Here is a 54,363-nt window from a genome sequence, read left to right as displayed (position 1 = left end):
CTCAGCCCCTGGCTCGGCTTCATGACCGGCTGGGTGAACGTCGTGGCGAGCGTGGCGTTCCTCGCCTACACCACGGCCGTCACGGGCTCGGCGCTGCTGCAGCTGGCCGGGGAGGCCGGCCTGCACCGGGTCGGATCGCTCGGCCTCGATCCGGGTTCGACCGCGCAGACGACGGCGGTGGGGATCGTCGTCCTGGCCGCGGTCACCGTGACCGCCGTGACCGGCGTCCGCGCGGCGGCCCGGCTGCAGACCGGCCTGCTGGTCTTCGAGTACGCCGTCCTGCTGGGGTTCTGCGGCTACGGCATCGTGACCGGGCCGCACTCCTTCCGCCTCTCCTGGTTCGACCCGTTCGCGATCCCCTCGGCGACCGCGCTGGCGCAGGGACTGCTGCTGTCGGTGTTCTGCTACTGGGGGTTCGAGGCGGCGTTCACCGTCAACGAGGAGGTCCGCGACCCACGGGACGCCTCCCGGGCCGGGACCATCACGCTGGTGGCGATGCTCGGGCTGTTCCTGCTCGGCTCGGTGGCCTTCCAACGGGTGTTGTCGCAGGGCGAGTTGGCGGGCCATGGAGCGCAGGGGCTGACGTACTTCGGGGACCGGCTGGCGGACCGGCCGCTGGCCGCGCTGCCGCTGGTCGCCCTGATGTTCTCGGCGGTGGCCTCGCTGCAGGCCGGGGTCATCCCGACGGCACGCGGGACGTTCGCGATGAGCCGGGACCGCACCCTCGGGCCGGTGTGGTCCAGGGTCAGCACCCGGTACGGGACCCCGGCGGCCGGGACGCTGCTGATCGGGGCGCTGGCCGTCGCGGTGGCGGCGGGCGCGCTGGTGATCCCGCGCCTGGCCGACATGATCGACGCGATCGTGAACGCCGTCGGGATCGTCGTCGCCCTGTCCTACGCGCTGACCGCGCTGGCGGCCGCCGTGCGCTTCCGCCACCTGCTGCGCGAGGACCGGCCGCAGGGCGTGCGGGCGGTGCTGCTGCCCGCGGTGAGCGCGCTGGCCCTGCTGGGCCTCGGCGGCTATCTCGGCTGGTCCTTCTACACCTCCGTCGACCATCTCGAACTCCGCGCGGACAACGGCTGGTTCCTGCTGCTCATGCCCGTCGCGATGATCGTGTCCGGTTTCGCGGTGGCCGCATGGGCGAAATGGGTGCGCCGGTCGCCGTACTTCCGCGGCGGGGCGGGCACCGACGCCGACGCTCCCGAGCTGCTCACCACCTCCCACTGACCCGTCAGGAAAGGCACATGCACGCTGATCTCCTCTTCACCGGCGGTCCCGTCCTCACTCCGCGGGGCCGTACGGCGACCGCCGTGGCCGTCACCGGCGACCGCATCACCGCCGTCGGGCACGACGAGGTCCGGGAACTCGCCGGTCCGCGCACCGAGGTGGTGGACCTCGCCGGGCGCCTGCTGCTGCCCGGCTTCCAGGACGCGCACGTCCATCCGGTGCCCGCCGGTCTCGAGCTGGCCCAGTGCGATCTGTCCGGCACGACGACGGCGGAGGCGGCCGTGGCCGCCGTACGGGCGTACGCCGACGCCCACCCGGAGCGGGAGTGGATCCTGGGCGGCGGCTGGTCGATGGAGGCGTTCGCGGGCGGTACCCCCACCAGGGAGCTGCTGGACGCGGTCGTGCCGGACCGGCCGGTGTACCTGCCCAACCGCGACCACCACGGCGCCTGGGTCAACAGCCGGGCGCTCCGGCTGGCCGGCATCGGCCGGGACACGCCCGACCCGGCCGACGGGCGGATCGAGCGGGACGCCTCCGGGGAGCCCGGCGGCACGCTCCAGGAGGGCGCGATGCGGCTGGTCGGCCGGCTCACCCCGCCCGCCACGCCCGCCGACCGGCTGGCCGCGCTGCTCGGCGCGCAGCGGTACCTGCACTCTCTCGGCGTCACCGCCTGGCAGGACGCGCTGGTCGGCGACTTCCTGGGCATGGACGATCCGGCCCAGGCGTATCTCACGGCGGCCCGCGACGGCTCGCTCACCGCGCGCGTGCGGGGCGCGCTGTGGTGGGACCGGGAGCGCGGCGCCGAGCAGATCCCGGAACTGGTGGAGAAGCGGGCCGCGTTGAGTCACGGCCGGTTCCGGGCGGGCTCGGTGAAGCTGATGCTGGACGGGGTCGCCGAGAACCACACGGCGGCGTTGCTCGACCCCTATCTGGACCGGTGCGGCTGCGCCACCGCCAACCGCGGCAAGAGCTTCGTCGACCCGGCGGAACTGCCCGGGTTCGTCGCCGAGTTGGACGCGCTCGGTTTCCAGTGCCACTTCCACGCGCTGGGCGACCGGGCCGTACGCGACGCCCTGGACGCCGTCGAGGCGGCCCGCGCCGCGAACGGGCCGCGTGACACCCGGCCCCATCTCGCCCACCTCCAGGTCGTGCACCCGGACGACGTGCCCCGGTTCGCCCGGCTCGGCGCCACCGCGAACATCCAGCCGCTGTGGGCGGCGCACGAGCCGCAGATGGACGAGCTGACGATCCCCTTCCTCGGACCCGAACGGGCCGCCCGGCAGTACCCGTTCCGGGCCCTGCTGCGGTCCGGGGCGCGGCTGGCGGCCGGCAGCGACTGGCCGGTGAGCAGCCCCGATCCGCTCCAGGGCATCCACGTCGCGGTCAACCGGGTGGAGCCGGGCGGCGCCGGGCCGGTGTTCCTCCCGGACGAGCGGCTCGGCCTCGCGGACGCGCTCGCGGCGTACACGGCCGGATCGGCGTACGTGAACCATCTCGACGACACCGGCCGGGTGGCCGCCGGGGCGCTCGCCGACCTGGTGGTGCTGGACCGCGATCCGTTCGCCGGGCCGCCGGAGGCCGTCGCGAAGACCCGCGTGGCACTCACCGTCGTCGGCGGGCAGCCGGTGTACCGGGCCGGGTGAGGCGCCGGCTCACTCGCAGCCGACGCCCTGCTTCAGCCGGGGCCATGCCTCCACGCCGGCGGAGGTGCGCACATAGGCCGTGGCGCGGTCGGGGGTGAGCCACAGGCGCCGGTCGCGGTAGCGGTATCCGGTGTCGCGGGCGTCGGCGGGCATCCGGACGCGGCCCCGGTACGGCGCGGTGAGCAGCTCCTCGCCGAGCACGCCGTCGGGGTCGCGGGCGTAGGTCGCGCCGTCCAGGTCGAGGAAGCGGGCGGACTGCCAGCCGCAGTGCTCGGGACCGGCGGAGCTGGTCAGCGTGCTCACCGGCACCCGTCTGCCGTGCCGGTCCGTCCACACCTCCCAGCCCTGGGCGGCCGCGAACGCGGCGGGGAACTCGGCGGGGTCGCAGGAGGCGTTCGTCTCCGGTCCCCAACCCGGCCGGTTCTTCTGGTCCTTGGCCACCACGACGGCCGCCTTGGTCCGGCCGCCGACGTCGTAGGAGTACAGCACCCGGTCCCCCGCCCGGCGTTCCGCGCGCCAGCCGTGGTCGGGCAGCTCCGGCTGGACCATGTCGAAGAAGAGCCGCAGGCCGTCCTTGGGGGTCCTGCCGCCCTCCCGCTCGCTCCAGCCGTCGGGGCCCGAGCCCGCGAAGATCTCCCCGTCGCACTCCAGCGCCCGGCCCGCCGCCCCGGAGGCCAGGCGCAGCGCGCGGGGTCCGCTCGCGTCGGTCTGCCGGGTCTTCACGTACAGCGGTCCGCGGTACGGGGAGGCCGGCGCGGTGCCCTTCACCACCAGGTCCGGGCGGGGCGCGCCGCCGCACCCCGCCACCGTCACGACCGTCAGCACCGCCACCGCCGGCAGCCCTCTGCGCATGTCCCGCCCCCTGTTCCCGTGTCCTGTGTGCCCCCCTGCGACGCGGGAGCGGGCCGGAACGTTCAGCGGGCCTGCTGGAAGGTCCGCCGGTACGCCTGCGGGGACACCCCGATCGCGGCGTTCAGGTGCTGGCGCAGCGAGGCACCTGTGGCGAAGCCGACCTCCGCGGCGATCCGGTCCACCGGGAGGTCGCTGGACTCCAGCAGGTGCCGGGCGCGGGCGACGCGCTGCTGGATCAGCCAGCGGCCGGGGCTGAGGCCGACCTCGTCGTGGAAGCGGCGGGCGAAGGTGCGCAGGCTCATCCGCGCGTGTCCGGCGAGGTCGGACAGGGTGAGCGACTCGTCCAGGCGCTCCAGGGCCCAGGCGCGGGTCGCGGCCGTGCTCGCCGCGCCGCTGACGGGGACCGGCTGCTCGATGTACTGGGCCTGGCCGCCGTCCCGGAACGGCGGGACGACACAGCGGCGGGCGACGGAGTTGGCCAGTGCGCTGCCGTGGTCGGTGCGGACGATGTGCAGGCACACGTCGACGCCCGAGGCGGCCCCGGCGGAGGTGAGGATGCGGCCGTCGTCGACGAAGAGGACGTCCGGGTCCAGGTCGACCCGCGGGTACCGGCGGCGGAACACGTCGGCCACCTGCCAGTGCGTGGTGGCCCGGCGGCCGTCCAGCAGGCCGGCCTCGGCGAGCACGAAGGCGGCCGTGCAGATGGAGACGATGCGCGCGTCCGGGCGGATCAGGGCGAGGGCCGCGGCCACCTCCTCGGGCAGTTCCCTGGGGATGTACTCCGGCGGCATCGAGGTGACCACCACCGTGTCCGCCGTGCGGAGGACCTCCGGGCCGTGGGCGACGCCGATGGTGAAGTCGGCGCTGGTGCGCACCGGGCGGCCGTCGACCGTGCAGGTCAGCACCTCGTAGTGGCCGTCGGCGGCGCCGAGGATGCGGCTGGGGATGCCCAGCTCGAAGGGGTAGACGCCGTCCAGGGCGAGGACGACGACCCGCTCGGGGCGCCGGGTGAGGAACTGCAGACCGCTCATGGCACGATCCTATCGGAGCTTGGCAATCATGCCATTTCCCTGGGCGGGCGGCGCCCGGCAGGCTGGGTGACCATGAGCGATGTGAACACGATGCGAGCCATCAGCCAGGACGTCCTCGGCGGTCCCGAGGTGCTGAAGGAAGTACGGCTGGAGCGGCCGAAGCCGCGCCCCAACGAGGTGCTGGTCCGGGTACGGGCCGCCGGAGTCAACCCCACCGACTGGAAGCACCGGGCCACCGGCGGCTTCCTCGGCGAGCCGCCGTTCGTCCTCGGCTGGGACGTCTCCGGCGAGGTCGTGGAGACCGGGATCGGCGTGGCCGCCTTCGCGCCCGGCGACGAGGTCTTCGGCATGCTGCCCTACCCCTTCGGCCACGGCTCGCACGCCGAGTACGTGATCGCCCCGGTCCGGGCCCTGACGCGCAAGCCGGCCTCGATCGACCACACCCAGGCGGGCGCGCTGCCGCTGGTGTCCCTGACCGCCTGGCAGGCGCTGACCGAGCACGCGGACGTACGGCCCGGGCAGCGGGTGCTGATCCACGCGGCGGCGGGCGGCGTCGGGCATGTGGCGGTGCAGATCGCCAAGGCGCGCGGCGCCTACGTGATCGGCACGGCCAGCGCCGGCAAGCACGACTTCCTGCGGGAGATCGGCGTGGACGAGCCGGTCGACTACCGGACGACCGATGTCACCGAGGCGGTCCGGGACGTCGACGTGGTGCTGGACACGATCGGCGGGGACACCTCCGTGGCGTCGCTGAAGGTGCTGCGGCCGGGCGGTGTCGTGGTGTCGATCCTGCCGGTCGGGTCGCGGGAGTTCCACGACGAGGCCGAGCGCCTCGGCGTGCGGGCCGTGCGCATGCTGGTGGATGCCGACCGGGCCGGGATGGAGAAGATCGCGGAGCTGGCGGAGGCGGGGAAGCTGAAGGCGACGATCGCCGGCACGTTCCCGCTGTCCGACGCGGCGAAGGCGCACGAAGTGGGCGACACCGGGCGGACGACCGGGAAGCTGGTCCTTCTGGTCGACTGACCGTCAACTCCGGTCGCTGGGCGCAGTTGGCGGGCGACATGCTTCAAACTCGAAGACATATGTCAACCGAACATGCTCAAATTCCTTCCATCGAGGGTAACTTGACGATCGGGAGACCGACGTCCGGGCACGGGTGGGAGGTGATGCCGTCGTGCGAGACGAGCCTGCGCCACTCACCCGTCACCTCCGCGTGTACGAGCACCGGGCGCACACGGTGCTGGAGCTGCGCGGCGAGATCGACCTGGTCTCGGCGACGGAGATCGGCCCTTACCTGGACCGGGCCACCGACCGGCCCGGCGCGCGGGTCGTCATCGACCTGCGGTCGGTGGAGTTCTTCGACTGCTCGGGGCTGCGGCTGCTGTACCGGGCCCGCGCCCGGGTGCTGGACGCGGGCGGGCAGCTGCACCTGGTGTGCACGCATCCGCTGACCCTGCGGGTCTTCCGGGTCACGGGCCTGTCCCGGCTGCTGCCCCCGCTCCCGACGCTGGACGCGGCCGTGGCCCGGTCCGAGGCCGCTTCCGGCTCGCTGTGACTCCCGCCCGGTCACCGGGGACGCGCTACCGGCCGGGCCCGCACTCGTAGAGGGTCTGGGCGGTGGCCATCGGGCCGTCGCCGGCGACGGCCGTACCGCCGTACCGCGAGGCGGGCACCACCGTGCAGGCGGACTGCACCCAGCGGGTGATCCGCGCGGCGTCCGTCATCGCCGGGCCGGCGGTCGAACCGGCGGTGCCCGCGGGGTACTTCGGGCCGGTGGCCGCGAACCCGGTGCCGCGGCCGCCGCCCAGCAGTACGAAGCGCACCTTGCCCGCGGCGACCAGCTGCCGGAACAGCGTCTCGGTGGGGAACGGCACCCGGCCGCTGAACCCGCCGAGCGGCAGGACATGGGCGCCGGTCGCCAGGATGTAGGGGGCCGCGGTGCTCCAGCCGCTGGTGGCGAACGTGTAGGCGGCCTGACCCTGGTGGGCGCGGGCGTAGTCGAGCAGGCGGCGCTGGCCCGCGGTCAGCGAGCCGTCGCCCCGGGCGCCGCCGAAGCCGCCGCGACCCGCCACGCGGGCGGCGTCGCGTGCCGTCCGCCCGGACGGGGCGCCGCCGGTCCAGGCCACCCGGCCGAACCAGCCGGGCCCGTTGCCCGCCGTCCCGCCGCCGCGGCCGGTGCCGGTGGGGCCCACCGCGCCCATGATCGACGAGCGGTAGGCGGGGTTGAAGACCTGCACGGCCCAGGCGGTCGGAGCGAGGAGCAGGGCGGCCAGGGAAGCGGCCAGTCCGGCCAGGGCGAGACGGCCCGCGGCATGCGGCCGGCCGGGCCGGGCGAGGATCAGCAGCCCGGCGGCGGCGACGCCGAGCAGGGCCACCGCGGGCGCGAGCCAGGGCAGGAACGCCCGGAACTGCCCGGCGAGGTACGCGGCCCAGGCGGCCGTCCCCAGGACCGCGGCCGGAAGCGCCCAGGCGCGCGGTCCGCCGGCCCGGTGGGCGCGCCACATCAGCACGGTCCCGGCTCCGGTGAGCGCGGCGAGCGGCACCGCGATCACGCCCATGTAGTAGGTGTGTCCGGCGACACTGCCCGCGCTGAAGACCAGGAAGTACAGGGCGAGCCAGGCGGACCACAGGACGTATCCGGCGCGCAGCCGGTCGGTGCGCGGGCGTCCCCGGCGCCACAGCAGTCCGCAGGCCGCGGCCACGGCGGCGATCGGGTAGAGCCAGCCGGTCTGGGAGGCGAGCGAGGTCCCGAACATCTTCGACCAGCCGTTCTGGTCCCGGCCGAAGGCGCCGCCGGCCGCCGCGCCACGGGCGCCCCGGGGAAGGCCGCCGTCCTGGGCGGCGCGTGCCCCGCCCGCGCCGAACGCGCCGGTACCGCGCCGGCCGGCGTCCCCGGCGCCGAGGCCCACCCGTCCGGCGCCACCGTGACCGCCGCCGCCCTGGGTGGCGCTCACACTGCCGGTCGAGGCCGCGCTGACGCCGAGCGAGGAGAAGCGGCTGAGGAAGTTGTAGCCGACCACCATGCTGAACGCGGAGTTGTTGGTGGTGCCATCCACATACGGCCGGTCCTTGGCCGGGGTGAGGGCGACGGCCAGCATCCACGACGCCGACACGGTGGTCATCACGACGGCGGAGACGCCGAGGTGCACCAGGCGCCGGCGCAGCGTGAGCGGCGCCGACAGCAGGTAGACCAGGGCGAGTGCGGGCAGCACGGCCCACGCCTCCAGCATCTTGGCCTGGAAGCCGACACCGACCCACACACCGGCCAGCAGCAGCGGGCGCAGCCGGCCGGCACCGGCGGCACGCTTGGTGGCCTCGGCCGCGAGCAGCAGGCACAGCGTGAACGCGGGGTCCTCGACGGCGGTGCGGAACAGCCCGACCGCCACGGGGGTCACCAGGAAGGCCGTACAGGCGACGAGCGCGGCGTTCACGCCCGCCCAGCGGCGCACCAGGCGGTGCAGGACCAGCAGGCAGGCCATTCCCTCCAGGACCTGGGGCAGGACCAGGCTCCACGGATGGAATCCGAAAAGCCGTGCGGACAGCGCCTGCGGCCACAGGAATCCCGGCAATTTGTCGAGCGTGATGGAATTCCCGGGGTCGAAAGAGCCGTAGAAGAAGGCCTTCCAGCTCTCCGTCATGCTGCGGGCGGCGCTCGCGTAGAAAGTGTGGTACTGGCTGTGGTCGATGCCCCAGCCGTAGAGGACGGCGGCGAGCGCGGTGAGCAGCAGCAGCGCCGGTCGTGCGTACGCGGGCTCGCCCACCGGGGACCGCCAGGGCGACCGCCGGGGCGGGCGGCGGCCGGCACCGGTGGACGCGGTTGCGTCGAGGACGTTCGTGGCCATGGCCAGCAGTCTTGGCCACCGGGCGCCCGAGAGGCGCCACGGCGGCACCCTTCAAGGAAATTCTCACCGCGCCCAAGATGTTTTTTAAGCTCTTTGATGACGTGACATCACATGTGCAAGAGAAATGCGCGTTCCTTACCTGCTGAAAGCCTCCGCCCGCGGTGCCGCCCCGACGAGCCGGTCTGACCGGGCGGTTGACGGGGCAACCGCAGAGGGGGAAGGAGGAACGTCACCATGACGACTTCCGTCAGGCGCCTGCCCGGCTGGGCCAAGGCCGTCGCCGTACTGGTCCTCGTGCTCGCCGTGCTGTTCGCCGGCATCCGGCTGGCCGTGCTGCCGGGCATCAACGACCTGTTCGGCACCGAGACGCACGACCGTTCCGGTCCCGCTCTCCTGAGGTCGATCCAGGACATGAGCCGCTACGACGCCGCCTCGGGCGACTTCCAGGTGGTCGTCGATCTGGAGAAGGACGCGAAGTACCTGCCCTCGGCGATCCGCGGCACCCGCACCCTGTACGTCGGTGCGGGCACCGTGGACGCGTACGTCGACCTCGGCCGGGTCGGCGAGAAGGACGTACGGGTCGGCGGCGACCGCACGTCCGCCACCATCCGGCTGCCGCACGCCCGGCTCGGCAGGCCGGCCCTCGACCCGGACCACTCCTACGCCGTGTCCAAGCAACGCGGTCTGCTGGACCGGCTCGGCGATCTGTTCTCGGACAACCCGGACAGCGAGCAGGCCGTGCAGAAGCTCGCCGTGCGGCACATCGCCGACGCGGCGAAGGACAGCGGCCTGACCGCGCGCGCCGAGACCAACACCACCGGCATGCTCCGGGGCCTGCTGCGTTCCCTCGGCTTCCGGGAGGTGCACGTCGTCTACGGCTCCTGAGCGGGCCTTCCCCTCCGCGGGACGGGTCTGCCCCGGGCGGCCGGTCAGCCGCCGAGCACCCCCGGCAGGGCCAGCGCCCCCAGCACGGCGGTGCCCATCAGGAACCAGGCCACGTAGTCGCCGACATGCCCGGACTGCAGCCGGCGCAGGGGGGCGGCCCAGTCGGGGGCGGCGGTCCAGTCCGGGCGGGTGACGGCGAGGCCGGCGAGGGCGACGGAGAGCACGGTGGCGGCCAGGCCCAGCAGGACGCCATGGGCCGTCCACGCGGCGGAGGCGTGGGCGCCGCCGGATCCGGCCTCGTTGACGGCCCGGGCGACCAGGTCGCCGAATCCGGGGACCGCGCCGACGGCGAGCGCGGCGGCGAGGAGCACGGCAGGGACCGTCCTCATGGTGTCGGGGATCCGGCGAAGCGGTCCGGTCGTCTCGGGTTCCTCCTCGGATCCGCTGGTCTCCAGCTCGGAGCCGGCCTCCTCAGGCTGCGGTCCGAGACCGAGGAACACGCGCGCGGCGACCCGCAGCACGGCGCCGGCGGTGAGGGCGGAGGCGGCGACGTACACCACGCTGAGCGGGCCGCCGACCGCCTCCTCGCTGACCGCCTTGCCGAGCCCCGTGCCGAACGGGGGCAGCCCCGCGAGAGCGAGCGCGCCGACGGCGAACAGCACGCCGGTCCCGCGCAGTTCCCGTGCCCGGCCGTGCAGGGTGTGCTCGTCGAGGCAGCCGTACCGGTCCAGCAGCACGCCCGCGCAGGCGAACAGCGCGGCCTTCACACCGGCGTGCCCGAGGACGTAGAGGGCGGCGCCGTCGTCGCCCTCGGGGGTGAGGACGCCGAGGGCCATCAGGAACAGGCCGGTGTGGGAGACGGTGGAGTAGGCCAGGAGCCGTTTGATGTGCCGCTGGTACCAGCACATGACGGCGCCGGTCGCGGCGGTGAGCGCGCCCAGGGTGACCAGGGCCCGGGTCAGGTCGGCGGCGGGGATGCCGCCGGGTCCGGCGAAGACGGTGCCGTACACCCGCCACACGCCGTAGGCGCCGAGTTCGACCATCACCCCCGACAGCAGCATGCACACCGGGGTGGGGGCGACGGCGTGCGCGTCCGGGAGCCAGAAGTGGAAGGGTACGGCGGCGGCCTTCACCAGCAGCCCGGCCACCACGAGGACGAAGGCGGCGAGCACCAGCGCGTCCCCTCCCCCGTGCCCCGCCGCGCTGTCGAGACCGCGGCCGATCTTCGCCATGGCGAGTTCGCCGGTACGGGCGTACAGCAGACCGATGCCCATCAGCATGCCGTAGGCGCCGAGGGAGTTGACGACGCCGAAGGTCAGCGCGCCCTGGACGGCCTTGGCCTCGTCGATGCGGTAGCCGGTGAGCGCGTAGGCGGTGACGCTCATCAGCTCGAAGAACACGAACGCGTTGAACAGGTCCCCGGCGATGGCGAATCCGCACATGGCCCCCTGGAAGACCAGCATCAGCGCGGTGAAGGCGCCTCTGTGGTCGCGCGGCGGCTCGTCGAAGTAGCGCCAGGAGTAGGCGAGGGCGGCCAGCGTCAGCAGGGACACCAGCGCGGCCATGCCGAGCGCGGGGCCGTCGCCGAGGACCACGATGCCGACGCTCTCACCGCCGACGGGCAGCCAGGCGCCGACCCACTCGACCATCGGCGGCGAGGAGTTCAGCAGCAGCACGAGCGCGAGGGCGGCCGTGGCCCCGGAGAACGCGAAACCGGTGATCTCGGCGGCGATCCGGGGCAGATGGCGGCCGACGGCGACCAGCAGGGCGGCGCCGAGCAGGGGGACCGCCACGAGCAGCGGGAGCAGATGGTGCATCAGCCGCGCAGCTCCCGCAGTTCGTCGGGGTCGACCGTGCCGTGCCGTTTGGCGATCTGCAGGACGAGGGCGAGCAGCAGGGCGGTGACCGTGGCGCCGACGACGATGTCGGTGAGGGTCAGGGCCTGGACGACGGGGTCCACCACGGGCCGTGAGCCGGGCTTGATGTCGGAGAACACCGGTGCGGTGCCGCCGTCGCGGTAGCCGACGGCGAGCAGCAGCACATAGGTGGAGGACTGGCAGACCGCGAGACAGCCGACGGCGTGGATCAGGTTGCGGCTGGTGGCGAGGCCGTAGCAGCCGGTCAGGAAGACGTAGGCGGCGACCAGATAGGGAAGGACGTGCATCACGGATCTCAACTCCCGTGCTCCTCCTCGATCTCGACGGCCTGGTCGAGGAAGTTCGCGAGCAGCACGACGACCGCGCTCGCCACCTCGATGCCGATGGCCGCGTTCAGCAGGGGGACGGCGCCGCCGGAGGACAGGGTGTTGAAGGTGCCGTACGGCAGCAGTGTGTTGGCCAGGAAGGCGGTGCCGCCCAGGACTCCGGCGACGCCCAGCATGAGGTACGCGGAGACCGCGAGCGCGTCGGAGGTCTCGAAGACGGTGAGCGGCCGGACGCGTTCCAGCGCCCGGTAGTCTGCGCCGAGGTACAGCAGGTGCAGGGCGGTCGCGGCGACCACGCCGCCCTGGAAGCCGCCGCCGGGGCTCAGCTGGCCGTGGGCGATGACGTAGAGGCCGGTGACCAGGGCGACGGGCAGCACGATCAGCGCGTACCGGCGGACCGGGCGCACCACCTCGGCGGGCTGCGGCCGGGCGCGGTGCTCGTCGCGGGCCTGCCGCAGCAGCACCACGCAGCCGAGGACGGCGGCGAACATGATGCTCATCTCGCCGAGGGTGTCGTAGGCGCGCTGGTCGAAGTTGACGGAGGCGACGGTGTTGGCGGTGTGCCGGGTGAGGGAGGCGTGCACGGCGCGGGTGCCGTAGGGGTGGGTGCGGCCGCCGAAGCCCGGCAGATCGAGGCAGGCGGCGACGAGCAGGGCGGCCAGGCCTGCGCCGCCGACGGCCAGCAGGGCGAGGCGCAGCCGGTTCACTCGGCACCGTCCTGCGGCCGGCCGCGCCGTCTGACCTTGCGCACGCTCAGCATGATGAGCAGCGGGGTGAGCGCGGAGCCGACGGCCAGCTGGGACAGGCCCACGTCCGGCGCCTGGAGCACGGTGAAGAGCACGGCCAGCACGGTGCCGAGCACGGACAGCACCAGCGCCTGCCGGGCGGGGTCGCGCTGTACGACGGCCGCGGTGGCCGAGGCGGCCGTCAGCAGCAGCGCGACGACGATCACGGCATCACTCATGCCCCGCTCCCCCTCCCGGCCGACGGGCCGTCAAACTCCGTACGGGCCGCCGTCCGTCACCGCGCACCTCCGGATGCCGCCGGCGTTCCGTCCCCGCCGGTCCGCCGGCACACCGGGCACCGCGCTCGTCAGCCACCGCGCACCCCCCGGAAGCCGCCCGAGAGGGCGCGCGAGGCGATGACGTTGCCGGTGATCAGGAGGGCGCCGATGACCAGCAGCTTCGCCATGGCGCGGCCGGGTCCGACGGGCACGCAGACGGCGGCCACGACCACCGCGCTCAGCGCGGCGGCAGTCCAGGTCAGTCCCCAGGCGCTCGGCCGCTCGCGCTCGAGTTCGTCGGAGAGCAGCCGGGCGAAGACGAGCGTGCCGATCGGGCCGAGCAGGGCCAGCAGGAGGGCCAGGTCCACGTACGCCGGGCGGCCGTAGCCCTGGGAGAGCAGCAGCAGGGCCGGGCACAGGGCCGAGGTGGTCATGTTCTGGGCGACGACCCGGCGGCCCGGCGCCCCGGTGGTCACGCCCCACAGGGCGGCCGACCCTGCCCCGCCGATCTCCACGGCCGCCGCGAGGATCCAGCCGTTCACCGCCAGGTCACCGCCCGCCGGCCGGCCCGTGCCAGCAGCGCCCCGACGGCCGCGGAACCTCCGCCGACGGCCCACTCCAGGGGGTAGACCGGGGTGATGAGCACCAGCCACAGCAGCGTCAGCGCCGCCCACCAGGCGAGGAGTTCACCGGCCGCGAGGAGGAACGTGCGCGGCGCCGTACGCCCGGTCATCCGCCACCTCCTCGGTCCGCTCTGTACGCATGCGCGGCGAAGCATCCGGTATGCCGCTCGGGGCATCCAAGCACCGCCGGGCCCGTGGAGGGGCGGCGGCACGCGGGTCCGCATCCGGAGTGCCCCGGGAGCGTGAACGGAAACGCCGTGGTTGCGCCCAGCGCCGCCCGGCAGCCGGCATTGCGGGCCGGTTGCCGGGTAACCGGCCTGACGGACACGGAAGTTGACCGGCGGAGGTGTGTCATGACCCGTGCCGTCCCGCGGCTGCCCGAAGCGCTGAGCGCCCCATGGAGGCGGGCGCCTGCCACGAAGGCCCGCCGGCCGGCCGCACGGCACGCGCTTCCGCTGCCCGTGCGACTGGCGGCGATGCTGGTCGCGTTCGCGTTCATGGTGGCGTTCGCCGTCGTGCTGGCCCGGATCACGCTGGAGCCGTCGCCCGCCTCGGTGCATCTGACGCACAGCAACGTGCATCCCGGGCGCTCCCTGCGGGCCTACCTGGAGCACGCGCGGGCGGGGGAGGCGGTGCGGCAGATCGGCGGGAACCTGCTCCTCGGCGTTCCGTTCGGGGTGCTGGTGCCGGTGCTCGCCCCGCGGGCGCGCGGTGTGCTCCAGGTCGTGGCGCTCACGGCGCTGGTGATGCTGATGGTGGAGCTGGTCCAGGGCGCACTGATCACCGGGCGGGCCTTCGACATCGACGACGTCCTGCTGAACACGTCCGGCGCGCTGCTCGGCTGGCTGCTGCTGGGGCGGCGGCTCGGGCGTGCGGTGCACCGCCGGGTGCGCCCGCCGAAGCCGGCTGACTGACCGTCAGCGACGGGACCGCGTCAGTGCCTGGACGCTGCCCGCCGATTCGGTCGGCGGCGGCGTCGGCGGGACCCACGCGCCTGCGGGCCGGCCGGCAGGTGAGCGCCCGGCGTCGACCGGCGCACGGCGCGCCGGTCCGGCTCTGCGACGGGGACGGCGACAGCGACGGTGCCGCGGTCCGGCAGCGGGCGGCCGGCCGGGCCGTGGACCGCTCAGTGCACCGTCCCGCTCAGTGCACCGTCCAGGTGTACTTGTCCCCGCCGACCCAGCGCACCACGTCGGGGTCGTCCAGGTCGTGGATGGTGATGCCGTACGAGGCGGCCGCCTCCAGGACGTCCGTGACGGTCCTGGCCTGACCGACCACCTGACCGTCGATCTCCATGATCCGGAAGGGCGGCTCGCCGGGCTTGCCCGGGCACACTCCGAGCACCAGGATCCGCGGGCGGGAGATGTGGGGAGCTGCTTGTTCGGTCATGCAATAGAGCCTAGAACGCATCGCGCGCCGACGGGTCGTCGGGGGGGAAGCCGGCCGGCGGACCGGCGCTTCCCGGAGCCTCACCGGGCCGCCCGCTCAGGGACGGCGCCAGTCGTCGCTGGTCAGATGGGAACCGGCCTGCGGGCCCATCCGGAGCATGCCGCCGTCGACGCTCCAGGAGGCGCCGGTGACGTACGAGGCGTCCGGGCCGGCCAGGAAGGCGATGACCGCGGCGACCTCGCGGGCGTCACCGGGCCGCCCGAGGGGCACGCCCGGCCGGCGCTCGGTGTGCACGTCGGTGTCCTCCTGGCCGGTCATCGGCGTGGCGATCTCGCCCGGCGCCACCGCGTTCACCGTGATGCCGAACTCCGCCAGTTCCAGCGCCATGACCTGCGTGAGCAGCCCGAGTCCGCCCTTGGCCGCGCAGTACGGGGCCGCGCCGACCCGGGGCTGGTGCTCGTGGACGGAGGTGACGTTGACGATCCGGCCGCCGTCGCCCTGCCGGATCATGTGCCGGGCCGCGCGCTGCCCGCACAGGAAGGGGCCGACGAGGTCGACGTCCAGGACGCGGCGCACGTCCGGCAGGGTGAGGTCGAGAAAGGGCGTCATGGTGCCCGTACCGGCGTTGTTGACCAGGACGTCGAGGCGGCCCAGTTCGGCGCAGAGTTCGTCCACGGTGTCGGCGGCCTCGGGCAGCCGGGTGAGGTCCAGCCGGGCGACGGCGGCGCGGCGGCCCTTGCCGCGGACCTCCTCGGCCGTCTGCTCGGCGCCCTTCTCGTCGGTGTGCCAGGTGATGCCGACGTCCAGGCCGGCCTCGGCCAGGCGTACGGCGGTGGCGCGGCCGATGCCGGAGTCCGCGCCCGTGACCAACGCCGTGCGCTGTGCGGCCGGTGTGGACATGGCGAGCCTCCTCAGGGTGGGGGTGCGGGCGTGTCCGCAGTACCCGGGGGCGGGGGCGGCAAACGGTCGCGTCCGCCCGCCCGGGCGTCGTCGCGGGCCGCGGGTGCGACGGAGCCGCCCGCGCGGTTCCCCGCGCCGCGCCGGGGCGTCTCGGGCACCCTGGGGTGCATGGATCCCGTGGCTGCCCTCGACCGGATCGCGTTCCTGCTGGAGCGGGCGCTCGCGCCCGCCTACCGCGTCAAGGCCTTCCGCACCGCCTCGCGCACGCTGGCCGCGTTGCCGGCCGAGGAGGTGGCGGAGCGGGCCGGCGCCGGGACGCTCGAGGCGCTCAAGGGGGTCGGCCCGAAGACCGCGCAGGTGGTGCGGGAGGCGCTGGCGGGAGAGGTGCCCGGGTATCTGCGCAAGCTGGAGGAGGAGGCCGGGGCGCCGGCCGCCGCGCAGGGCGCCGGGGCGGAGTTGCGGGCGCTGATCCGGGGGGACTGCCACACGCATTCGGACTGGTCCGACGGGGGCAGCCCGATCGAGGAGATGGGGCGGGCGGCGGCCGGTCTGGGCCACGAGTGGACGGCGCTCACCGACCACTCCCCCCGGCTGACCGTGGCCCGCGGCCTGTCGCCGGAGCGGCTGCGCGAGCAGCTGGAGGTGGTGGCGGACCTGAACGAGCGGTGGGCGCCGTTCCGGCTGCTCACCGGCATCGAGTGCGACATCCTCGAGGACGGCTCGCTGGACCAGGAACCGGAGCTGCTGCGGCGGCTCGACGTGGTCGTGGTGTCGGTGCACTCCAAGCTGCGGATGGACGCCCGCTCGATGACCCGCCGGATGGTGGCCGCCGTCCGCAATCCGCACGCCGACGTGCTCGGGCACTGCACGGGCCGGCTGGTGACGGGCCGGGGCCGGCCGGAGTCGGAGTTCGACGCGGACGCGGTGTTCGCCGCCTGCGCCGAGTCCGGTACGGCCGTGGAGATCAACAGCCGCCCCGAGCGGCTGGACCCGCCCCGCCGGCTGCTGCGGCGGGCCGTGGACGCGGGGGTGCTGTTCTCCGTCGACACCGACGCGCACGCGCCGGGCCAGCTGGACTGGCAGATCCTGGGCTGCGCCCGGGCCGAGGAGTGCGGGGTGCCCGCCGAGCGGGTGGTGACCACCTGGTCCGCCGACGAGCTGCTGGCCTGGACCCGGGACGGCCGGGTTCCGGCCCGCGCCGCGGGTTCCTGACCTGCCCGGTGTGGTACCCGGCCCGCACCGAGAACCGGGAGGAAACCTGATGGAGCGCGCCGCCGTCTTCGATGTCGACGGGACCCTGGTCGACACCAATCACCTGCACGTCGTCACCTGGTGGGAGGCCTTCCGGCAGGCCGGGTACGACGTGCCCATGCACGCGGTGCACCGGGCCGTCGGCCTCGGCTCCGCGGACCTGGTCGCCCACCTGCTCGGCGACGGCCGCGACAAGGACCAGGACGGCCGGCTGAGCGACGCGCACAAGACGCTGTACGCCCAGTACTTCGACCGGCTGCCCGCCCTGCCGAAGGCCGGGGAGCTGCTGCGCCGGCTCCACCGGGACGGCTGGACGGTCGTCCTCGCCACCTCGGCGAGCGGCGCCGAACTGGGCGCGCTGCGCCGGGCGATCGACGCCGACGACGCGATCGCGGACACCGCGAGTTCGGAGGACGTGCGGGAGGGCAAGCCCGCTCCGGAGCCCGTGGAGCACGCGCTGGAGCTGGCCGGGGTGCCGGCCTCGCGGGCGGTGCTCGTCGGGGACACCGTGTGGGACATGCGGGCGGGCAGCAAGGCCGGGGTGCGCTGTGTGGGGGTGCTGTGCGGGGGGATCCCCCGGGCCGACCTGGGGGAGGCCGGGGCGGAGGCCGTGTACGCCGACCCCGCCGACCTGCTGGAACGACTCGACCAAAGCCCTCTGGCCTGACCTTCACAGAGAGTGACACAGGTCACAGGGATGACCGGAACACCCGAGTGTGGTTGCCCGTTGAACAAGGCGTGGGTACGGATGGGACAGTGTCCCCGGGCCTCACCCTTGGCCCACAGGGACGATCGTTCGGCTGAAGCCCTGTGGAGCCTTTCGCCGAGAGGCGACCGCCATCCGTTCCCGCCACCGACCGCCCCGGCCGTGAATCCCCCGTCACGGCCGGGGCTTTCTGCTGCCCGGCACACCGCCGCACTCCCCCACCGGGCCGGCCGCCGCTCGCCCGGTCACCGGCCGGCCGCTCCGGCACCGACCGGCCCGCCCGCGCGGACGCCCGCCTCGACGAACTCCCGCAGGTCGGCCGTGAGCCGTGCCGCGTGCGTGGCGAACAGGCCGTGCCCGGCGTTCTCGTACACCTTCAGGGTGCCGTCCGGCACCAGGCGGGCCGCGCGCTCACCGGTGAGGGCCGGCGGCGCGGAGGTGTCGTGGGTGCCGTGCACCACCAGCACCGGCAGGTCCAGCGCGGGCAGCTCGTCGGTGAGGTCCAGCCCGGCGACGACGGCCCGGACGCCGGTGGCGGCGCGGGGCCCGGCGACCAGGCAGCGGTCGATCAGATGGCGGACGTAGGCCGGGGAGACGTCGTTGCCCTGGCCGACGGCGAAGAAGTCGTCGGCGAGCAGCGTGAAGTAGGCGGCCCGGTCGCGCCGGAACAGTTCCTCGTCGGCGCGGACCTCCGCGGGGCCGACGCCCTCCGGGAGGTTCGCGCAGCGGACGGTCCCGGGGCTGACCCCGGCCACCAGGGCGACCCGGTCCACGCGCGCGGCGCCGTGCCGGGTCACGCAGCGGATCACCTCGGCGGTGCCCACGGAGTGCCCCACGAGGGTGACGCCGCGCAGGTCGAGGTGGTCGAGCAGGCCGTGCAGGTCGTCGGCGAGGGTGTCGAGGTCGTAGCCGTTCCAGGTGTCCTCGGAGCGGCCGTGGCCGCGCCGGTCCAGGGCCACGCAGCGGAACCCGGCCTCCGCGAGCGGCAGCGTCTGGTACTCCCACATCTCGTGGCCGAGGTAGGCGCTGGCGGCGAAGACGACGACGGCGCCGGTTGCGGGGCCGTGGTCGACGTAGTGCAGACGGGTGCCGTCGACGGGGCTGTCGAAGTACGGCATGGGTGCCTCCTCGGCGGTGGGACCTGGTGCGACGTCTCTCGCCGCGCTGACGGTCCCGATACTCCCCAAACCGGGCACGCCGGTCGATTACCCCCCACGTCATGGCCGGGTATATCCGCGTCCGCACCCGGGTACCCGGCCGTCCGCGAAACCCTGGCCGAGAGGAGCCGAAGGTGAGCAGCGCAGCGGGCAGCAGGGTCGTCGTCACCGGCGCCACCGGCAATGTCGGCACGAGCGTGGTGCGGCTGCTCTCGGAGGATCCCGAGGTCAGGTCGGTGCGCGGACTGGCCCGCCGTACGCCCGGGTGGTCCCCGCCGAAGACCGAGTGGTCCGCCGTCGACCTCGCCGCCGACCAGGACAACCTCGCCGAGCGGTTCGAGGGCGCGGACGCGGTGATCCATCTGGCCTGGGCGTTCCAGCCGACGCACGATCCGGCGACCACCTGGCGGACCAACGTCCTCGGCGGCATCCGGGTGTTCGAGGCCGTAGCCGCCGCGCGCGTGCCGGTGCTGGTGCACGCCTCCTCCGTGGGCGCGTACTCGCCGGGCCCGAAGGACCGAGCGGTGGACGAGTCCTGGCCGACGCACGGTTGGCCGGACGCCGCCTACTGCCGGGAGAAGGCGTACCTGGAGCGCACGCTGGACGTGTTCGAGCGGGACCACCCCGAGGTGCGGGTGGTGCGGATGCGCCCGGCGTTCCTGTTCAAGTGGCAGTCCGCGAGCGAGCAGCGGCGCATCTTCGGCGGGCGGTTCCTGCCGGGTCCGCTGGCCCGCCCCGAACTGCTGCCCTTCCTGCCGGACATCCCGGGGCTCCGGGTGCAGGCGCTGCACACGGACGACGCCGCCGAGGCCTACCGGCTGGCGGTGCACACGGCCGGCGCGCGGGGCGCGTTCAACCTCGCCGCGGATCCGCCGCTCGACGCGGCCGTGCTGGCCGAGATGCTGGGCAGCCGCCCCGTACGGCTGCCGCGCACGGCGGCCCGGTCGGCGATCGCCGCGGCCTGGGGGTTGCATCTGCTGCCCGCCTCGCCGCACCTGTTCGACGCCGTGCTGCGCCTGCCGCTGATGGACTGCGGCCGGGCGCACACCGAACTGGGCTGGCAGCCGCGGCGCACGGCCACCGAAGTGCTGCAGGAGTTCCTGGACGGCCTGCAGAAGGGCGCGGGAATGGACACCGAGCCGATGCGCGGGCGCAAGGTCGGCTGAGCGGACCGAGGGGAGCACGTCATGGCCGCAGAACGCGAGGGCGAGCCGGAGCGCGGCACCGGCCCGGTCCCGAGGGACATGCCCGACCAGCAGGCGGGCGCGGGCGAGGACCCGTGGGAGGTCCGCCCCGGCCGGCGCGACGAGGACACTCCGGGCGCCGAGGACTCCGGCGAGGGCGCCTCCCCGCAGGACGCCGACGTCCCCGACACGGACGAGGCCGGCACGGGGCGGCGCGGCTCACCGCGCTCGGGGACGGTCCACCCGGAACACCCGTCACCGGACGAGTCACCGGCGTGAGCCGGGGGGCGATGCGGCGCACGGGAACGGCCGTGCGCCGGCACCCCTCGCGGACGACACGCCTGCCTGAGCCGAGGCCGCGCCGCACCTGGGACGAGCTCGCGTCGGCACCCGGCACCGACGAGCCGCGGCGCGTGCGCGCCCACGACGCATCACCCGCCGCCGCAGCCACCCTCCGGAGGCGACGCAGGCGACGGCGCCGGTCCGGTCAGCGCGGTGTGCGCTGCCGCAGTGCCGCTCGCCATGCCGGCAGGCGGTCCTCCGTCGCCGGTTCCGGGCGGCGGCCGCCGCTGGCGAAGAAGTCGGCCAGCGGCAGGATCGCGGCGCCCACGGTGACCGCGTCCGGGCCCAGCCGGCCGAGGTCGATGGTCACCTTGTCGGCCGGGTGCCGCAGCGCGTACGCCGTCGCGTGCCGGCGTACGGCGGGCAGGAACCGGGCGCCCAGCTGGAGCCCGGCCCAGCCGCCGATGAGGATCCGCTCGGGCTGGAAGAGGTTGATCAGGTCGGAGAGCCCGGCGCCGAGATACTCGGCCGTCTCCTCCAGCACGGCCAGCGCGACCGGGTCGGCCGCGGTGCCGTCGGCCGGGTAGGCGGCGGCGAGCATCGCGGTGAGCGCGGTCTCCTCGTCGGTGTCCTCGGGCGGCCGTCCGCCCTCCTCCCGCCAGCGGGCGAGCAGCGACTCGGCGCCCGCGTAGGCCTCCAGGCAGCCGGAGGCGCCGCAGCGGCAGCGGCGGCCGCGCACCCGCACCGTCAGGTGCCCCCACTCGACGGCCCGTCCGTGCTCCACCTCGGGAGTGACCACGCACGCGCCGACGCCGGAGCCGAAGAGCACGACGACGGCGTTGCGGGCGCCGCGCCCCGCGCCGAACCACATCTCCGCCTGGCCCAGCGTCTTGGCGCCGTTGTCGATGAAGTACGGGATCTCGTCCGGGAGCCGGGAGGCCGAGCGGAGCAGCCGCTCCAGCGGGACGGCGTCCCAGCCGATGGTCTGCCCGTGGACGACGGCGCCCCGGTCCGGGGTGTGCTCGACGATGCCGGGCACGCCGATCCCGACGCCGAGCAGCCGCTCCGGTACGGCCTGTTCGGCGCCGAGCACCTCGGCGATGCCGTCGCGGATGTGCCCGGCGATCACCTCGACGTCGTACCCCTGGGGGGTCAACGGGTGTTCGGTCCGGGCGAGTTCGGTCAGGGCCAGGTCGAACAGCTCGACGCGGACGCGGGTCTCGCCGACGTCGACGCCGATCATCTGCCCGCTGTCGGGCGCGACGCGCAGCAGGGTGCGGGGCCGGCCGCCGTCGGAGTCGACGCTGCCGGCCTCTTCGACCAGGCCGTCCGCGACGAGGTCGGCGACGACGTTGCTGACCGACCCGGAACTCAGGCCGGTGGCCGGGCCCAGCTCGAAGCGGCTGAGGGGGCCGTCGAAGTACAGCTTCTGCAGCACGGCCGTACGGTTGGCTCGCCTGAGGTCGCGCACTGTACGCCCGTTACGCCCCGCCATACGGCTCCCTTCACGAACCCTGCCCGACCTGCAACATACCCCTTCGGTCGAACGAAAGGCGAGTTTCTCACAACCCTTAGTTCACGATATGAGCTAAGGAGGGGACGGGAAGATGCCGTCACGCCGGCCGCCCGGCGGGGCCCGGGGGCCGCTCACCCCGCCGCGTACACGTCCTCCACATAGCGCCCGTCGGCCACCAGCGCGCCCAGCCACCGCTCGGCCGCAGCCGCGTCGGCGCCCGGCGTCCGCTCCCGGTACAGCGCGCGGAACGCCTCCCGCACGCCGGGGGCCATCCTCGCACCGTCGCCGCAGACGTACACCCGCGCCCCGGCCTCCAGCAGCCGCCACACCTCGTCGGCCTCGGCGGCGATGCGGTGCTGGACGAACGCCGCGCCGCCCTCGGGCGCGGCGCTGAAGGCCGGGCGCAGCGACACCGCGCCGGCCGCCTCGGCGGCCCTCAGCTCGCCGGCGTGCAGGAAGTCGGCGTCCGGAGCGTCACAGCCGAAGTACAGCAGCGCGGGCGGGAGTCCTGCGCCCGCGGCGCGGGCCGCGACGCGGTCGGCGACGGCGCCGCGGAAGGGGGCGAGTCCCGTGCCGGCGGCGATCATCACGACCGGTGCCGAGCCGTCGATCCGGAAGGCCTCGCGGCAGGGCTGGACGCGAGCGTACACGGTGTCGCCGGGCGTGAGGGCCGCGAGGTGGCCGGAGCCCGTGCCCCGGTAACGGCCCCTTCCGGAGCGCGCGGGCGCGTCGAGGACGGAGACCATGAGGTCGACGTGTCCCGCGTCGGCGGCCGGCGAGGACGACACCGAGTAGTGGCGGGGCCTGAGCGGGGTCAGCAGGTCGAGCAGCAGCGGCCAGCCGAGGGCGCCGCGCAGGGCGGGGTGGTCCTCGGCCAGTTCCAGCAGGGTGCGCGGATCGTCGCCGGTCAGGGCGGCGAGGGCGGCGCGTTCGGGCGGGCAGGGGTTGGCCTCGGCGAGCAGGGCCCGTTGCCGGGCCGTGGGGTGCTCCTGCAACTCGACGTGATGGGTGAGGAGTTGCCGTACGGTCACCGGGCGGTCGACGGCGAGGGCGTTGACCGGTCGGGTGGCTCGGATGTCCAGGAGGGCGTCGGGGTCGAGGCCGAACGCGGCGACGGCGCGGTCCACCAGGTCGGGGGCGTTGGCGGGCAGCACGGTCAGGTGGTCGGCGGTGCGGTAGGTGACGCCCTCGGGCAGGGCGATGCGCAGGAACCGCTTGGTGCGCGGGTGTCCGGGCGCGGTGAGGTCGTAGGCCTCGGTCACGGTCATCGGGACCAGATCGTGGCGGGCGGCCAGGGCGTCCAGCGGGCCACCGGTCAGGGTGCGCACCTCGTAGGCGGTCGCGGGTTCCTCGGCCGGAGCGGCGGCGTCGGGGTCGCCGTACTCCCTCAGCAGGGCGGTGCGCAGCCGGGCGGTGAACTCCCGTACGGCGCCGTTGAGATCGCCGGAGGCGTCGGCGGCGGCCCGGTCGGTCAGGCGGGTGGCGCCCAGTTCGGCGAGCCGGGCGTCGATGCGGGTGGGGATGTGCTGGTAGGTGGCGGCCCAGTTCCGGTCGCCGACGCCGAGGACGGCGTAGGTCACGCCGGTCAGGTCGGGGGTGCCGTCGAGCCGGGCGGTGAAGGCGCGGGCGTCGTCGGTGGGCCGGCCGTTGTAGGAGGCTGCGGTGATGACGACGGCCCGGTCGGTGGGCAGTGCGTCCGCGTACGCGTCCAGCGCGGCGACCTCGGTGGCGCAGCCGACGGCGGCGGCCTCGTCGGCGAGCTGGGCGGCGAAGCCGCGGCAGGTGCCGTAGTTGCTGCCGTGCAGGACGAGGACGCCGGTGCCGGGGCGGACCCGCGCGGGGAGGGGCTCGGGGTCCGTGTCCTGGCCGGACTGTGCCCGGATGCCGCCGGGCAGCGGGGCGTGCACGCGGTCGGCGGGGATGCGCGGGGTGAGCGTGAGGGTGAAGCCCTCGGGCTTGAGGGTGAGGGTCTCCTTCACGGTGAGCCGGTAGCCGGCGTGGTCGTGCAGCCGGTAGCGGTGCACCAGCAGGGCGAGCAGCATGGTCGCCTCGTGCAGTGCGAACTGCCGCCCGATGCAGGCGCGTTCGCCGGTGCCGAACGGCTTGAAGGCGTGCACCGGGCGGGCCGCCTCGGCTTCGGCGGTGAACCGCTCGGGGTCGAACAGCTCCGGGTTGTCGCCCCAGACGGGCTGCCGGTGCAGCATCGGCGTGAGCACGGTGACGGACTGGCCGGCCGCGAGCGGGATCCGGCCGCCGAGCAGGGTGTCCTCGCGGGCGTGCCGGCTGAACGCGGCGGCCGTCGGCCACAGCCTGAGCGCCTCGTTGAGGACCTGGCGGGTGTAGGTGAGCCGGCCGACGTCGTCGTACGTCGGCTCCGGGTCGGCGGTCCCGCCCCACAGCGCGTCGGCCTCGCGCTGCAGCAGCCTGAGCACGGCCGGGTGCTTGGCGAGGTAGTACAGGGCGAAGGACATCGCGCCGGAGGTCGTCTCGTGGCCGGCGATCAGGAAGGTGATGACCTGGTTGCGGATGTTGGCGGCGTCCAGGGTGGTGCCGTCGGCGGGGTGCGGGGCGCTGAGCATCAGACCGAGCAGGTCCTCGGCGCCGCTCTGGTCGGTGCCCGCGCGGGAGGCGATGACCTCGTCCACGACCGCGGCGAGGTGGTCGGCGTCGGCCCGGAAGGCCGCGTCGGCGGCGGAGTGGTCCTCGCCCGGGGTGCGGGCGAGCCGGGTCATGCTCCACTCCAGGCAGCGCACCATCGACTCGACGAAGGGGTGCGGTTCGTCGCGTCCGAAGGAGCCGAAGTCGTAGCCGAACCCGGCCAGGCCGATGGTGTCGAGGGTCATCCGGGTCATGTCGTCCGGCACGTTCACGGCCCGCCCGTCCCGGGCCGCGCGGTCCCAGGAGTCGATGAGCCGGCGGGCCACCCTGAGCATCACCGGGTGGTAGGTGCGCATCGAGCCGAGCGCGAAGGCGGGCATCAGGATGTCGTGCGCCTTGGCCCAGTTGGGCTCGTCGTTGTAGGCGGTGAACAGGCCGTCGGCGGCGAAGGAGCGCACGTTCTCCAGCGCGGGCCCGATGTGCTTGGCGAACCGCCGCTCGTCGGAGAGGTCCGCGACCAGGCCGGCGTCGGCGACGAACAGCACGTCACGGCCGTGCAGCCGGCGCACGAGCACCGGGCCGTGGGCGCGCATCAGCTCCATGGCCTGCTGGATCGGCGTGCGGCCGGGGCCGGTGGCGCTGATGTCGACGACGGGGACGCCGGGCAGGGTGCCGGCCGGATCGGGGTGCAGCGCGGTGGGGGGCATGACGCGACAACTGCCTTTCGCGGTAACGGAGTACTGCGTTCCAGGGTGAGCGGCCGGCGGCGGCCTGCCGTGCCGCGGCACTACACGATCGCGCAGTGGAAACCCGCCCGCGGGGCTTGCGCCGAGCGCCGCGGACACACTCGGCGCACCTGCCGGGGCCGCTCCGGCCGATTTGCCGCTGACCTGGAGGTTCGTCTTGGATGAGGCGGGGGTGCGGCCCTGCGGGAGGTGGTCATGGACCTGGGGCGGACCGACGGGGTCGTGTGGCGCAACCGGGCGCTGATGCTCTTCGACCGGGTGTCGGTGCCGGTCGCGGTGTGCGATGTGCACGGCCGGGTGCTGCTGGCCAATCCGGCGATGGCGGCCGAGTGCGGTACGACACCGGGACGGCTGCGCGGCCAGGACGTGCTGGAGCTGTTCCGCCCGCAGGAGGCCGGGCAGGTGGAGCGGATCGCCGAGGCGCTGCGTCTGCGGCACCGCTCGCGCTACCAGGTGTCGGTGCGCTGGCACGCGCCCGGCGGCGCCGACCGGTACGGCGAGCTGACGGCGGACCCGGTCAGCGACAGCGTGGACGCGACACCGGCCCTGCTGGTGATGCTCCGGGTGCACGGCGAGTGCGCGCCGCCCGCCCCGGAACCGGCCCGGGTCACGCCTGTGGAGGGCCGGGTGCTGGCCCTGCTGGCCGGCGGCGCCACCACGGCCGGCGCCGCCCGCGAACTGGGCCTGAGCAAGGACGGCGTCACCTACCACCTACGGCGCCTGTCCGCCCGCTGGCACACCGCCACCCGCACCGAACTGATCGCCCGCGCCTACGCGTTGGGCGTCCTCAGCCCGGGGGTGTGGCCCCCGGAGGCTAGGACGGCGGAGCAGGCGTGAGACAGCTCACGCCCCTCCCACCGCACCCGCGCCCTCCCCGGCCGCCCGGGACTCCTCGCCCGCGCCCTCCGGGTCCCGGCGCGCCGTCCCCGCGCCCTCCGGGGCGCCGAAGCGGGCCAGGGTGTGCCAGACCATCTTCAGGTCCTGGAGGTCGTGGCGGCCGGTGCGGGCGGCGTCGCCGATGACGCGCGGGGTCAGCAGGCCGCGGTCGGCGATGAGCGCCCCGAGGTCGGCGTACTCGTGGCCCCGGTAGTCGGCGTTGCGGCGCAGTGCGGTGACGGTGAGCCGGTATCCGGGGTGCCACTCCAGCGGGAGGGGCAGGCGCCGGGCCGCCGCCTCCACCGGGGTGCCCCGGTAGCTCGCGTCGAGGACCAGCGCCTCCGCGTCCCGGGCGAGCAGGACGCCGCCGTGCACATGGCTCTCGATGTAGTCGTTGAGCGGGTCCTGCTCGTCGGCCTCCGCGAGCGCGATCAGCGGCATCGCGGAGGCCACCCCGAAGTCGGTGGGCTCGGCCGCGCTGTCCGGGTAGCAGAACGTGGCCCGGGCCAGGACCGCTCCGGTGAGTCTGAGGTGCGAGGAGCCGAAGCGCGGGGCCGCGCCGACGACCTGGCGGCGGAAGTCCAGCGCGCCGTACAGCGGGCGCTCGGCGGGCGGCGCGTCGTCGTAGACGCCGCCGAAGATGCGGCTCTCCCAGCGGGTCCGGTCGCCGCCGGGGTGTGCGGTGAGGCCGCCGTTACCGGTGCCGGTGACGTACTGCGAGTAGTACGCGCCGTCCCGGGCCAGCGCCTTCAGAATGGGCAGTCCTGCGGCGGAGACCCGGTCGGGATGGAAGTTCATGGTGATGCGCACGGCGGGGTCGAGCGGCGGGCCGGACAGCCCCGCGGCGACGTGGCTCAGCGCGCGCCGGGCGCGCGGCGGCAGTCCCTGCCGGAAATCCATTGGCCGACCCTCCCCTTGGCTACCTAGGCTAGCCGCGAACCTAGGGCTATTAGGTTCGGGACCATGGATCCCATGGGCCAAGGTTCGCGGCGTCGAATCCGGAAGGACTCCCCTCATGAGATCGCTCACCGAGCAGGACATCCGCAACTGCTTTATCAACTGCTCCAAGGGCGAGGCCAAGCGGCTGACCGTGCCCCGGGACCTCGGCGAACGCCCGTGGGAGGACCTCGACTTCCTCGGCTGGCGCGATCCCGGTGCGCCCGACCGCAGCTACCTGGTCACCGAACGGGACGGGCGGCTCGTCGGCGTCGCCCTGCGCTTCCAGACCTCGCAGCGGGGTTTTCTGCACCGCAGCATGTGCTCGCTGTGCCTGACCACGCATCCCGGTGGCGGTGTGACGCTGATGACCGCACGGAAGGCGGGGCCGGCAGGCCGTGAGGGCAACTCGGTCGGCGTGTACATGTGCACCGATCTGGCCTGCTCGCTGTACGTGCGGGGCAAGAAGGTGCCGGAGTCCGGCACCCGGTTCGAGGAGAGCCTGACGACGGCGGAGCAGATCGCCCGCACGACGGGCAACCTGTCCGCGTTCATCGACAAGCTGTACGCCTGACCCGTACGCCCACCCGCGAGGTGGCCGGCGGCCGGCCGCAGGGCCGGTGCGAGTGGCCGAAACCGACCGGTGGCGACGGCCTCCAGGACCTTCTCCGGTCCGGTGACCGGATCGCCGGGCACGGCGTCGGCGCGCCCCCGGCGTGCTCCGGCACCGCGGCGCCGGCCTCCGCAGATGAGCGTGCGCCTTCAGGAACACCCCGACTCCGTCGATGTTCCCCCTACGGCTCCTCCATAGCTTGGGACGTGGCTTGCGGACGGATCCGGTCCGCGATCGGCGCACGTTCGACTCGCACGAGGATGGGGAACAGGCCAAGGGATGCACGACGTACGGAAGTGGACCACGGGACTGCTGAGCCTGCTGCAGCGCCGCCGGGAGCCGGTGGTCGTCCAGACGCTGCGCTCTGCGACGGCGGCGACGATCGCCTATGTCATCGCGCTGCGGCTCAGCCCCGAACCGGCCCCGCTGACCGCGCCGCTGACCGCGCTGCTGGTGGTCCAGGTGACCTTCTACGCCACGCTCACCAACGGCATCCGCCGGGTGAACTCGGTGGTGGCGGGCGTGCTGGTCGCGATCGCCTTCAGCGTGCTGGTGGGGCTGACCTGGTGGAGCCTCGCGCTGCTGATCGTGGCCGCGCTGGCCGTGGGGCACCTGGTCCGGGTCGACGAGTACGTCGCCGAGGTGGCGATCAGCGCCATGCTGGTGCTCGGGGTCACCACCGTCGGGTTCACCGCCTGGGCGCGCATCGTGGAGACGCTGATCGGCGCGGTCGTCGGGACGGCCTGCAATCTGCTGCTGCCGCCCCCGGTGTGGGTGGACAAGGCCGGCGAGTCGATCGAGGACCAGGCGCGCCGGGTGCGGCAGCTGATGCTGCGGATGGGTGAGGAGGCGGCCGGCCGGATCTCCTGGGAGCGGGCGGCCGAGCGGTTGCACGAGGCCCGCCGGCTGGACCACCACATCACCCAGGTGGACGCCTCGCTCCGGCAGGCCGAGGACAGTCTGCGGCTCAATCCGCGGGTCAAGGAGGGGCTGCTGCACCGGGTGGTGCTGCGCACCGGCCTGGACACGCTGGAGATCTGCACGGTGGTCCTGCGGGTGCTGGCCCGCACCTTCACCGACCTCGCGAAGGCCCGCGGCGCCGAAGAGCTGTTCCCGCCCCGGGTGGGGGCCACCGTGGAGCAGCTGCTGTCGGAGATCGCCGACGCGGTGGTCAGCTTCGCGGTCCTGGTCACGACCCATCTGAGCGAGAACGCCGAGTCCGCGGAGGCGCGGCTGACCGCCGAGCTGCACACGGCGGCCGGCACCCGGGACCGGCTGGCCGAGGTGCTCCGGGAGGAGATCGGCAAGGAGCCGGCGCACTGGCAGCTGTACGGGGCCGTGCTGACCGAGACCACCCGGATCATCGACGAGCTGAACACCGAGCACCGCACCCGCCGGCTGCTGGAGGAGCTGGACCGGGTCTCGCAGGAGCAGCGGACCAAGCTGCCGCGGATGACCCGGCTGCGCGAGCGGATCGGCGTGCAGGACGAGCTGTGGCGGAACCGGGTGGGGTTCGGCGAACGTTCTTGGTGACAGCGGGCGACAGGACGCCGGGCGGGTCCGGCGCGAAGACGAGGGGCGGGCGGGATGACGGGTTCCGGGGTGCGGATCGACGGGAACACGCTGCGGTTGCCGGGCGGGGTGGCGGTGCGGTTCGTCCGCACGCTGCGGCTGCCGGAGACGGGCACGCATCCGCTGCCGCCCGGGCTGGGCGAGTTCCCCGTGCGCCGGGTCCAGGACTACGCCGACACGGTGCCGGCCGAGTGGCGGGCGCGCGGCGGGGTGATGCTGCCGGTGTATCTGCGCGAGGCGATGTGGCTGAGCTTCCACGGCACACGCGAGCCGGCGGCGCTGCAGGTCGGCGTCGGCAAGGTGTGCGCGGTGTCCGGACGGCCCTGGAGCGGCCGGCTGGCCCGTGATCCGCAGAACTACCTGGTACTCCCCCGCCAGCCGTGGCTGGACGGCATCAACTCCGGCAAGGGCACGGTCCGCCAGTTCGTCGCCGTCCCGCTGGGCCTGGGTGCGACGGTCGAGGGGCAGGTCACGGGCGAGGAGGTGTGGGGCGGGGTGCAACTCCAGGCGTTCCCGCTGCGGGAGCCGCTGCTGACCGAGTGGCGGCGCCGCGAGCGGGAGCGGGAGGAGGCCCGGCGCCGCTCCCTGCCGTCGGGCCCGGCGGGCGGGTACGGCGCGCCGGTGCCGATGGCGGCGGCCGCGCCCGGGGCGATGCCGCCTCCCCCGGCCCCGGGCGGGGCGCCCCGGGCCGCCGCCGCGATGGGGCTGGGCGTGGGCGGTTCGATGCGCCAGGAGGTGTACCGGGACGACCGGCCGCTGTCGGACTGGTCCGAGGAGCCCGCCGGGCGCGTGTTCGTGCACCTGGTCACGCCGCCGCAGTGGCGGCGCATCACCGGCGAGGCGCCCCCGCCGTCACCGGTGGACCGGGCGGCGTACACCCGCGCGGGGCTGCCCTGGTACGACTACTACGACGCCGAGGCCGAGGACCTGGCCCCCGCGGACACCCTGGAGGCGGTCAAGCCGGCCGGCGAGTGGCTCGGTGACGACCTGGACCCGTGGCAGGCGCCGGCCCCCGGCCAGGTGACCCCGCTGAAGGACGCGCCGGGCAAGCCTGTGCAGGACGGCGAGTGGTAGGGCGCGCGGCGCCGGCCGCCGTATGTGCCCGCCGGGGCCCGCAGCGGTCAGGGTGGCTGTCACACGGGGCGCGACCGACGACCTGAGGTGCTGCATGAAGACGGACGACGAGCCGGCGCGGGGACGCTGGAGCCGGCGCCGGTTCGCCGGAGTCCTGGCGGGCGCGGCGGTCGTCGTGGCGCTGCCGTCCCCGGCGCCCCCGCCGTCCGGCGCCCCGGCCGCGGCGGACGAGCCCGGGCCCGCTCCGCCGCGCGGCAGGCCGTCCGGTCCGCGTCCGCTGTACGTGGGCACCTACACCTCGGCCGACGGCGGCGGCGCCGGCATCGGGCTGGCCTCCTACGACCCGGCGAGCGGCCGGATCACCGGCGCCGGCACGCTCACCGGTGTCCCCGACCCGTCGTATCTGGCCGTGCATCCGGACGGCCGCACGCTGTACGCGGTGGACGAGCGTGCGGACGGCGCCGTGACGGCCGTACGCCTCGACGACCGGCGGATCCTCGGCACCCGGAGCACCGGCGGCGCCGGCCCGTGCCATCTGTCGGTGCATCCCTCCGGGCGCTGGCTGCTGAGCGCCAACTACGGCTCGGGCAGTGTCGCCGTGCACCCCCTCGACGCCTCGGGCGCGCCCGGCGACCGCACCCACCTCGTCACGCACACCGGCCCGCCCCCCGGTCCCGGCCGGCAGGGACCGCACGCGCACCAGGTGGTCACCAGCCCGGACGGCGGCCATGTCCTCGCGGTCGACCTCGGCACCGACGCCGTCCACAGCTACCGTCTGGACCCGGAGCGGGGCACGCTGACGGAGGTGGCGCGGGCGCACACCCGGCCCGGCGCGGGACCGCGCCATCTTGCCTTCCATCCGGGCGGCCGGTACGCCTACCTGGCCAACGAGGTCGACGACACGGTGGCCGTGTGCGCCTACGACCCGGGCAGCGGGCGGCTGACGATCGGCGAGCCGCAGCCCACCGGCTCCGGGGGCGGCGCCAACCACCCGGCGCAGTTCGCGGTGACGGCCGACGGCGGGTACGCGTTCCTGGCGAACCGGGGTCACAACAGCCTCGCGCGGTACGCCGTCGAGGCCGGCGGCGCCCGGCTGCGGCTGCTGGGCACGGTGCCGGCGGGCGGGGACTTCCCGCGGCAGATCGCCCTCTCGCCGGACGGCTCGCTGCTGTTCGCGGCGAACCAGCGCTCGGGTACGGTCACCGTCTTCCACGTGGGCCCGGCGGACGGTGGACTCCGTCCGGCCGGCGAGCCGTTCGCGTCACCCGTCGCCGTCTGCGCGCTGCCGCTGTAGCGCGCGGGGGCAGGCGGCGGCGCTCGCCCGGGCGAGCAGGGCGTGCACGCGCTCGGTGAGCTGGGCGACGTCGTCGGCGGGCGTGTGGAAGGGCAGCCGTACGTCGCCGTGGGCGCGGGTGCGTTCGATGCGCAGGGTGAGTCCGTGCCGGTCGACGGCGAGGGGCAGCACGCGGGTCGCGGCATGCAGGCTCTCCGGACGGATCAGGCGGGTCAGCCGTTCCACGGCGTCCGGGTGGGCGTCTGCGAGGTGGGTGAGGAGCCGGGCCTCGGCCTCGGCGAGCGGGTCGGGCCGGGCGGCGGCGTACTCGTCGAGGCCGACGACCACGGCCCCGCCGGACCGCCTGAGCACCACTCGCGCGGGCCGGAACAGGAAGCATCCGCGGTCCGGGGTGATCCGGCCGGACAGATACAGCCGGGCCCGGATGCGGTCCCTCACCGGGACGGGCGCCACGTCCGCGAACTCCAGCACGGCGGGCGGTTCCTGGCGCGGGGCGCACAGGGCGGCGGCCGTCAGGGCGCTGTCGTCGGGCACCGCCAGCCGTACGGCGCCGTCGTCGGCCACGGTGTGGGCGCCGGCGTACTCCTCCCGGGCGCCGTCCGCGGTCACCGCGCACGACCAGGCCGTGGCCAGCACCGACCGTGCCCGTTCCGCCGCGCCGGGTGCGGCGGTCCAGTCCTGGGTGTCACCCATCCGAGACCTCCTAAGGTAAGGCTTGCCTAACTTATCGGAGATCGGAGCGCACGCCAACCACGCCCCCGGCCAGGGAGCCGGACGGACGGTCAGGCGATGACGCCCAGCAGGGCCCGCGCGCACAGGTCGCGCACCTGCTCCCGGGTCAGCTCGCCGCCGCGCAGCCACTCCAGACACACGGCGGTGGTGAAGGCGAGCCAGCCGCGCACGGCCAGACGCACGTGCGGGGCGTTCTCGAACGCGGGCCCGAACTCGGGGTCGGCGGCCAGAGCGGCGAGTATCTGCTGCTCCTGGGCGGCCAGCGCCCGCTGGTAGACCCGGCGCACCGCCTGGTCGCCGGCCGCGTCGGCGCGGTGGAAGGCGCGGAAGCCGTGGGCGTGCGCCTGGACGTAGCCGAGGTAGGTGTCCAGGCCGGCGGTGAGCTGCTCGCGCACCGGCACACCGGGCACCGCGGCCGTCATGCGCAGCATCCGCTCGCTCTCGCGCTCGACGACCGCCGCGAAGAAGTCCCGCTTGGTCGGGAAGTAGTGGTACAGCAGCCCGCGGGAGACCCCGGCGATCTCCGCGACCTGCTCGATCCAGACGTCGTCGTACGGACTCTCCGAGAACAGCCTCGCGCCGACCGACAGCAGCTGCTCGCGGCGCTCCTCGGTACTGAGTCGGCGCCGGGCGCGTTCCCCCTGGTTCGCGGGCATGGCGCCACTCTACTTGACGCGGGTTCAACAAGCGGACGACACTGGGACCGGCTATTGAACCCACGTACAACAGGTCCGCTGGACCACGGTTGGATCAAGGGAGATCGGCGTCATGGCGGAAACGACGGACACCGGACTGCCGAAGGGCTTCCGGAGCGCCGAGCAGGGCTGGCCCGAGCTGCACCGCATCCCGCACCCGCCGCGCCGGCTGCCGCTGCTCGGCGACGTCCTCGGCGTCGACCGGCGCACGCCGCTGCAGGACTCCATGCGGCTCGCGCGCGAGCTGGGGCCGGTCTTCCGGCGGCGGGCCTTCGGCAAGGAGTTCGTGTTCGTGTGGGGCGCGCGGCTGGTCGCCGACCTGGCCGACGAGTCCCGGTTCGCCAAGCACGTCGGTCTGGGCGTTGCCAACCTGCGGCCGATCGCCGGGGACGGACTGTTCACCGCCTACAACCACGAGCCCAACTGGCAGCTGGCCCACGACGTCCTGGCACCGGGTTTCAGCAGAGAGGCCATGGAGGGCTACCACGGCATGATGCTGGCGGTCGCCGGCCGGCTGACCGACCACTGGGACCGCGAGGCGGCGGCCGGACGCACGGTGGACGTGCCCGGCGACATGACGAAGCTGACCCTGGAGACGATCGCGCGGACCGGGTTCGGGCACGACTTCGGCTCCTTCGAGCGGCACCGGCCGCACCCCTTCGTCACCGCGATGGTCGGCACCCTCACCTACGCCCAGCGCCTGAACAGCGTGCCCGCGCCGCTGGCCCCGCTGCTGCTGCGCACCGCCGCCCGCCGCAACGCGGCCGACATGGCCTACCTGAACCGGACGGTCGACGACCTGGTCGCGCAGCGGCGGCGCACGGGCCGCGGGGACGGCGACCTGCTGGACCGCATGCTGGAGACGGCCCACCCGGACACCGGCGAGAAGCTGTCGGTGGAGAACGTCCGCAAGCAGGTGATCACGTTCCTGGTCGCGGGCCACGAGACCACCTCGGGCGCCCTGTCCTTCGCCCTGTACTACCTCGCCCGGCACCCCGAGATCGCCGCCCGGGCCCGGGCCGAGGTGGACCGCGTCTGGGGCGATGCGGCCCAGCCCGGCTACGAGCAGGTGGCCAAGCTGCGGTACGTCCGCCGGGTGCTGGACGAGTCGCTGCGCCTGTGGCCGACCGCCCCGGCCTTCGCCCGCGAGGCCGTGCGGGACACCGTCCTGGCCGGCGACCACCCGATGCGGCGCGGCGCGTGGGCCCTGGTCCTGACGCCCATGCTGCACCGCGACCCGGAGGTCTGGGGCGAGGACGCCGAGCGCTTCGACCCGGACCGCTTCGACGCCAAGGCTGTACGGGCCAGGCCCCCGCACACCTTCAAGCCGTTCGGCACCGGCGCGCGGGCCTGCATCGGCCGCCAGTTCGCCCTGCACGAGGCGACCCTGGTCCTCGGCCTGCTGCTGCGCCGCTACGACCTGATCGCCGACCCCGCGTACCGGCTGAGCGTCACCGAGCGGCTGACGGTGATGCCGGAGGGGCTGCGGCTGGCGCTGGAGCGGCGCACGCGCCCCGAGCCGGCGCGGGACGCGGCCGGGTACGCGGCTGCGGCTGGGCGGGAGACCGCGGACGAGGCCCTCTCCTGTCCCTCGGCCGCGGTGCCCGTCGCGGCGGAGCACTCGGCGTCAGCCGGCCGCTGCCCAGTGCACCGGCCGGGTGACTGACGCCGGCAGCCGGGTTCCGGCGTTCCCGCCTGCCGCGTCGATCTGCGGCTGGGTGAGGAAGAACGCGCCGGTGAGGTCCGCGTCGCTCAGGTCGGCGTCCCGCAGGTCCGCGCCGATCATGTCCGCGTCGCGCAGGTCGGCGCCGGTGAGGTCGGCGGCGATCAGGTAGGCGCCGCGCAGGCTCGCCCCGCGCAGATCGGCGCCGCGCAGCCGGGCCCCGACGAGGTCGGCGCCCCGGCGGTCCTTCCCCTTGCCCCTGCCCTTCTTGCCGCCCTTTCCGCCGCCGGCGCCGGCCCGGGCCAGCTCGCTGGTCCGCAGCAGCAGCACGTTGACCTGCTGCCGGTGCGCGGCCACGTCCAGCGCCGCCAGCGCCTCGGGGGTCTGCCGGGTCAGCCGCTCGGTCTCCTCCAGCGCCCGCCGCAGCTCGGGGTGGACCGGGCGGGCGGCGGGCAGGGTGAGCGCCTCGGTCAGGTACCACAGCAGTTCGTGCAGCTGCCGTACGACCGGGAACGCGTCGAACATCCGCCGGGCGTGCTCCTTGCCGCCGGTACGCCAGTCCTGGCCGCCGAAGGTGAGCTGCGAGACCTTCTGCCCGGCGCCGAAGCAGTCGTAGACCGTGCAGCCGGTGAACCCCTTCGTGCGCAGGTCGGCGTGGATGCCGCAGCGGTGGTCGTCCCGGAGACTGGGACACGGTTTCCCGGCGGGCTTGTTCAGCGCGAAGTCCGCGGAGGCGGCGAAGGGCAGGGCGACACAGCACAGCCCGAAGCAGCGCGCGCAGTCGCCGCGCAGCTCCGTGAGGCCCGCTGTCGGATCTGGCATGCGGGCCAGCCTACTGGGCCGTAGGGTCCGGGCCGCTCCCGCCGCTGCGGGGGGGGCGGCGTGCGGCACATGGTCGGCCATCCGCCGCGTGACCGCCACCGGTGCGCGGTCCGGGACCGCCGGACGCGCCCGGGTTCACCCGTCCGGCCTACGCGCGATCGCCGTCCGGTGCCGGAGGGCCTTCCCTCGTGTGTGAGGAGCGACGCTCGAACCGACCGGCAAAGGAGTCGTTCATGCCCAGCACGCCCCAGCTCGCCCTTGCCGCCGCGCTGAGCGGTGCCGCGCTCGCCGTCCAGATCCTGGCCGGCACCGTCTCGTCCGCGGCCGCCGCGAGCCCGTCGCCGTCCCCGTCCTTCCAGGTCGGCGAGGCCGTGCCGACGTCCGTTGCGGGCCTCCCGTCCTGCTCCACCGGCGTCGACAACACCTATGTGCTGATCTCCGAGGGACGCGCCGTCGTCGTCTCCGGCACCGGTCATTTCGTGCAGCAGATCCTGGCGCCCGGCGGGGCCTACGACGACGGCTCGGTGCGGCTGCGCTTCAACACGGACGGCAGGAGCATCACGTACACACCGCAGGGCGAGAGGCAGGCCGTCACCCAGGTGTGCAAGCCGGGCCGGTAGGAGCCGGCGGCCGAACACCTCGGCAGCCACCGCCGAAGCACTCGGCGGTGGCTGCCGTCCGCGCGGCCCCGCCGTGCGTCACACCTCGTCGCGGGCCATCGCCAGCAGGCGGTCCAGCACCCGTGGCGCGCCCGTGCGCAGGCCGTCGTGTTCGTACTCGTCCGTGACCCAGGTGCGCAGGCCGCGGACGGCGCGGGCGGTCTCAAGGGAGTGGGCGGTGTCGACGTACATGTCGTCGTGGTAGACGGCGGCCACGGCCGGGACCTCGTTGGCGGCGAGGCGGGCGGGGTCGTACAGGGGCGTCCAGTCGGTGCGGGCGGCGAGCAGGTCGGCGGTCTCGCGCAGGGGCCGCAGGGCCGGGTCGGCGTCGAACATCCAGGGGTGGACGGTCTCTCCGGTGAACAGCACCGGTGCGTCGCCCGCGAGCGCCTTGGCCGCGTCGAACTGCGGGAACTCGGCGCGGACCCGCTCCGCGGACCAGGCGGTGGGGCGGGCGTCCTGGCCGTAGATCGCCTCGTGGACCAGGGCGTACAGCGGGTGGGCCGCGTACGAGAGCAGGGACTGGGCCTGCTCCTGGAAGGCGTCGGACAGCTCCGGGCCGGCCGGTGTGCGCACGAAGGCGTCCTCGAGCAGGTGGTGCAGCCGGTGGCTGCCGTCGCCCGTGCCGAGCATCAGGCCGAGGGACTGGAACGCCTCGACGGTGAACCGGTAGCCGTTCGGGAGGGTCACCTCGTGGGTGAGGAGGTGGTCGGCGATCCGGCGGGCCCGCTCCACGTCCTGGGGGTAGCGGGCGTAGTGCGCGGTGACCTTGCGTTCGATGCGCGGGTAGGCCGCGCGGTAGACGTCGTCGGCGTGGGCGTGCAGGGAGGGCAGGCCTCCGGTGATGACGGCGGTGTCCAGGCCCTCGGGGGCCAGGGAGAGGTACGACACCGCGCAGAAACCGCCGAAGCTCTGGCCGAGCACGGTCCAGGGGGCGCCGCCGGTGACCTCGCGGCGGATGGCCTCGCAGTCCCGGACGATGGAGTCGGCGCGGAAGCGGGTGAGATAGTCGGCCTGTTCGGCGGGGCCGCCGCGCAGCGGCAGCGTCTGCCGGGTGGCGGGCGTGGAACTGCCGGTGCCGCGCTGGTCGAGCAGCAGCACCCGGTAGTCCTTCAGGGCCCGGTCGAGCCAGGACTGACGTCCGACGAAACGATTCGCCCCGAAGCCCGGGCCGCCCTGGAGGTAGAGCAGCCAGGGCAGTTCCCGTCCGGCCTTGTCGCTCGCGACCACTTCCCGGGCGTACAGCTCGATGGTCTCGCCGTCCGGCCGGGCGTGGTCCAGCGGCACGGTGAAACGGCGGTCGGTGAGGACGACGCCGGGCTGGCGGTAGCTGAGGCTCAACGGGGCTCCCGGGGCGGACGGCACGGACGGTACGGACGGGAGCCAGTTCAGCACATCACCGGGCGCGAACCGAGACCCGGACCTCCGGTTTCCCGCCGCACGCCGGGATCAGCGGGCGGCGAGGCTGGAGCGGCGCACCACCAGCTCCGGCTGGAGCACCACCCGGCGGTGCTCGTGCGGGCCCGCGCCCTCGCCCTCCTCGGTCTCCTCCAGCAGCAGCTCGGCGGCGAGGGCGCCCATGGTGACGGCGGGCTGCCGCACGGAGGTCAGCGGTACGGCGGCCGCCGCCGCGAACTCGATGTCGTCGTAGCCGACGATCGCGAGGTCGTCGGGGACGGCGACGCCCGCCGCGTACATGGCCTGCAGCACGCCGAGGGCGAGGAGGTCGTTGGCGCAGAACACGGCGGTGGGGCGGTCGGCGAGGCCGAGCAGGCGGGCGCCGGCGTCGCGGCCCGCGGCCACGTCGAGGCGTTCGGTGGGCAGCTCGCGCAGCGCCTCCGGGCCGAGCCCGGCCTCGGCGAGGGCGTTCAGCGCGCCGGTGCGCCGGTCGCGGACCTGGTTCAGGCCGGGCGGTCCGCTGACGTACGCGATGGACCGGTGCCCGGCGTCCACCAGATGACGGACCGCGAGTGCGCCGCCGGCCACGTCGTCCACGGAAACCGAGCACTCGGTGGCGCCCTCGGCGACCCGGTCGACCAGCACGAACGGAATGCCGTGCCGGCGGAACGCCTTGATGTTCCGGCCGGTTGCGTCGGCCGGGGTCAGCAGCACCCCGCGCACCCGCTGCTCGGCGAAGAGGGACAGGTACTCGGCCTCCTCGCCCGCGTTCTGGGCGCTGTTGCACACCATCACACCGAGCCCCGCGTCCCGGGCCGCCCGCTCGGCGCCGCGCGCCACGTCCACGAAGAACGGGTTGCCCATGTCGAGCACGAGCAGACCCATGATCCGGCTCCGGCCCGCCCGCAACTGCCGTGCGGACTCGCTGCGGACGTAGCCGAGCCGGTCGATCGCCGACAGCACCCGCGCCCGGGTCTCGCTGGCGACGGTGTCCGGGCGGTTGATGACGTTCGACACCGTGCCCACCGACACTCCGGCGGCACGGGCGACATCCTTGATACCCACCGACTGTGCCATCGGGCGGAGACCTCCAGGGGGACGAGGGGCGGCGGGACGACCTTCACATTACCGTCATGACGGCAGCGCGAAGTCGGCCACGAGAAGGGGGGACGGCGTGGTGCCGGCGGACTTCTCCTGGTACAGGAAGGACACGACATTGTGCGCACGCGTCCGCGTCGCGTCGATCACCACGTCACCGAAGGCGTTCGGGCCGGCGCCGTCACGGCGGCGGTCATGACAGGTGGAACACCTCCGTGAGCGGTTTCATGGCCTCGTCGGGCCGGGCGCCGTCCAGCGACTCGAAGAACGGCGCCATCTCCGCCTGCCAGCGGGCGTTGACCTCGGTCGCCTCCATCGCGGCCTGGGCGGCGGCGAAGTCGTCCGTCTCCAGATAGCCGACCAGCAGGCCGTCCTCGCGCAGGAACAGCGAGTAGTTGTGCCAGCCGGCCGCCTTCAGGGCGGCGAGCATCTCCGGCCAGACGGCGGCGTGCCGCTCGCGGTACTCGCCGAGCCGGTCCGCCCTGACCTTCAGCAGGAAGCACACGCGCTGCATCGACAGCCCCTGTCCGCCTAGAAGTTGAACTGGTCGATGTTCTTCGCGTCGAACACGGTCGGCTTGCCCAGGTTGATCACGCCGTCCTTGCCGATGGTGTACGTCGTCCCGCCGGCCTTGAAGGTCTCGCCCTCCTTGCCGCTGATCTGCCCGGACGCCAGCGCGACCGCGGTGCGGGCGGCGAGGTCGCCGAGCTTCGCCGGGTCCCACAGCTCGAAGGCCTCGACGGTGCCGTTCTTGACGTACTTGCGCATGTCGTTGGGGGTGCCGAGGCCGGTCAACCTGACCTTGCCCTTGTACTTGGAACCCGACAGGTACTGGGCGGCGGCCTTGATGCCGACGGTGGTCGGGGAGATGATCCCCTTCAGGTTCGGGTACTGCTGGAGCAGGCCCTGGGTCTGCTGGAAGGACTGCTGGGCGTCGTCGTTGCCGTACGCGATCTTGACCAGCTTGACGTCCTTGTACTTGGGGTCCTTCAGCTCGTCCTTCATGTACCCGATCCAGGTGTTCTGGTTCGTGGCCGTCTGGGCGGCGGACAGCACGGCGATCTCGCCCTTGTAGCCGATCTGCCGGGCGAGCAGCTGCACCTCGGTACGGCCGAGGTCCTCCGCGGACGCCTGCGAGACGAAGGCGTTGCGGCAGTCGGTCTTGGTGTCGGAGTCGTAGGTGACGACCTTGATGCCGTTGCTCATGGCCTGCTTCAGCGCGGTGCACAGGGCGCCCGGGTCCTGGGCGGAGACGGCCATCGCGTTCACCTGCTGCTGGGTGAGGGTGTTGACGTAGCTGACCTGCCCGGCGGTGTCGGTGGCGCTGGAAGGGCCGACCTCCTTGTACTTCGAGCCCAGTTCGGCGAGCGCCTTCTCGCCGCCCTTGTCGGCGGTCGTGAAGTAGGGGTTGTTGACCTGCTTGGGGAGGAAGCCGACGGTCAGGCCCTTCTTGGTGGCCGCGTTGGGATCGGCCTTCGCGGTCGACGCGGCCGCGGCGCCGCCGCTGTCCACGTCCTTCTTGGTGGTGCCGCCGCAGGCGGTGAGGGCGAGGGCCAGACTGGTGCCGGCGGCGAGGGCGGCACAGGTGCGGCGGAGCGACGACTTGCGCATGGCATCGGGTCCTTCGTTACGAGGGTGGGTACGGCGCGCCCCTTGAGGGGTCGCGGGGTGGGACGGGACATGCGGCGGGGCGGGCCCGCGGCCGGGGGACGGTCTATCCGGCCGAGCGGGCCGCCGCCCTGGCCGCACCGATCTGCCGCGCGACCCGGGGACCGAGCACGGAGATCACGAGCAGCACGCCGGTGACGACGATCTGCGACTGCGCCGAGACGTTGAGCAGGCTCATCACGTTCTGCAGCGCGCCGAGCAGGAACACCCCGGCGATCGCGCCGCCCAGCGTGCCCTTGCCGCCGTCGAAGTCGATGCCGCCGAGCAGCACCGCCGCGACCACGGAGAGTTCGAGCCCGGTGGCGTTGTCGTACCGCGCGCTGGCGTAGTGCAGCGCCCAGTAGACACCGGTGAGCGAGGCCATCAGGCCGGTCGCCGTGAACAGGATCAGCTTGTGCCGCCTGACCCGGATCCCGGCGAACCGCGCGGCCTCCTCGCTCGCGCCGATCGCGAACAGCGACCGGCCGAACGGCGTGGCGTGCAGGACGACGACGGCGACGGCGAGCAGCACCAGGAACGGCACGAAGGCCTGCGGCAGAAAGGTGTTCCCGATGCGTCCGGCCGCGAAGTCCAGGTACTGCGTGGGGAAGTCGGTCACCGCGTCGGAGCCGAGCACGATCTGCGCGATGCCCCGGTAGGCGGCGAGGGTGCCGATGGTGACGGCGAGGGAGGGCAGCCCGAGGCGGGTCACGAGCAGTCCGTTGACCAGCCCGCACACCACCCCCAGCAGCAGGCACAGCGGGACGATCGTCTCGATGGCCATGCCGTCGTTCCACAGCTTGCCCATCACCGCGCCGGACAGGCCGGCCGTCGAGGCGACGGACAGGTCGATCTCCCCCGCGACGACCAGCAGCGTCATCGGCAGGGCGATCAGGGCGATCGGCAGGGTGTTGCCGATCAGGAAGGACAGGTTGAGCGCGTTGCCGAAGCCGTCGACGGTGCCGAAGGAGAGCAGCAGCAGGACGACCAGGAGCGCGCCGACGACCGTGTCCCAGCGGACCGCGCGCGTCAGGGACTCAGGCATGGCGGGCGTTCCTCTTCAGGGCGGAGGCCACGCGCAGCGCGACGACCCGGTCGACCGCGATGGCGAGGATGAGCAGGATGCCGTTGATGGCGAGCACCCACACGGAGCTGACGCCGAGGGCGGGCAGCACGCTGTTGACGGAGGTGAGCAGCAGGGCGCCCAGCGCGGCCCCGTACACGCTGCCGGAGCCGCCGGTGAACACCACGCCGCCGACGACGACCGCGCTGACGACGGTGAGTTCGTATCCGTTGCCGGTGCCGGAGTCGACGTTGCCGAAGCGGGCCAGGTACATCGCGCCGGCGAGGCCGGCGAGGCCGCCGCAGAACGTGTAGGCGGCCAGGATCCGCTTGCGGACCGGGATGCCGGCGAGCCGCGCCGCCTCGGGGTTGGAGCCGAGGGCGTACAGCTCGCGCCCGCTGCCGAAGTGCTTGAGGTAGTACGCGGTGGCGACGAGCACGGCGAGCGCGATCAGCGCCAGCCACGGCACCGCCGAGACACCGCCGGAGCCGAAGTCCACGAAGCCGCCCGGCAGGTCGGCCGCGGTGATCTGCCGGGAGCCGACCCAGATGGAGTCGGCGCCGCGGATGATGTAAAGCGTGCCCAGGGTGACGACGAGGGCCGGCACCTGGCCGAGGCTGACCAGCAGGCCGTTCAGCAGGCCGAATCCGATGCCCATCAGCACCGCCAGCACCAGGGCCACGACCGCGTTCCCGCCGCCGCGCAGATAGTCGCCGGCGGCGAAGGCGCAGATGCCGAGGGTGGAGCCGACGGACAGGTCGACGTTCCTCGTGATCACCACCAGCGACTGGCCGGTGGCGACCAGCACCAGGATGGTCGCGTTGAGGAGCAGGTCCTTCACGCCCTGCTCGGACAGGAACTCGCTGTTGCCGAGCTGGGTGACGACGATCATCACCAGGAACACGGCCAGAATGGCGAGTTCGCGCATCTTGAAGACGCGGTCGACGAGCCGGGTGCCGCCGGACTCGGGCACCTCGGCGGCGGGGGCTCGGCCGGGCGTGGTCACCGTCATGCCCTGTCCCTTTCGTTCTCCCCCGGCCTCCGGCCGGGGGCACCGCCGTCTCCGCCCGTGCGGCGCAGAGGTGCGGTCATGGTGTTCGTCTGCGGCCCGCAGTCCCGGCCGTCCTCCGCCGCCCCCGGCAAACCGCGCCGCGCGCAGGCTGTTCCGACACGTGCGTCGCTCACGCGGCCCTCCCGGTGGCTGCGGCCATCACGGTTTCCTCGGTGGCCTCGGCGCGGGGGATCTCGGCGGTGAGGCGGCCCTCGTGCATGACGAGCACGCGGTCGGCCATGCCGAGGATCTCGGGCAGATCGGAGGAGATCATCAGGACGGCCACGCCGTCGGCGGCCAGCTCGCCCAGCAGCCGGTGCACCTCGGCCTTGGTGCCGACGTCGATGCCGCGGGTCGGCTCGTCGACGATCAGCACGCGCGGGCCGGTCGCGAGCCACTTGGCGAGGACGACCTTCTGCTGGTTGCCGCCGGACAGGGTGGAGACGGCGTCGGCGATCCGGGCGTACTTGACCTGGAGCCTGACGGCCCAGTCGAGGGACCGGCTGCGCTCCGCACGGCGATTCACCAGCCCGGCCCGGACGGTCGTGCGCAGTCCGGTCAGGCCGATGTTGCGCTCGATGGACATGTCCATCACCAGGCCCTGGGCGCGCCGGTCCTCGGGAACGAGGGCGAGCCCGGCCGCCATGGCGACGGACGGTGCGCCGTTGGTGAGCCGGCGTCCCTCGACCTCGACCTCGCCCGCGTCCCAGCGGTCGATGCCGAAGACGGCCCGCGCCACCTCGGTGCGGCCCGCGCCGACGAGCCCGGCCAGGCCGACGATCTCGCCGTGCCGGACCTCGAAGGACACGTCGGTGAAGACACCCTCGCGGGTCAGCCGGCGCACCTTCAGGGCGACGTCACCGGGCTCGACGTCCTGCTTGGGATACAGCTCGTCGAGGTCGCGGCCGACCATGCGCCGTACGAGATCGTCCTCGGTCATGCCGTCGACCGGCTCGCTGGAGATCCAGGCGCCGTCGCGCAGGGTGGTGACCCGCCGGCAGATCTCGAAGATCTCCTCCAGCCGGTGCGAGATGAACAGCACGGCGGCGCCCTGCTCGCGCAGGGCGCGCACGACGCCGAAGAGCCGGGCGACCTCACTGCCGGTGAGGGCGGCGGTCGGCTCGTCCATGATCAGGACCCGGGCGTCGAAGGAGAGCGCCTTGGCGATCTCCACGATCTGCTGGTCGGCGATGGACAAGCCGCGGGCCGGGCGGTCGGGGTCGAGCTCGACGCCGAGCCGCTTCATCAGGGCGGCCGTGGCGGCGCGGGTGGCCTTGTGGTCGATCCGGCCGAGCGCGCGCCGCGGCTGGCGGCCCATGAAGATGTTCTCGGCGATCGACAGATCGGGGAAGAGCGTGGGCTCCTGGTAGATCACGGCGATACCGGCGTCGCGGGCGTCGCCGGGTCCGTGGAAGACGACGGGCTCGCCGTCGAGCAGCACCTGGCCGGCGTCCGGCCGGTGCACCCCGGCGAGGGTCTTGATGAGGGTCGACTTGCCCGCACCGTTCTCACCGGCAAGGGCGTGCACCTCGCCGGGCAGCAGTTCCAGGGAGACGTCCCTGAGGGCGCGTACGGCGCCGAAGGACTTGGAGACGCCCTTCAGCGCCAGCACCGGCGCCGGCCGCGGGTCAGGCGGGTGGGTCATGTCAGGCTCCTCGACGACACCGGCGGACGGGCCACTGGGGGCCTCCACGGGGTCGTGAAAGGTTTCAACTGGATTGCCGGGACCGTAGGCACCACAGCCATGTCACGTCAATGGGTCCGGGTCGAAAAACTTTCGATAGCCAAAGGTCACGACGGAGTCACGGGCAACAGGGTTGGTCAGAGCGCTTGACACCCCACCTGGAGGCTCATACCTTGCGGTTCTGAATCGTTTCATACGCCTGCACCCGTCCCGACCGACAACACCAGGAGCCCCGCAGTGACCGACCTCGTCGCGGTGAAGGCCGCGCTCAAGACCCAGGCCGTCGAGACGCCGTCGTGGGCGTACGGGAACTCGGGCACCCGGTTCAAGGTGTTCGCCCAGCCCGGCGTGCCGCGCGATCCCTGGGAGAAACTGCAGGACGCGGCGAAGGTCCACGAGTTCACCGGCGTGGCCCCGACCGTCGCCCTGCACATCCCGTGGGACAAGGTCGACGACTACGCCGCCCTCGCCAAGTACGCCGAGGAGCACGGGCTGCGGCTGGGCGCGATCAACTCCAACACCTTCCAGGACGACGACTACCGGCTCGGCAGCGTCTGCCACGCGGATCCGGCGGTCCGGCGCAAGGCCGTCGGCCATCTGCTGGAGTGCGTCGACATCATGGACGCCACGGGCTCCAGGGATCTGAAGCTGTGGTTCGCCGACGGCACGAACTACCCCGGCCAGGACGACATCCGGGAGCGGCAGGACCGGCTCGCCGAGGCGCTGGCGGAGGTGTACGAGCGGCTCGGGGACGGGCAGCGGATGCTGCTGGAGTACAAGTTCTTCGAGCCCGCCTTCTACGCCACCGACGTCCCGGACTGGGGCACGGCCTACGCCCACTGCCTCAAGCTCGGCGACAAGGCCCAGGTGGTCGTGGACACCGGGCACCACGCGCCCGGCACCAACATCGAGTTCATCGTCGCCACCCTGCTGCGGGAAGGGAAGCTCGGCGGGTTCGACTTCAACTCCCGCTTCTACGCCGACGACGACCTCATGGTCGGCGCCGCCGACCCCTTCCAGCTCTTCCGCATCATGTACGAGGTCGTCCGGGGCGGCGGGCTCACCTCCGAGGTCGCCTTCATGCTCGACCAGTGCCACAACATCGAGGCGAAGATCCCGGCGATCATCCGTTCGGTCATGAACGTCCAGGAGGCCACGGCCAAGGCACTCCTCGTCGACCGCGAGGCGCTGGCAGCGGCTCAGCGCGAGGGCGACGTGCTCGGCGCCAACGCGGTGCTGATGGACGCGTACAACACGGACGTACGTCCGCTGCTGGCCGAGGTTCGCGAGGAACTGGGCCTCGACCCCGACCCGGTAGCGGCGTACCGCCGCTCGGGCTGGGCAGAGCGCATCACCGAGTCCCGCGTCGGCGGCAAGCAGGCGGGGTGGGGGGCCTGAGAGGGGCCGCGGAGGGGGTTGGCGGAGCTCGGGCCTGAGAGGGGCCGCGAAGGGGGTTGGTGGAGCTCGGGCTGACCGGGGCTCGGCGGACTGGGGGCTGGGGCCGGCGGGGCGACTGGGCCGGCTCCGCGTCGGCGGCCTGACCGGGGCTCGACGGACCGGGGGCTGAGGGCCGGCGGGGGGGACTGCGCCGGCTCCGCGCCGGCGGCCTGACCGGGGCCCGGCGGACTGGGGGCTAGGGGCCGGCGGGAAGACTGGGCCGGCTCCGCGTCGGCGGCCTGACCGGGGCTCGGCGGACTGGGGGCTGAGGGCTGGCGGGGGGACTGCGCCGGCTCCGCGCCGGCGGCCTGACCGGGGCCCGGCGGACTGGGGGCTGAGGGCTGGCGGGGGGACTGCGCCGGCTCCGCGCCGGCGAACTGACCGGGGCTCGGCGGACCGGGGCCAGGGGGCCGGCGGGGGGAGACTGCGCCGGCTCCGCGCCGGCGGCCTGACCGGGGCTCCCGGCAGGCTGGAGACTCGTCAGGTTGCGGCGGGCTGAGGGCGGTTCCGGTTCCTGGCAGGCCGGGCCTGATCAAGGGTGCGGCGAGGTGGGGGTTGGGCGGCTTCCGGGCGGGACGGGCCTGATCAAGGCTGCTGCCGTGGGCCTGGAAGGCCGACGGGGTGAGGACTGGGCCGGTTCCGGGGCGGCGAGCTTGGTCGGGACGGCGATGGGGGTGGGGGCTGGGCGGGCTGAGGCCGGACTCGCTCTTCAATCCCGCCCGTGCCGTTTCGGGCGCTGCGCGGCGCCGTTTTCTACGCGGTGCCGGGTTCGTCGAGGAAGCGGAGCAGCACGGAGGCCTCCGCGCGGAGTCGTGCGGCTCGGTCGGCGTGTGCGGGCGCGGTCAACCGCGCCGCGACCTCCAGTCGCTCTGCGGCCTCGGCCCGTACGACATCCGCCACACTCCGCTCGCTCAGCTCACGTCGCGCTGCCTCGGTCACGCCGACACCGACCGGCGACTGCTCAAGGGCCGCGCCTCGGAGTCCGGCTTCGTCCACGAGCACCGCCTCGGCGTTGTCCAGCGCGGCAAGCGTTGCGCGCAGGGCGCTGACCGCCGCCTTGTCACGGGCGCGCATCGCTTCCGGCAGTGCCTGACGCATACGGAGACGTAAAGACATGCCGGTGACCTTACGGCGGCGCCCCCGCACCCACAACGGGATTTAGCGGGCCGCACCGGACTTCCGGCCACGGCCGGCGTGCCCGGCTGCACAACGGTGTGCGAGCCGCCCGGAGGGCCCTTACCCTCCGGGCATGGATGTCCGCGACGAACTCCCCGGAGACAGACAGGCCGTGCGGGACGTTCACCTGCGAGCGTTCGGTGACCATGGCCTGGTGGTGGCCGATCTGGTCGATACCCTGCGGGACACCATCACGCCGGAGAGCGGTCTCTCGCTGGTCGCCGAGCACGACAGGCGGGTCGTGGGCCACATCATGTTCACGCGCAGTCTGCTCGACGCCCCTCGGCGGCTGGTCGACGTCCAAGTCCTGAGCCCGTTGGCCGTGCTGCCCGAACTCCAGGGACGCGGTATCGGCTCGGCCCTCGTCCGGCGCGGACTGGGGATGCTCGCCGGGCGCGTCGTTCCCCTCGTCTTCCTGGAGGGCGATCCGGGCTATTACTCGCGTTTCGGCTTCGCACCCGGTGATGTCCTCGGCTTCCGGAAGCCGTCCCTGCGTATCCCTGATGGCGCCTTCCAGGCCATCCGGCTGCCGACGTACGAGCCATGGATGACGGGGACGCTGGTCTACGCGGAGCCGTTCTGGCGGCATGACGCGGTCGGCCTCCGCGACCCCGACGCGTAGGTGCGCGAGCGCCGGTACCTCTGGTGTCACCGCGTGGATGTCAGCGCGGGCTGAGGAGACAGAACTCGTTGCCTTCCGGGTCGGCCAGAACCGTCCAGGAGATCGCGGACTGGTCGATACCTGGGTCGGTGGCGCCCAAGTCGCGCAGCCGGGCTGCCTCCGCGGCCAGGTCGTCACCGGGGTAAGGGGAGACGTCGAGGTGGACGCGGTTCCACACGCTCTTGGTGTCGGGGGTGCGGACGAACTCCAGGTAGGGGCCGACGCCTTCGGCCGAGCGCATGGTCGCGTGGTCGTCGGTGACCTCGTGCAGCGTCCAGTCCATCGCCTGGCCCCAGAACCGGGCCATCCCTCGTGGATCGGTGCAGTCGACCACCACCGCGGCGACCGGCCCGGTGTCCTGGTGGACCGGGCGGGGCTCCAGGACGCAGAACTCGTTGCCCTCCGGGTCTGCCATGACCGTCCAGGGGACGTCGCCCTGGCCCACGTCGGCGAGCGTCGCGCCGAGACGCCTCAGGCGCGCGACCAACTCCGCCTGGTGGGCGGTCGAGTTGGTGGCCAGATCGAGGTGCACCCGGTTCTTCACCGTTTTGGGTTCCGGGCGGGCGATGATGTCGATGCAGACGGCCACGGGGTCGGGGTAGGCAAAGCCCACGGGCTCGAGGTTGGTCACCCCGGGTCCCTCACTGTCGACGCCCCAACCGAGGGCTTCCGCCCAGAACCGGCCGAGCGCGGAGTCGTCGTGGGCCTTCATGTTGATCTGCACGAGCCTTGTCGCCATGGCGCAGATCCTAGAAGCAGAAGCTGCTGCCGACACAGAGACCTGAGGCTGCTGCCACCTGCCCGACTCCGTGGTGGCGGCGACACCCGCGCCACTCACCGGCAGACCGCGCGCGTTCGCATCGCTCTGCCGGGCAGCATCGGCGCCAACCCTGACACGGCTGACTCCCAGGCTCGCAGAGTTGCAGGTCAACTCCCGAGGCAGGACGTGACGTTGGAGCGCCTCAAGAGCCGACGGAACACCTTCACCGCCTCACCCGCCGGCATCGCCCCGGCCGCCGCTGTCACCGCCTCCGCCGCCGTCACCGCCTCACCCGCCGGCATCGCCCCGGCCGCCGTCACCAACACGCGGCTCCACTCAGCCGGTGACAGAGGGTGCGGACATCCCTTCCGGGAGGCGCGATCTGGCCTCATCCGCCGCCCACCGCCACCTCCTCATCCGCCGTCACGGCTCCATCCGCCGTCACCGCCCACCCACCGTCATCACCTCGGTCACCGCTGCCGCGACGGCGGCGGCCATGAGCGCCCGCATGTCATGCCGCCGCCTCCGCCGCCGGAGCCACCGCGAGGGCCGCGCGGACCAGGGCCGCCGTGGCGGTCGAGCGGGACTGCTGGGGCCAGGCGATGCACAGGGCGGCCGGGGGCGCGTCCGGTATGCGGCGGTAGACGACACCCGGGCGGGGATAGCGGGTGGTGACCGATTCGGGGAGGAGCGTGACCATCTCGCCGAGTTCGACGAGGGTGAGCAGCTGGGACAGGTCGGCGATGGCGTACCGGGCCACGACCGAGTCGAGGTAGCCGGGCAGCCCGTCGGCGCGGCCCGGTTCGACGCCGGGCAGGGCGAGGTCGGCCAGGGTGAGGTGGTCACGGGCGGCGAGTGGGTGGGTGGCCGGGAGGGCGGCGAGGCGGGGCTCCACGGCCAGCCTCTCGGCGTCCAGGCCCCGACGCTCGAACGGCTCGTAGACCAGGGCCGCGTCGGCCTCGCCCGCGCGCAGCAGCCGGGTCTGCTCCCGCCAGCCGGAGAGGCGTACGGTGACGGGCCGGGCCCCCGGCTCGGCGGCATAGCGGGCCAGGAGCGGTTCCAGCAGGCCCGCGTCCCCGTCGGCCTTGACGGCCAGGACGAGCTTGGATTCGGGGCCCGCCGCCCGCTGGGCCCGTCGGCAGGCGGCGCGCAGCGCGTCGAGGGCGACGCGGGCCTCCTCCAGAAGAACGGTGCCGGACGGGGTGAGGGCGACGTGGTGGGTGGTGCGCTCGAAGAGGGCGACGCCCAGGTCGGCCTCGAGCTTGCGGATGGCGCGCGACAGGGGCGGGACCGAGATGCCCAGGCGTTCGGCGGCCCGGGTGAAGTTGAGTTCCTCCGCGACCGCTACGAAGTAGCGCAGTGACCGGGACTCCATGACCTGGCACCTCCGTTCGGTGTGTCCCAGAGGGTAACAAGCCGTCCTCTCGAAGCGAATCCGAGAAGCACTGCCGACATGTCGTGAATCGATTCACGCCGCCAAGCCCCGATCGCCATCCGGCACCCTCAAAGCCCCCCGGAAGACCCCGGAAGACCCCGGAAGAAGACCCCACCCCTCCCCCACCCCCAAAGCCACCCCCTCCCACACCTTGACGGCCCCACATCCCGCCCATTAGGTTCCTGAAACGATTCAACCTCGACCGACGACACGAGGAAGAGAACCGCTCATGGCACCCCACCCCCAAGCCGCCGCCCTGCTGGCCCGGTCTCATCGGCTCGGCTCCGATCCCCGTAACACCAACTACGCCGGGGGCAACGCCTCGGCGAAGGGCACCGGCACCGACCCGGTGACCGGCGGCGACGTCGAGCTGATGTGGGTGAAGGGGTCCGGTGGCGATCTCGGGACGCTCACCGAGGCCGGGCTCGCCGTGCTGCGGCTGGACCGGCTGCGCGCGCTGAAGGGGGTGTACCCCGGCGTCGAGCGCGAGGACGAGATGGTCGCGGCCTTCGACTACTGCCTGCACGGCAAGGGCGGGGCGGCCCCTTCCATCGACACGGCCATGCACGGGCTCGTCGACGCGGCGCACGTCGACCACCTCCACCCCGACTCCGGCATCGCGCTGGCCTGCGCCGCCGACGGGGAGAAGCTGACCGCCGAGTGCTTCGGCGACACGGTGGTGTGGGTGCCGTGGCGCCGGCCGGGGTTCCAGCTCGGTCTGGACATCGCGGCGGTCAAGGAGGCCAACCCGCAGGCCATCGGGTGTGTTCTGGGCGGCCACGGCATCACGGCCTGGGGCGAGACCTCCGAGGAGTGCGAGCGCAACTCGCTGCACATCATCCGCACCGCCGAGGCGTTCCTCGCCGAGCGGGGGAAGCCGGAGCCCTTCGGGCCGGTGATCGAGGGGTACGAGGCCCTTCCCGAGGCCGAGCGGCGGGAGCGGGCCGCGGCCCTCGCGCCGTACGTCCGGGCCCTCGCCTCCCATGACAAGCCGCAGGTCGGGCACTTCACCGACACCGTCGTCGTCCTGGACTTCCTGGCCCGCGCCGAGCACCCGCGGCTCGCCGCGCTGGGCACGTCCTGCCCGGACCACTTCCTGCGCACGAAGGTACGGCCGCTGGTGCTGGACCTGCCGCCGACCGCTCCGCTGGAGCAGGCCGCGGCCCGGCTGAAGGAGCTGCACGCCGCCTACCGCGAGGAGTACGCCGCCTACTACGAACGGCACGCGACCGCGGACTCCCCCGCCATGCGCGGCGCCGACCCGGCGATCGTCCTGGTCCCGGGCGTGGGCATGTTCAGCTTCGGCAGGGACAAGCAGACGGCGCGCGTGGCCGGCGAGTTCTACGTCAACGCCGTCAACGTCATGCGCGGCGCGGAAGCGGTGTCGACGTACGCGCCGATCGAGGAGGCGGAGAAGTTCCGCATCGAGTACTGGGCGCTGGAGGAGGCCAAGCTCCAGCGGATGCCGAAGCCGAAGCCGCTGGCGACCCGGGTGGCTCTGGTGACGGGGGCCGGCAGCGGGATCGGCAGGGCGATCGCGCGCCGGCTGGCCGCCGAGGGCGCCTGTGTGGTGGTCGCGGACCTCGACGGCGAGAAGGCCTCTGAAGTCGCCGAGGAGCTGGGCCCCGACAAGGCGGTGGCGGTGACCGTCGACGTCACCTCCGAGGAGCAGATCGCCGAGGCCTTCAAGGCGGCCGTGCTCGCCTTCGGCGGCGTCGACCTGGTCGTCAACAACGCGGGCATCTCCATCTCCAAGCCGCTGCTGGAGACGTCGGCGCGCGACTGGGACCTGCAGCACGACATCATGGCCCGGGGTTCCTTCCTGGTCTCGCGGGAGGCGGCGCGGGTGATGATCGCCCAGGGGCTGGGCGGTGACATCGTGTACATCGCGTCCAAGAACGCCGTCTTCGCCGGGCCCAACAACATCGCCTACTCCGCGACCAAGGCCGACCAGGCCCACCAGGTACGGCTGCTGGCGGCCGAGTTGGGTGAGCACGGCATCCGGGTCAACGGGGTCAACCCCGACGGTGTGGTGCGCGGCTCGGGGATCTTCGCGGGCGGCTGGGGTGCGCAGCGGGCGGCGGTGTACGGGGTACCGGAGGAGAAGCTGGGCGAGTTCTACGCCCAGCGGACGATCCTGAAGCGGGAGGTGCTGCCGGAGCACGTGGCCAACGCGGTGTTCGCCCTGACGGGCGGCGAACTGACCCACACCACCGGGCTGCACGTCCCGGTCGACGCCGGCGTCGTGGCCGCCTTCCTGCGGTGAGCGGGCCCGTGAGGTCGTACGCCGCGGTCGATCTGGGCGCCTCCAGCGGGCGGGTGATGGTCGGCCGGGTGGGCCCGGACGCGCTGGAGCTGAGCGAGGCGCACCGGTTCCCCAACCGGCCGGTGCGGCTCGCGGAGGGGCTGCGCTGGGACATCCTCGGGCTGTACCGCGGTGTGCTGGACGGGCTGCGGGCGGCGGGCCGGGTGGACTCCGTCGGCATCGACAGCTGGGCGGTGGACTACGGTCTGCTGGACGCCGACGGGGCCCTGCTGGGCAACCCGGTGCACTACCGCGACGCCCGCACCGAGGGGATCGCGGAGAAGGTGGGGGCGAGCGTGCCCGCCGAGGAGCTGTACGCGGCCACCGGGCTGCAGTACGCCCCGTTCAACACCCTGTACCAGCTGGCGGCCGCCCGCTCCACCGCCCAGTTCGCGCAGGCCCGGCGGCTGTTGCTGGTCCCGGACCTGATCTCGTACTGGCTCACCGGCGAGCAGGGCACCGAGCTGACCAACGCCTCCACCACCCAGCTGATCGATCCCCGGACGCGGACGTGGTCGTACGACGTCGCCGGCCGGCTCGGCATCGATCTGGGGCTGTTCGCGCCGCTGCGGCAGCCCGGCGACCCGGCGGGCGTGCTGCGGCCGGAGGTGCTGGAGGAGACCGGGCTGACCGGTCCCGTGCCGGTGACGGCGGTCGGCTCGCACGACACCGCCTCGGCGGTGGCCGCCGTCCCGGCCACCGGTGAGCGCTTCGCCTACATCTGCACCGGCACCTGGTCGCTGGCGGGTCTGGAGCTGACCGCTCCGGTGCTCACCGAGGAGAGCCGGGCCGCGAACTTCACCAACGAGCTGGGGCTCGACGGCACGGTCCGGTATCTCCGCAACATCATGGGGCTGTGGCTGCTCCAGGAGTGCCAGCGCGCCTGGGGCGAGCCGGACTTGGAGACGCTGCTGCGCGAGGCCGGCGGGGTGCCGGAGCTGCGCTCGGTGGTGGACGCCGGCGACGCGGCCTTCCTGGCGCCGGGGCGGATGCCGGAGCGGATCGCCGAGGCGTGCCGGGCGTCGGGGCAGCCGGTTCCGGTGACGCGGGCGGAGGTCACCCGGTGCATCCTGGACTCCCTCGCCCTCGCCCACCGGCGGGCCGTCGAGGACGCGCAGCGGCTCGCCGGCCATGTGGTGGACGTGGTGTACGTCGTCGGCGGCGGCACCCGCAACGCGCTGCTGTGCCAGCTGACCGCCGACGCCTGCGGGCTGCCCGTGGTCGCCGGCGCCACGGAGGCGGCGGCGCTGGGCAACGTGCTGGTCCAGGCCCGCGCCCACGGGCTGGTCGGCGACCTGCCCGCGATGCGCGCCCTGCTGGCCCGCACCCAGCCGCTGACCCGGTACACGCCGCGCGGCGACGCGGCGCGCTGGCGGGCGGCCGAGGCACGGCTCGCCGCTCGGTGAGCGGCGCTCTCCCTTCGGCGGTGCCCGCCGACTACCCTGCACTCGTCCGATGACCGATTACGAGGAGCCGCGATGCGTGTCGCCCTGTTCCTGACCTGTGTCAACGACACGCTCTATCCGGACACCGGCCGTGCCGTGGTGAAACTGCTGACCAGACTGGGTGTGGACGTCGACTTCCCGATGGGTCAGAGCTGCTGCGGGCAGGCGCACTACAACACCGGTTACCGGCACGAGGCCGAGCCGCTGGCCCGGCACTTCTCCGATGTCTTCGGCGGCTACGAGGCGATCGTGACCCCGTCCGGGTCGTGCGGGGCGATGGTGCGGGAGCTGTATCCGCGCCTGGGCGAGCGGGCGCGCGCGGAGGGGCGCGGGGACTCGCTGGCGCGGACGCTGGCGCCGGTGGTGCCGAAGACGTACGAGCTGACGGAGTTCCTGGTGGACGTCCTCGGTGTGACGGACGTCGGCGCGTACTATCCGCACACGGTCACCTACCATCCGACCTGTCACGGGCTGCGCTCGCTGGGCCTGGGCGACCGGCCCCGGCGGCTGCTGCAGGCGGTGAAGGGCCTGGAGCTGGTGGAGCTGCCGGGCGCCGAGGAGTGCTGCGGCTTCGGCGGCACCTTCGCGGTGAAGAACGCGGAGGTGTCGGCGGCGATGGGCGCGGACAAGGTGCGCAACGCCGTCTCGACGGGCGCCGAGGTGCTGTGCGCGGCCGACAACTCGTGCCTGATGCACATCAGGGGCACCATGAGCCGGCTCAAGGCGGGGATGCGGCCGGTGCACATCGCGGAGATCCTGGCGAGCACGGAGGAGGAACCGGCGGTATGAGCGGAACGTTCGTCGGCATGCCGGCCTTCCCGAAGGCCGCGCACGACGCCGTCCACAACCCCACCCTGCGCGGCAATCTGCGGCACGCGACGCACACCATCCGCGCCAAGCGGGCCCGCGCGGTCGCCGAGCTGGACGACTGGGCGGCGCTGCGCGAGGCGGGCCGCCTGATCAAGGACCACACGCTACGCCGTCTCGACCGGTATCTGGAGCAGTTGGAGGAGTCGGTCACGGCGGCGGGCGGTACGGTCCACTGGGCGGCGGACGCCGAGGAGGCCAACCGGATCGTGGCCGGTCTGGTGAAGGCGACCGGCGAGTCGGAGGTCGTCAAGGTCAAGTCGATGGCGACGCAGGAGATCGGGCTCAACGAGGCCCTGGAGGCGGAGGGCATCCGCGCCTACGAGACCGATCTCGCCGAGCTGATCGTGCAGTTGGGCAAG

General features: G+C 73.8%; 51 protein-coding genes and 1 pseudogene (2 of these 52 running past the window's edge). 23 read left to right on the top strand and 29 right to left on the bottom strand.

All coding sequences use genetic code 11. The annotated features are described in order from the left end of the window. Positions 1 to 1,227 carry the 3' portion of an APC family permease gene (locus ACGFZN_RS00990; RefSeq protein WP_393856323.1) on the top strand. It extends 276 nt beyond the left edge of the window, so 1,227 of the gene's 1,503 nt are visible here — the last part of the coding sequence; its start codon lies off the left edge, out of view; the stop codon is at positions 1,225 to 1,227. Positions 1,228 to 1,244: 17 nt separating this feature from the next. Next, the gene (locus tag ACGFZN_RS00985) at positions 1,245 to 2,870 is read left to right on the top strand and encodes an amidohydrolase (protein WP_393856322.1); all 1,626 of its coding nucleotides are present in this window, start codon (positions 1,245 to 1,247) and stop codon (positions 2,868 to 2,870) included. A gap of 9 nt (positions 2,871 to 2,879) precedes the next feature. On the opposite strand, the gene ACGFZN_RS00980 is transcribed toward ACGFZN_RS00985, so the two are convergent. Both ACGFZN_RS00980 and ACGFZN_RS00975 read right to left on the bottom strand, forming a co-directional pair. Beyond that, the gene (locus ACGFZN_RS00980; protein WP_393856321.1) at positions 2,880 to 3,722 is read right to left on the bottom strand and encodes a hypothetical protein; all 843 of its coding nucleotides are present in this window, start codon (positions 3,720 to 3,722) and stop codon (positions 2,880 to 2,882) included. A 62-nt stretch (positions 3,723 to 3,784) separates the two neighbouring features. Further along, entirely contained in the window at positions 3,785 to 4,753 is a 969-nt protein-coding gene (locus tag ACGFZN_RS00975) for a GlxA family transcriptional regulator (protein WP_393856320.1), read from the bottom strand. Positions 4,754 to 4,825: 72 nt separating this feature from the next. Here ACGFZN_RS00975 and ACGFZN_RS00970 point away from each other — a divergent pair, with 72 nt between their 5' ends. Further along, complete coding sequence (locus tag ACGFZN_RS00970; RefSeq protein WP_393856319.1) at positions 4,826 to 5,776, top strand: NADP-dependent oxidoreductase; 951 nt, start codon at positions 4,826 to 4,828, stop codon at positions 5,774 to 5,776. 151 nt (positions 5,777 to 5,927) lie between these two features. Next, positions 5,928 to 6,308 (top strand): anti-sigma factor antagonist, encoded by a 381-nt coding sequence (locus tag ACGFZN_RS00965; protein WP_393856318.1) that lies wholly within the window; start codon positions 5,928 to 5,930, stop codon positions 6,306 to 6,308. Positions 6,309 to 6,333: 25 nt separating this feature from the next. On the opposite strand, the gene ACGFZN_RS00960 is transcribed toward ACGFZN_RS00965, so the two are convergent. Continuing rightward, positions 6,334 to 8,595 (bottom strand): ArnT family glycosyltransferase, encoded by a 2,262-nt coding sequence (locus tag ACGFZN_RS00960; RefSeq protein ID WP_393856317.1) that lies wholly within the window; start codon positions 8,593 to 8,595, stop codon positions 6,334 to 6,336. A gap of 234 nt (positions 8,596 to 8,829) precedes the next feature. Between ACGFZN_RS00960 and ACGFZN_RS00955 the strand changes: the two genes are divergently transcribed. Next, on the top strand, positions 8,830 to 9,480 hold the full coding sequence (locus ACGFZN_RS00955; RefSeq protein WP_393856316.1) for a DUF4230 domain-containing protein: 651 nt from the start codon (positions 8,830 to 8,832) through the stop codon (positions 9,478 to 9,480). A gap of 44 nt (positions 9,481 to 9,524) precedes the next feature. Here ACGFZN_RS00955 and ACGFZN_RS00950 read toward each other — a convergent pair whose 3' ends face one another. The 6 genes from ACGFZN_RS00950 to ACGFZN_RS00925 form a co-directional block, all read right to left on the bottom strand. Beyond that, positions 9,525 to 11,297: a complex I subunit 5 family protein gene (locus tag ACGFZN_RS00950; RefSeq protein ID WP_393856315.1), complete on the bottom strand. Its 1,773-nt coding sequence runs from the start codon at positions 11,295 to 11,297 to the stop codon at positions 9,525 to 9,527. Further along, positions 11,297 to 11,644, bottom strand: a complete 348-nt coding sequence (locus tag ACGFZN_RS00945; protein WP_330342723.1) for a sodium:proton antiporter — start codon at positions 11,642 to 11,644, stop codon at positions 11,297 to 11,299. Before ACGFZN_RS00945 ends, ACGFZN_RS00950 begins: the two co-directional genes overlap by 1 nt. Before the next feature lie 8 nt (positions 11,645 to 11,652). Then, the gene (locus tag ACGFZN_RS00940) at positions 11,653 to 12,390 is read right to left on the bottom strand and encodes an MnhB domain-containing protein (protein ID WP_393856314.1); all 738 of its coding nucleotides are present in this window, start codon (positions 12,388 to 12,390) and stop codon (positions 11,653 to 11,655) included. Beyond that, positions 12,387 to 12,647, bottom strand: a complete 261-nt coding sequence (locus ACGFZN_RS00935; RefSeq protein WP_393856313.1) for a Na(+)/H(+) antiporter subunit B — start codon at positions 12,645 to 12,647, stop codon at positions 12,387 to 12,389. The genes ACGFZN_RS00940 and ACGFZN_RS00935 overlap by 4 nt, the downstream gene beginning before the upstream one ends. A gap of 128 nt (positions 12,648 to 12,775) precedes the next feature. Further along, the gene (locus ACGFZN_RS00930) at positions 12,776 to 13,228 is read right to left on the bottom strand and encodes an MrpF/PhaF family protein (RefSeq protein WP_393856312.1); all 453 of its coding nucleotides are present in this window, start codon (positions 13,226 to 13,228) and stop codon (positions 12,776 to 12,778) included. Beyond that, entirely contained in the window at positions 13,225 to 13,419 is a 195-nt protein-coding gene (locus ACGFZN_RS00925; RefSeq protein WP_393856311.1) for a hypothetical protein, read from the bottom strand. The genes ACGFZN_RS00930 and ACGFZN_RS00925 overlap by 4 nt, the downstream gene beginning before the upstream one ends. A 243-nt stretch (positions 13,420 to 13,662) precedes the next feature. On the opposite strand from ACGFZN_RS00925, the gene ACGFZN_RS00920 reads away from it, so the two are divergent. Next, positions 13,663 to 14,223, top strand: coding sequence for a VanZ family protein (locus ACGFZN_RS00920; RefSeq protein ID WP_393856310.1), 561 nt, complete (start codon positions 13,663 to 13,665; stop codon positions 14,221 to 14,223). A 229-nt stretch (positions 14,224 to 14,452) separates the two neighbouring features. Here ACGFZN_RS00920 and ACGFZN_RS00915 read toward each other — a convergent pair whose 3' ends face one another. Together ACGFZN_RS00915 and ACGFZN_RS00910 are read right to left on the bottom strand one after the other, a co-directional pair. After that, on the bottom strand, positions 14,453 to 14,698 hold the full coding sequence (locus tag ACGFZN_RS00915; protein WP_393856309.1) for a hypothetical protein: 246 nt from the start codon (positions 14,696 to 14,698) through the stop codon (positions 14,453 to 14,455). A gap of 96 nt (positions 14,699 to 14,794) precedes the next feature. Then, positions 14,795 to 15,598, bottom strand: a complete 804-nt coding sequence (locus ACGFZN_RS00910) for an SDR family oxidoreductase (RefSeq protein WP_393856308.1) — start codon at positions 15,596 to 15,598, stop codon at positions 14,795 to 14,797. Positions 15,599 to 15,766: 168 nt separating this feature from the next. On the opposite strand from ACGFZN_RS00910, the gene ACGFZN_RS00905 reads away from it, so the two are divergent. Beyond that, on the top strand, positions 15,767 to 16,810 hold the full coding sequence (locus ACGFZN_RS00905) for a PHP domain-containing protein (RefSeq protein WP_393856307.1): 1,044 nt from the start codon (positions 15,767 to 15,769) through the stop codon (positions 16,808 to 16,810). A 49-nt stretch (positions 16,811 to 16,859) separates the two neighbouring features. Then, a complete protein-coding gene (locus tag ACGFZN_RS00900) occupies positions 16,860 to 17,516 on the top strand; it encodes an HAD family hydrolase (RefSeq protein ID WP_393856306.1) in 657 nt (218 codons plus the stop codon). Positions 17,517 to 17,800: 284 nt separating this feature from the next. Here the strand turns inward: ACGFZN_RS00900 and ACGFZN_RS00895 are convergent, their stop codons facing one another. Next, a complete protein-coding gene (locus ACGFZN_RS00895) occupies positions 17,801 to 18,673 on the bottom strand; it encodes an alpha/beta fold hydrolase (protein ID WP_393856305.1) in 873 nt (290 codons plus the stop codon). A 173-nt stretch (positions 18,674 to 18,846) separates the two neighbouring features. Between ACGFZN_RS00895 and ACGFZN_RS00890 the strand changes: the two genes are divergently transcribed. Next, on the top strand, positions 18,847 to 19,878 hold the full coding sequence (locus tag ACGFZN_RS00890; RefSeq protein WP_393856304.1) for an SDR family oxidoreductase: 1,032 nt from the start codon (positions 18,847 to 18,849) through the stop codon (positions 19,876 to 19,878). Between the two features lie 21 nt (positions 19,879 to 19,899). Next, the gene (locus ACGFZN_RS00885; RefSeq protein ID WP_393856303.1) at positions 19,900 to 20,175 is read left to right on the top strand and encodes a hypothetical protein; all 276 of its coding nucleotides are present in this window, start codon (positions 19,900 to 19,902) and stop codon (positions 20,173 to 20,175) included. A 208-nt stretch (positions 20,176 to 20,383) separates the two neighbouring features. Here ACGFZN_RS00885 and ACGFZN_RS00880 read toward each other — a convergent pair whose 3' ends face one another. After that, positions 20,384 to 21,673 (bottom strand): ROK family protein, encoded by a 1,290-nt coding sequence (locus tag ACGFZN_RS00880; RefSeq protein ID WP_393856302.1) that lies wholly within the window; start codon positions 21,671 to 21,673, stop codon positions 20,384 to 20,386. A gap of 152 nt (positions 21,674 to 21,825) precedes the next feature. Continuing rightward, on the bottom strand, positions 21,826 to 24,999 hold the full coding sequence (locus ACGFZN_RS00875; RefSeq protein ID WP_393856301.1) for a cytochrome P450: 3,174 nt from the start codon (positions 24,997 to 24,999) through the stop codon (positions 21,826 to 21,828). Between the two features lie 234 nt (positions 25,000 to 25,233). On the opposite strand from ACGFZN_RS00875, the gene ACGFZN_RS00870 reads away from it, so the two are divergent. After that, positions 25,234 to 25,875, top strand: a complete 642-nt coding sequence (locus ACGFZN_RS00870; RefSeq protein ID WP_393856300.1) for a PAS domain-containing protein — start codon at positions 25,234 to 25,236, stop codon at positions 25,873 to 25,875. A gap of 6 nt (positions 25,876 to 25,881) precedes the next feature. Here the strand turns inward: ACGFZN_RS00870 and ACGFZN_RS00865 are convergent, their stop codons facing one another. Beyond that, the gene (locus tag ACGFZN_RS00865) at positions 25,882 to 26,814 is read right to left on the bottom strand and encodes a DUF3626 domain-containing protein (RefSeq protein ID WP_393856299.1); all 933 of its coding nucleotides are present in this window, start codon (positions 26,812 to 26,814) and stop codon (positions 25,882 to 25,884) included. 115 nt (positions 26,815 to 26,929) lie between these two features. On the opposite strand from ACGFZN_RS00865, the gene ACGFZN_RS00860 reads away from it, so the two are divergent. From ACGFZN_RS00860 to ACGFZN_RS00845, 4 genes are all read left to right on the top strand, one after another. After that, the gene (locus ACGFZN_RS00860) at positions 26,930 to 27,424 is read left to right on the top strand and encodes an FBP domain-containing protein (RefSeq protein WP_393856298.1); all 495 of its coding nucleotides are present in this window, start codon (positions 26,930 to 26,932) and stop codon (positions 27,422 to 27,424) included. A 318-nt stretch (positions 27,425 to 27,742) separates the two neighbouring features. Further along, positions 27,743 to 28,996, top strand: coding sequence for an aromatic acid exporter family protein (locus tag ACGFZN_RS00855; RefSeq protein WP_393856297.1), 1,254 nt, complete (start codon positions 27,743 to 27,745; stop codon positions 28,994 to 28,996). 54 nt (positions 28,997 to 29,050) lie between these two features. Further along, a complete protein-coding gene (locus ACGFZN_RS00850) occupies positions 29,051 to 30,109 on the top strand; it encodes a hypothetical protein (RefSeq protein WP_393856296.1) in 1,059 nt (352 codons plus the stop codon). A 94-nt stretch (positions 30,110 to 30,203) separates the two neighbouring features. After that, complete coding sequence (locus tag ACGFZN_RS00845; RefSeq protein WP_393856295.1) at positions 30,204 to 31,403, top strand: lactonase family protein; 1,200 nt, start codon at positions 30,204 to 30,206, stop codon at positions 31,401 to 31,403. Here ACGFZN_RS00845 and ACGFZN_RS00840 read toward each other — a convergent pair. After that, a complete protein-coding gene (locus ACGFZN_RS00840) occupies positions 31,371 to 32,096 on the bottom strand; it encodes a DUF2470 domain-containing protein (RefSeq protein WP_393856294.1) in 726 nt (241 codons plus the stop codon). The two genes, ACGFZN_RS00845 and ACGFZN_RS00840, sit on opposite strands and share 33 nt — an antisense overlap. Before the next feature lie 89 nt (positions 32,097 to 32,185). Next, complete coding sequence (locus ACGFZN_RS00835; RefSeq protein ID WP_393856293.1) at positions 32,186 to 32,791, bottom strand: TetR/AcrR family transcriptional regulator; 606 nt, start codon at positions 32,789 to 32,791, stop codon at positions 32,186 to 32,188. 112 nt (positions 32,792 to 32,903) lie between these two features. On the opposite strand from ACGFZN_RS00835, the gene ACGFZN_RS00830 reads away from it, so the two are divergent. Further along, a complete protein-coding gene (locus ACGFZN_RS00830) occupies positions 32,904 to 34,496 on the top strand; it encodes a cytochrome P450 (RefSeq protein WP_393856292.1) in 1,593 nt (530 codons plus the stop codon). Here the strand turns inward: ACGFZN_RS00830 and ACGFZN_RS00825 are convergent. After that, the gene (locus ACGFZN_RS00825) at positions 34,458 to 35,315 is read right to left on the bottom strand and encodes a pentapeptide repeat-containing protein (RefSeq protein ID WP_393856291.1); all 858 of its coding nucleotides are present in this window, start codon (positions 35,313 to 35,315) and stop codon (positions 34,458 to 34,460) included. The genes ACGFZN_RS00830 and ACGFZN_RS00825 overlap by 39 nt on opposite strands. Before the next feature lie 233 nt (positions 35,316 to 35,548). On the opposite strand from ACGFZN_RS00825, the gene ACGFZN_RS00820 reads away from it, so the two are divergent. Next, a complete protein-coding gene (locus ACGFZN_RS00820) occupies positions 35,549 to 35,935 on the top strand; it encodes a hypothetical protein (protein ID WP_393856290.1) in 387 nt (128 codons plus the stop codon). 78 nt (positions 35,936 to 36,013) lie between these two features. Here ACGFZN_RS00820 and ACGFZN_RS00815 read toward each other — a convergent pair whose 3' ends face one another. The 8 genes and pseudogenes from ACGFZN_RS00815 to ACGFZN_RS00780 form a co-directional block, all read right to left on the bottom strand. After that, on the bottom strand, positions 36,014 to 37,315 hold the full coding sequence (locus ACGFZN_RS00815) for an alpha/beta fold hydrolase (protein WP_393856289.1): 1,302 nt from the start codon (positions 37,313 to 37,315) through the stop codon (positions 36,014 to 36,016). 108 nt (positions 37,316 to 37,423) lie between these two features. Further along, positions 37,424 to 38,449 carry a LacI family DNA-binding transcriptional regulator gene (locus tag ACGFZN_RS00810; protein WP_393856288.1) on the bottom strand — a complete coding sequence of 342 codons (1,026 nt, stop codon included), beginning with the start codon at positions 38,447 to 38,449 and terminating at the stop codon, positions 37,424 to 37,426. A 54-nt stretch (positions 38,450 to 38,503) separates the two neighbouring features. After that, positions 38,504 to 38,653 (bottom strand): annotated as a pseudogene (locus ACGFZN_RS00805) (Tat pathway signal sequence domain protein); the annotation flags it as partial. Positions 38,654 to 38,663: 10 nt separating this feature from the next. Next, positions 38,664 to 38,984: an L-rhamnose mutarotase gene (locus tag ACGFZN_RS00800; protein ID WP_393856287.1), complete on the bottom strand. Its 321-nt coding sequence runs from the start codon at positions 38,982 to 38,984 to the stop codon at positions 38,664 to 38,666. Positions 38,985 to 39,001: 17 nt separating this feature from the next. Beyond that, positions 39,002 to 40,081 (bottom strand): rhamnose ABC transporter substrate-binding protein, encoded by a 1,080-nt coding sequence (gene rhaS / locus ACGFZN_RS00795; RefSeq protein WP_393856286.1) that lies wholly within the window; start codon positions 40,079 to 40,081, stop codon positions 39,002 to 39,004. A gap of 103 nt (positions 40,082 to 40,184) precedes the next feature. After that, positions 40,185 to 41,162 carry an ABC transporter permease gene (locus ACGFZN_RS00790; protein ID WP_393856285.1) on the bottom strand — a complete coding sequence of 326 codons (978 nt, stop codon included), beginning with the start codon at positions 41,160 to 41,162 and terminating at the stop codon, positions 40,185 to 40,187. After that, positions 41,155 to 42,192: an ABC transporter permease gene (locus ACGFZN_RS00785; protein WP_393856284.1), complete on the bottom strand. Its 1,038-nt coding sequence runs from the start codon at positions 42,190 to 42,192 to the stop codon at positions 41,155 to 41,157. The genes ACGFZN_RS00790 and ACGFZN_RS00785 overlap by 8 nt, the downstream gene beginning before the upstream one ends. Positions 42,193 to 42,361: 169 nt before the next feature. Then, positions 42,362 to 43,876: a sugar ABC transporter ATP-binding protein gene (locus ACGFZN_RS00780; protein WP_393856283.1), complete on the bottom strand. Its 1,515-nt coding sequence runs from the start codon at positions 43,874 to 43,876 to the stop codon at positions 42,362 to 42,364. A 276-nt stretch (positions 43,877 to 44,152) separates the two neighbouring features. Here ACGFZN_RS00780 and rhaI point away from each other — a divergent pair, with 276 nt between their 5' ends. Then, positions 44,153 to 45,313: an L-rhamnose isomerase gene (gene rhaI, locus ACGFZN_RS00775; RefSeq protein WP_393856282.1), complete on the top strand. Its 1,161-nt coding sequence runs from the start codon at positions 44,153 to 44,155 to the stop codon at positions 45,311 to 45,313. Positions 45,314 to 46,105: 792 nt separating this feature from the next. On the opposite strand, the gene ACGFZN_RS00770 is transcribed toward rhaI, so the two are convergent. Continuing rightward, on the bottom strand, positions 46,106 to 46,426 hold the full coding sequence (locus ACGFZN_RS00770; protein WP_393856656.1) for a hypothetical protein: 321 nt from the start codon (positions 46,424 to 46,426) through the stop codon (positions 46,106 to 46,108). 175 nt (positions 46,427 to 46,601) lie between these two features. Here ACGFZN_RS00770 and ACGFZN_RS00765 point away from each other — a divergent pair, with 175 nt between their 5' ends. Then, positions 46,602 to 47,150 carry a GNAT family N-acetyltransferase gene (locus tag ACGFZN_RS00765; protein ID WP_393856281.1) on the top strand — a complete coding sequence of 183 codons (549 nt, stop codon included), beginning with the start codon at positions 46,602 to 46,604 and terminating at the stop codon, positions 47,148 to 47,150. A 40-nt stretch (positions 47,151 to 47,190) separates the two neighbouring features. Here the strand turns inward: ACGFZN_RS00765 and ACGFZN_RS00760 are convergent, their stop codons facing one another. Together ACGFZN_RS00760 and ACGFZN_RS00755 are read right to left on the bottom strand one after the other, a co-directional pair. Beyond that, positions 47,191 to 47,928, bottom strand: coding sequence for a VOC family protein (locus ACGFZN_RS00760; RefSeq protein ID WP_393856280.1), 738 nt, complete (start codon positions 47,926 to 47,928; stop codon positions 47,191 to 47,193). 532 nt (positions 47,929 to 48,460) lie between these two features. Next, the gene (locus tag ACGFZN_RS00755) at positions 48,461 to 49,324 is read right to left on the bottom strand and encodes a LysR family transcriptional regulator (protein ID WP_393856279.1); all 864 of its coding nucleotides are present in this window, start codon (positions 49,322 to 49,324) and stop codon (positions 48,461 to 48,463) included. 289 nt (positions 49,325 to 49,613) lie between these two features. On the opposite strand from ACGFZN_RS00755, the gene ACGFZN_RS00750 reads away from it, so the two are divergent. From ACGFZN_RS00750 to ACGFZN_RS00735, 4 genes are all read left to right on the top strand, one after another. Next, positions 49,614 to 51,650 carry a bifunctional aldolase/short-chain dehydrogenase gene (locus ACGFZN_RS00750; protein ID WP_393856278.1) on the top strand — a complete coding sequence of 679 codons (2,037 nt, stop codon included), beginning with the start codon at positions 49,614 to 49,616 and terminating at the stop codon, positions 51,648 to 51,650. Positions 51,651 to 51,658: 8 nt separating this feature from the next. Continuing rightward, positions 51,659 to 53,095, top strand: coding sequence for a rhamnulokinase family protein (locus ACGFZN_RS00745; RefSeq protein WP_393856277.1), 1,437 nt, complete (start codon positions 51,659 to 51,661; stop codon positions 53,093 to 53,095). Between the two features lie 72 nt (positions 53,096 to 53,167). Beyond that, positions 53,168 to 53,923, top strand: a complete 756-nt coding sequence (locus tag ACGFZN_RS00740) for a (Fe-S)-binding protein (RefSeq protein ID WP_393856276.1) — start codon at positions 53,168 to 53,170, stop codon at positions 53,921 to 53,923. After that, a protein-coding gene (locus tag ACGFZN_RS00735; RefSeq protein ID WP_393856275.1) for a LutB/LldF family L-lactate oxidation iron-sulfur protein crosses the window boundary here: on the top strand, positions 53,920 to 54,363 show its 5' portion. The gene runs 1,035 nt beyond the window's last position; the window shows 444 of its 1,479 coding nt (coding positions 1-444); it begins with the start codon at positions 53,920 to 53,922; the stop codon falls past the right edge of the window. Before ACGFZN_RS00740 ends, ACGFZN_RS00735 begins: the two co-directional genes overlap by 4 nt.

This window comes from Streptomyces sp. NPDC048192, from assembly GCF_043202415.1.
GTDB lineage: Bacteria > Actinomycetota > Actinomycetes > Streptomycetales > Streptomycetaceae > Streptomyces.
This window is presented reverse-complemented; position numbering and strand designations above follow the sequence as displayed.

Coding starts and splice junctions, on each gene's coding strand:
- ACGFZN_RS00985 (WP_393856322.1), top strand. CDS start 1,245: ATGCACGCTGATCTCCTCTTCACCGGCGGTCCCGTCCTCACTCCGCGG.
- ACGFZN_RS00980 (WP_393856321.1), bottom strand. CDS start 3,722: ATGCGCAGAGGGCTGCCGGCGGTGGCGGTGCTGACGGTCGTGACGGTG.
- ACGFZN_RS00975 (WP_393856320.1), bottom strand. CDS start 4,753: ATGAGCGGTCTGCAGTTCCTCACCCGGCGCCCCGAGCGGGTCGTCGTC.
- ACGFZN_RS00970 (WP_393856319.1), top strand. CDS start 4,826: ATGAGCGATGTGAACACGATGCGAGCCATCAGCCAGGACGTCCTCGGC.
- ACGFZN_RS00960 (WP_393856317.1), bottom strand. CDS start 8,595: ATGGCCACGAACGTCCTCGACGCAACCGCGTCCACCGGTGCCGGCCGC.
- ACGFZN_RS00955 (WP_393856316.1), top strand. CDS start 8,830: ATGACGACTTCCGTCAGGCGCCTGCCCGGCTGGGCCAAGGCCGTCGCC.
- ACGFZN_RS00950 (WP_393856315.1), bottom strand. CDS start 11,297: ATGCACCATCTGCTCCCGCTGCTCGTGGCGGTCCCCCTGCTCGGCGCC.
- ACGFZN_RS00945 (WP_330342723.1), bottom strand. CDS start 11,644: ATGCACGTCCTTCCCTATCTGGTCGCCGCCTACGTCTTCCTGACCGGC.
- ACGFZN_RS00935 (WP_393856313.1), bottom strand. CDS start 12,647: ATGAGTGATGCCGTGATCGTCGTCGCGCTGCTGCTGACGGCCGCCTCG.
- ACGFZN_RS00925 (WP_393856311.1), bottom strand. CDS start 13,419: ATGACCGGGCGTACGGCGCCGCGCACGTTCCTCCTCGCGGCCGGTGAA.
- ACGFZN_RS00920 (WP_393856310.1), top strand. CDS start 13,663: ATGACCCGTGCCGTCCCGCGGCTGCCCGAAGCGCTGAGCGCCCCATGG.
- ACGFZN_RS00915 (WP_393856309.1), bottom strand. CDS start 14,698: ATGACCGAACAAGCAGCTCCCCACATCTCCCGCCCGCGGATCCTGGTG.
- ACGFZN_RS00910 (WP_393856308.1), bottom strand. CDS start 15,598: ATGTCCACACCGGCCGCACAGCGCACGGCGTTGGTCACGGGCGCGGAC.
- ACGFZN_RS00905 (WP_393856307.1), top strand. CDS start 15,767: ATGGATCCCGTGGCTGCCCTCGACCGGATCGCGTTCCTGCTGGAGCGG.
- ACGFZN_RS00900 (WP_393856306.1), top strand. CDS start 16,860: ATGGAGCGCGCCGCCGTCTTCGATGTCGACGGGACCCTGGTCGACACC.
- ACGFZN_RS00895 (WP_393856305.1), bottom strand. CDS start 18,673: ATGCCGTACTTCGACAGCCCCGTCGACGGCACCCGTCTGCACTACGTC.
- ACGFZN_RS00885 (WP_393856303.1), top strand. CDS start 19,900: ATGGCCGCAGAACGCGAGGGCGAGCCGGAGCGCGGCACCGGCCCGGTC.
- ACGFZN_RS00880 (WP_393856302.1), bottom strand. CDS start 21,673: ATGGCGGGGCGTAACGGGCGTACAGTGCGCGACCTCAGGCGAGCCAAC.
- ACGFZN_RS00875 (WP_393856301.1), bottom strand. CDS start 24,999: ATGCCCCCCACCGCGCTGCACCCCGATCCGGCCGGCACCCTGCCCGGC.
- ACGFZN_RS00870 (WP_393856300.1), top strand. CDS start 25,234: ATGGACCTGGGGCGGACCGACGGGGTCGTGTGGCGCAACCGGGCGCTG.
- ACGFZN_RS00865 (WP_393856299.1), bottom strand. CDS start 26,814: ATGGATTTCCGGCAGGGACTGCCGCCGCGCGCCCGGCGCGCGCTGAGC.
- ACGFZN_RS00860 (WP_393856298.1), top strand. CDS start 26,930: ATGAGATCGCTCACCGAGCAGGACATCCGCAACTGCTTTATCAACTGC.
- ACGFZN_RS00855 (WP_393856297.1), top strand. CDS start 27,743: ATGCACGACGTACGGAAGTGGACCACGGGACTGCTGAGCCTGCTGCAG.
- ACGFZN_RS00850 (WP_393856296.1), top strand. CDS start 29,051: ATGACGGGTTCCGGGGTGCGGATCGACGGGAACACGCTGCGGTTGCCG.
- ACGFZN_RS00845 (WP_393856295.1), top strand. CDS start 30,204: ATGAAGACGGACGACGAGCCGGCGCGGGGACGCTGGAGCCGGCGCCGG.
- ACGFZN_RS00840 (WP_393856294.1), bottom strand. CDS start 32,096: ATGGGTGACACCCAGGACTGGACCGCCGCACCCGGCGCGGCGGAACGG.
- ACGFZN_RS00835 (WP_393856293.1), bottom strand. CDS start 32,791: ATGCCCGCGAACCAGGGGGAACGCGCCCGGCGCCGACTCAGTACCGAG.
- ACGFZN_RS00830 (WP_393856292.1), top strand. CDS start 32,904: ATGGCGGAAACGACGGACACCGGACTGCCGAAGGGCTTCCGGAGCGCC.
- ACGFZN_RS00825 (WP_393856291.1), bottom strand. CDS start 35,315: ATGCCAGATCCGACAGCGGGCCTCACGGAGCTGCGCGGCGACTGCGCG.
- ACGFZN_RS00820 (WP_393856290.1), top strand. CDS start 35,549: ATGCCCAGCACGCCCCAGCTCGCCCTTGCCGCCGCGCTGAGCGGTGCC.
- ACGFZN_RS00810 (WP_393856288.1), bottom strand. CDS start 38,449: ATGGCACAGTCGGTGGGTATCAAGGATGTCGCCCGTGCCGCCGGAGTG.
- ACGFZN_RS00800 (WP_393856287.1), bottom strand. CDS start 38,984: ATGCAGCGCGTGTGCTTCCTGCTGAAGGTCAGGGCGGACCGGCTCGGC.
- rhaS (WP_393856286.1), bottom strand. CDS start 40,081: ATGCGCAAGTCGTCGCTCCGCCGCACCTGTGCCGCCCTCGCCGCCGGC.
- ACGFZN_RS00790 (WP_393856285.1), bottom strand. CDS start 41,162: ATGCCTGAGTCCCTGACGCGCGCGGTCCGCTGGGACACGGTCGTCGGC.
- ACGFZN_RS00785 (WP_393856284.1), bottom strand. CDS start 42,192: ATGACGGTGACCACGCCCGGCCGAGCCCCCGCCGCCGAGGTGCCCGAG.
- ACGFZN_RS00780 (WP_393856283.1), bottom strand. CDS start 43,876: ATGACCCACCCGCCTGACCCGCGGCCGGCGCCGGTGCTGGCGCTGAAG.
- ACGFZN_RS00770 (WP_393856656.1), bottom strand. CDS start 46,426: ATGCGCGCCCGTGACAAGGCGGCGGTCAGCGCCCTGCGCGCAACGCTT.
- ACGFZN_RS00765 (WP_393856281.1), top strand. CDS start 46,602: ATGGATGTCCGCGACGAACTCCCCGGAGACAGACAGGCCGTGCGGGAC.
- ACGFZN_RS00760 (WP_393856280.1), bottom strand. CDS start 47,928: ATGGCGACAAGGCTCGTGCAGATCAACATGAAGGCCCACGACGACTCC.
- ACGFZN_RS00755 (WP_393856279.1), bottom strand. CDS start 49,324: ATGGAGTCCCGGTCACTGCGCTACTTCGTAGCGGTCGCGGAGGAACTC.
- ACGFZN_RS00750 (WP_393856278.1), top strand. CDS start 49,614: ATGGCACCCCACCCCCAAGCCGCCGCCCTGCTGGCCCGGTCTCATCGG.
- ACGFZN_RS00740 (WP_393856276.1), top strand. CDS start 53,168: ATGCGTGTCGCCCTGTTCCTGACCTGTGTCAACGACACGCTCTATCCG.